This is a genomic window from Mesohalobacter halotolerans, from assembly GCF_006120725.1.
GTDB lineage: Bacteria > Bacteroidota > Bacteroidia > Flavobacteriales > Flavobacteriaceae > Psychroflexus > Psychroflexus halotolerans.
In genome coordinates this window covers 403,700-461,370 of sequence record NZ_SWMU01000003.1, presented here as the reverse complement: position 1 = coordinate 461,370, position 57,671 = coordinate 403,700, and the positions used below count along the sequence as shown (strand labels likewise).

Here is a 57,671-nt window from a genome sequence, read left to right as displayed (position 1 = left end):
AATATAAATCGAATCAAGTATTTTAATGGGTTTTCTAGTGGTTTCAGGTCGATTTTGAAGTTTAGCTAGTTGTTTTAATTCTGAGTATTTTTCCAAGCTTGCAATTAATCCATTATTAATGATGGTCTCTCCTTCATCAAAGGACAATACAGAAAAGTTTTTGATATTGGGTCTAATATAAACATCGGTTTGCTGCCGTTTGGTTTTCATGGCTTTGATAGTTCTGAAATTATTGACTTGAGTCATGATATCTAATCCACTTTTTAGTTTTTGACGAGGGAATAAACTATCCTGCACATCAACACCTATAATGTAGTCCATCTCTTTAAGCCTCAGCTGTTCTATCGGGTAGTTATTAACTACGCCACCATCAGTTAGCAATTGGTCGTTTATTTCTACTGGCCTAAACAAGGTTGGAATAGCACCACTGGCAGATATTGCTTGTGCTAGATTGCCTTGATCTAAAATTACCTCTTGACCTGTCTCGATATTTGTAGCTATGCAAAAAAATGGAATGTCAAGTTGGCTAAAGTCTTCTTTTTTTACATGTTGGGTAAGTTGGGCTAGAAGATTATAAATGTTCTGGCCTTTTGATATGCCTGTGGGTAAGGTTAAGTTGAAATTATCAAAAGGAAAAGTAAAGGCATATTTATCTGATTCTTCACGTTCGTAAAAAGTTTTGGCTTCCCTAGGTAATTCGTCTCTGATGAGTTTAGTGAAATTTGTTTTATTAAAAATCGAGTCTAATTGTTCAGCGGTATATCCTGAAGCATAAAGACCACCTATGATGGCACCCATACTTGTACCAGAAATGTAGTCTATTTTGACGCCACTTTCTTCAATCATTTTTAACGCCCCAATATGAGCTAAACCTTTAGCGCCGCCTCCACTCAATACCAAACCGACTTTAGGACGAATGGTATCGGATTGATTTTGAGAACAAAGACTCAAACTGAGAAAAAATAATGCTATGTATAGTTTAAATTTCACTTAATTCTTTGAAAAATAATCTTTTATAATTTTGGCCTTAGCTTGTCCAACAATTTTAGATAATTGAGACCTCTCAGCATTTTTTATGCGTTTGACAGATCTAAATTCTTTCAACAAATTTAGAGCAGTTTTTTGACCTATACCTTTTATTCGTTCTAATTCGGTTTCAATGGCTTGCTTGCTTCGCTTTTGTCGGTGAAAGGTAATACCAAACCGATGCGCTTCATTTCTAAGCTGCTGAATTATTTTTAAACTTTCAGATTTTTTGTCTAAATATAGAGGAATGCTATCACCTGGAAAATAAATCTCCTCTAATCGTTTAGCAATACCAATGATAGAAATTTTCCCTCTCAAATCTAATTTTTCAAGTGCTTTAACAGCAGAAGAGAGTTGCCCTTTACCACCATCTATGACGATAAGTTGTGGTAAAGTTTCGTCTTCTTCTAATAACCTTCTATAACGTCTATATACCACTTCTTCCATAGAGGCAAAGTCATCTGGACCATCGACAGTTTTGATATTAAATTTTCGATAGTCTTTTTTTGAAGGCTTTCCATTTTTAAAAACCACACAAGCCGCAACAGGATTACTGCCCTGAATATTGGAGTTGTCAAAACACTCGATATGTCTAGGTTCATTTGGCAGCCTTAAATCTTCTTTCATTTGTGCCATTAAACGTTTGGTGTGGCGTTCCGGATCGACAATTTTCATGGTTTTAAAACGCTCCATTCTAAAGTATTTGGCATTGCGTTGAGACAAGTCAACCAGTGCTTTTTTATCACCTAATTTAGGCACAACGACTTGGACATCTTCACCCAGATCAACTTCAAAAGGCACATAGATTTCTTTGGACTGAGATTCAAAGCGCTGGCGGATTTCTATGATACCAAGTTCCAATAAAGTTTTGTCATCTTCTTCGAGTTTCTTTTTAATTTCAATGGTATGAGAACGAATGATAGCGCCGTGTACAATTTGTAAAAAATTGACATAGCCAAAACTTTCGTCTGAGACAATCGAAAACACATCAACATCGCTTATTTTAGGATTAACAACGGTCGATTTAGACTGGTATCGTTCTAAGCTTTCAATTTTTTGTTTAATTTTTTCGGCTTCTTCAAATTGAAGGTTTTCGGCTTTGTCTTTCATTTGTTGTTTAAAAGTTTTCAAAGAATTTTTAAAGTTCCCTTTAACAATTTGACGAACAGATTCAATTTGTTTATTGTAATTTTCTTCAGTTTGATAAGCTTCACAAGGTCCAAGACAATTGCCTAAATGGTATTCTAAACAGACTTTATATTTACCCGCTTTGATTTTATCTTCAGCTAAATCGTATTTACAAGTCCTGATTTGGTAAAGTCCTTTGATGAGTCCGAGTAGTGTTTTTACGGTTTTTAAACTGGGAAAAGGACCATAATATTCACTACCATCTTTAATAACACGACGAGTTAAAAAGACTCTTGGAAATCTTTCATTTTTAATGCATAACCATGGATAGGTTTTGTCATCTCTTAGCATCACATTAAAACGTGGGTGTCTAGTTTTAATGAGGTTGTTTTCTAAAAGTAAAGCGTCAGCTTCTGAATTGACAACGATATGCTTGATATCAGTTATTTTTTTTACCATGACTTCTATGCGGCGAGAGTCATGTGATTTTGTAAAATAAGAATTGACCCTTTTTTTTAGATTTTTGGCTTTACCCACGTATAAAAGTTTAACGTTTTTATCATAAAATTGATAAACGCCAGGATTTTCCGGGAGTGTTTTTAGAATCAATTCAATGTTTTTTGTAGCCATATTTAAAATCTATGACTAAAATAATTAATATAGTTTCATTAAGATGTTAAAATCTAAAATAGCTTAAAATAAAAAAGCCTACTTATTGAAAGTAGGCTTCGCTATTTTTGTTTGGTAAGCGTTTACTCTTCGTCATCATATTCTTTTGACATGACAAAATCTTCCATAAACTTCGTGGTGTATTTTCCAGCGAGATATTCCGGATGATCCATAAGTTGTCTGTGGAACGGAATAGTGGTTTTAACGCCTTCTACAATAAATTCATCTAGAGCTCTTTTCATCTTGTTAATGGCTTCTTCACGGGTTTGTGCAGTAGTGATTAACTTGGCCACCATCGAGTCGTAGTTTGGTGGAATAATATAACCACTGTAGACATGAGTGTCAAGTCTAACACCATGTCCGCCTGGAGCGTGCAGGTTTGTTATTTTTCCCGGTGAAGGTCTAAAGTTATTGTAAGGATCTTCTGCGTTAATCCGGCATTCAATAGAATGTAATCTAGGGAAATAGTTTTTTCCTGAGATAGGGATTCCAGCGGCAACCTTTATTTGTTCTTTGATTAAGTCGTGTTCAACAACCTCATCGGTAATAGGATGCTCTACTTGAATTCTTGTATTCATTTCCATAAAATAGAAATTCTTGTGTTTATCCACCAGAAATTCTATTGTACCTGCGCCCTCATATTTAATGTATTCAGCAGCTTTTATGGCCGCATTACCCATTTTTTCTCTCAGGGCTTTGGTCATAAAAGGTGAGGGTGTTTCTTCAGTGAGTTTTTGGTGTCGGCGTTGTACAGAGCAATCTCTTTCAGACAGATGGCAAGCTTTACCAGTTTGGTCACCAACAATTTGTATTTCGATATGTCTTGGCTCTTCAATAAGTTTTTCCATATACATATCATCATTGCCAAAGGCTGCTTTTGATTCTTGACGAGCAGATTCCCAGGCTTTTTCTAAATCTTCTTCTGTCCACACCGCTCGCATCCCTTTACCGCCACCACCAGCTGTAGCTTTTAACATTACGGGATAGCCTGTTTTTTTTGCTACTTTTTGGCAGTCTTTAAAATCTTTGATGATACCATCAGAACCAGGTATACAGGGCACTCCAGCAGCTTTCATTGTTGCCTTCGCAGTCGCTTTATCTCCCATTTTAGAAATCATTTCTGGAGAGGCTCCAATAAATTTGATGTCGTGTTCTGCACATATTTTTGAGAAATTGGCATTTTCTGATAAAAAGCCATATCCTGGATGAATAGCATCAGCATTTGTAATTTCGGCTGCAGAAATAATATTTGGAATTTTTAAATAAGACTCGCTACTCGCAGCTGGGCCAATACATACAGCTTCATCAGCAAATCTAACGTGTAAACTTTCTTTATCTGCTGTGGAATATACAGCAACAGTATTGATGCCCATTTCCTTACAAGTCCTGATAATACGTAAGGCAATTTCACCTCTATTGGCAATAAGTATTTTATTGAACATACCTTTTATAGATTTTAAAATTAATCAGAGTCGTTTTGCCTTTTTATGAAGGCTCAACGAGAAATAAAGGTTGATCAAACTCTACTGGAGTAGCATCGTCAACCAATACTTTTACAATCTTACCTGAAACTTCACTTTCTATTTCGTTAAAAAGTTTCATAGCTTCGATTGTACACAACACATCGCCTTCTTTGATAGAATCACCAACCTCAACAAAAACGGGTTTGTCAGGAGAAGGTTTTCTGTAAAAAGTACCAATAATTGGAGATTTTACAGTGACCAAATTTTCTTCATCTTTTTGGTCATGAGACGCTTTTTTTTCTTGTTGTGGTGTTTGCTCTTGAGCAGGTTGAGGTGCTGGTGCTTGTTGTTGAACGGCACTAACAGGGATCTGTTGAACAATTGTCTCTTTGTTGTCGTCGTTGCTTCCAGTTCTAATGGTGACTTTAACATCATCCATTTCCAGTTTTACTTCACTGGCTCCAGATTTGGCAACAAATTTAATAAGATTTTGAATTTGCTTTAAATTCATAGTGTTTAGATTTAGGTTTAGGAATTATAGGCCCATTTTAAATAGATGGAACCCCATGAAAATCCACCGCCAAAAGCGGCAAATATGATATTATCTCCTTTTTTGAGTTGATGTTCGTAATCTGTTATTAATAAAGGCAATGTTGCTGAAGTTGTATTGCCGTAACGTTGAATATTCATCAAAACTTTATCGTCATCTAAATTCATACGTTTTGATGTGGCATCAATAATTCTCTTATTGGCCTGGTGAGCCATCAACCAATCAACATCTTCAGCAGATAACTTATTGCGTGCCATAATTTTTGCGCTGACATCAGACATATTAGATACTGCAAATTTAAAAACTGTCCGTCCATCTTGAAAAACATAATGTTGTCTGTTTGCAACTGTATTTTCACTTGTAGGAAGGATAGAACCACCAGCATCTATTTTAAGAAAGTTACGTCCAACCCCATCTGTTCTTAAGTATTCATCTTGAAGGCCTAAGCCTTCCTCGTTGGGTTCAAAAAGTACACAACCTGCACCATCTCCAAAGATAATACAGGTTGCTCTGTCTTTATAATCTATAATTGACGACATTTTATCTGCGCCTACTAATAAAATTTTCTTGTACCGACCTGATTCAATATAACTCGCTGCGGTTGACATGCCAAACAAAAAACTTGAACAAGCTGCTTGCAGGTCGTAAGAAAATGCATTGGTTGCTCCAATTTCACTAGCAATATAAGCTGCTGTAGAGGCTACGGGCATGTCTGGAGTTGCTGTTGCTACAATTAATAGATCGATATCTTTAGGATCTAAATCACTTTTTTCAATAAGATTTTTACAGGCTTTTATCCCTAGATAGGAAGAACCTTTTCCTTCTTTTTTTAAAATTCGCCTTTCTTTGATCCCAGTTCTTGTTGTAATCCATTCATCATTTGTATCAACCATTTGTTCGAGATCCTTATTGCTAAGAACATCTTCAGGAACATAATAACCCGTAGCTGTTATGGCAGCGGTAACTTTTTGCATAAGTTATATTTATGTCATTTGATAACAGCTAAGCTGAAATGAAATGAAGCTAAAACTATATTAATTAACATGCAAAGTAAAATTATTTTTGGGGTATATCAAAAAACTTACACAACATTTATTTAACATCTATTTATATTTAACAATACAACAATAGTAATTAATTATGCTAAAATATTAGAATACAGTATGTTAAAGGTCAAATTTAATACCTTGAGCTAGTGGTAATTCAGAGGTGTAGTTTATCGTATTCGTTTGTCTCCTCATGTATATTTTCCATGCATCAGAGCCAGACTCTCTTCCGCCACCAGTTTCCTTTTCTCCTCCAAATGCACCGCCAATTTCAGCTCCTGAAGTTCCAATATTAACGTTGGCAATACCACAGTCTGAACCTTCAGCAGATAAAAATTGCTCGGCCTCTCTCAAGTTATTGGTCATGATAGCTGAGGATAACCCTTGAACAACGTCGTTGTGAACATTAATTGCTTCACTTAAATCTCCTTTATATTTTATCAAATAAAGTATGGGCGCAAAAGTTTCTTCTTGCACAATTTTGAAATGATTTTCAGCTTCAGCAATGGCTGGTTTAACATAGCAACCACTTTCATAACCCTTACCTTCTAAAACACCACCTTCAACTAAAATATTTCCGCCTTCTTCTTTTACAGATTTGAGTGCATTGAGATAATTGGCAACAGAATCTTTATCGATTAATGGGCCCATGTGATTGTTTTCATCAAGAGGATTTCCAATTTTGATTTGTTTGTAAGCATCGGTGATAGCATGCTTTACTTCGTCGTACACTGATTCGTGGATAATAAGTCTGCGTGTCGAGGTACAGCGTTGACCGCAAGTACCTACTGCACCAAATACAGCACCTATTACAGTATTTTTGATATCGGCATCCGGCGTAATGATAATGGCATTGTTACCTCCTAACTCTAAAAGTGATTTGCCTAAACGCTTGGCAACTGCTTGGGCTACAACTTTCCCCATTCTTATAGAACCAGTTGCGGATATAAGCGGAATACGCTCGTCGCTAGTCATCATTTCACCCACTGTATAATCCCCGGTGATGAGAGAAGAAATACCATGAGGAACATTGTTTTGTTCAAAAATACGAGCAGCTATTTTTTGACATGCCACAGAAGTTAAAGGGGTTTTCTCTGAGCCTTTCCAAATGCAGGCATCACCGCACACCCAAGCCAAAGCCGTGTTCCAAGACCAAACAGCAACAGGGAAATTAAATGCTGAAATGATACCTACAACACCAAGCGGATGCCATTGCTCATACATACGGTGACCAGGTCTTTCACTATGCATTGTAAGTCCGTAAAGCTGTCTTGAAAGACCAACTGCAAAATCGCATATGTCAATCATTTCTTGTACTTCACCTAGTCCTTCCTGATAAGATTTACCCATTTCATAAGAAACGAGTTTACCTAATGGGGCTTTTAATCGTCTTAACTCGTCATTAAACTGTCTTACTACTTCGCCTCGTTGAGGCGCGGTCCATTTGCGCCATTCTTTAAAACCTTTTTCAGCTTCTTGAATGACTTTTTCATAATCTTCAGCTGTGGTTTGACTTACTTTACCGATAAGTTGACCATCTACAGGTGAATACGATGAAATCATTTTTCCTTGTCCATAAAAGTTTTGGCTAAACGATGTCCCATGGTTTTCGGCATGAATATCTAATTCTTTTAAGGCTTTATCAATTCCGTATTGAGTAGCAGTATTGCTTGTCATTTTTCTAATTTTTTAGATTAAATATAATATTGATTGCGAATTTAATAATTTAATATGGTCTGAAGACTGCAAAATTTATTTTTTAAAATATGAATTGTACAAGTTTCTTTATTAATTTTGACCACAATGATAAATTTAGTAAAATCCTTTTACATTCGTCGCAATACGTCTGTTAACCAAAAGGCGACTGGTCTTAAATATTACCCACAATCATTTTCTAAAGTTGGCATATTTTGTCTAGCCTCAAATATTCCTGATGATAATCTTATCACAAAAATTAAATATACTTTGGGTGATCAGGTTCAACTTATCATCTTTGTTTTAGAAAAAAATCATAAACTAGATAAGGCTTATAGTCTCAGCAAAAGTACATTTGATGTTTTTGGTAAAATTAAAAACCCCTCATTACATAAAGATTTAAGTGGTTTAGATATGTTGATAGATTTAAGTCAAAAAGTCTCATTTATTAAAGATTATGCTATAAGTATAGCTAATCAGGCTTATAAGATCTCTTTGGGACAGTATGAAAATAACATTTACCATTTATCAATTAAATTAGATAGATACGAATCTTCTTTGTTTGGAGACGAAATTTTAAAATACCATAAAATCCTAGGAAATGGCAGATCGTAAATTTACAGGAACTGGCGTTGCATTAATTACACCTTTTGACAAAAATGGCAATATTGATGTGATGTCTCTTAAAAAAATTGTTCAATTTCAAATCAAAAACGGCATAGATTATTTGGTCGTTTTGGGTACAACAGCAGAAAGTGTCACTTTAAATAAAAATGAAAAAGAGCTTGTCAAAACAACTGTAATCGAGGCAAATCAAGGAAAATTACCCTTAGTTTTAGGAATGGGTTCCAATAATACTCAAGCGCTTATTGAAGAAATTGAAAGCACAGATTTGACAGATTTTGACGCTTTATTGTCTGTTTCACCTTATTATAACAAACCTACTCAAAGAGGAATTTATACTCATTTTGAAGCCATATCAAAGGCTAGTCCCAAACCTCTTATATTGTATAATGTACCAGGCAGAACAGGCTCAAATATTTTACCTGAAACGGTTGTAAAGTTGGCAAATAATTTTGACAACATCATAGGAATTAAAGAGGCCGCAGGAGATATTTTACAAGCATATCAACTTATACATGACTCGCCAGATGATTTTCTGGTTATTTCTGGGGATGACATGCTTACATTACCTATGGTTTTAGGTGGTGGTGCCGGTGTAATTTCTGTTATAGCTCAGGGATTTCCTAAGTTGTTTTCAGATATGGTAAATTTAGGTTTGCAAAGCAAAAGTAAAGAAGCCTTTGAGTTACACTATAAAATTGCACCTGCCATCGATATGATTTTTGAACAAGGAAACCCAGCTGGTATTAAGTGTGTATTTAAACAACTTGGACTTAGTCACGATTATTTAAGACTACCTTTGGTCAATGTAGATAATGATTTAGATTTACGTCTTAAACACTTTATTAAAAAACTAGATTATTAAACTCCAGCATCATTGTAGGTAATAAATTAATTATTTTTTAGTTAAAGCTTTAATTCTTAGCTTTGCAAAATTATTTATGAGACAACTTATATACATATTATTTGCTTTTGTTTTACTTACCTCTTGTAGTGAATACCAAAAGGTATTGAAGCAAAAAGATATTAAGCCCAAATTTGATTTAGCAAATCGTTTTTACGAAGAAGGTTTAAAAGAAAATAAAAACAGAAAGTTAACTAGAGCGATTAAGCTATATGAACAAATTTTGCCTACACTACAAGGTAAACCTCAGGCTGAAATCATTCAGTTTAATACAGCTAATGCTTATTATACCGTTGGAGATTATTTACTATCTGGCTATAAGTTTGAACGTTTTACCAAAGCCTATCCCACGAGTCAAAAAGCAGAAGAAGCTGTATTTAAGAGTGCGGAGAGTTACTATCACGAATCACCAAGATATAGCTTAGATCAAATAGATACCAAAAAAGCCATTAACAAATTACAACTATACATTAATGAGTATCCGGATGGTCAATATTTTGATGAAGCTAATGAAAAGCTACAGGAGCTTCGATTTAAGCTAGAGAAAAAATATTATGAAATAGCAAAACAATATCATCATACCTACCGATATAAAGCAGCTATAAGTGATTTTAATAATTATCTGGTCAAATACCCAGGTTCTGCTTTTAAAGAGCAGACTTATTTTTATAGATTCGAATCGGCTTACTTATTGGCTATCAATAGTTTTATAAACTTAATGAAAGATCGTTTAGAAACTGCCTTAAGTTATTTTGAAGATTATAAAGAACGTTATCCAGAAGGAGAATTTTTAGATCAAGCTCAAGATTATGCCAATGACATTAACTTAAGGATAAAAAAAATGGAAACTAATAATACAGAACAACAATAAACATTGTTATGAATACAAAACTCAATTACCAAGATGCTGAAATCAGCACAAAAACGACCGACAAAAATAAAGTCGACGAAAAAACAAACAATATTTATGAAGCTATTTCAATAATTGCTAAACGCTCTAATCAAATCAACACAGACTTAAAAAAAGAATTGGTTGAAAAATTAGAAGAATTTGCCACGCATAACGAAAGTTTGGAAGAGGTTTTTGAAAACAAAGAACAAATTGAAGTCTCAAAATTCTATGAAAGATTACCTAAACCTCATGCTATCGCAATGGATGAATGGTTGAAAGACAAGATTTATTTCAGACACACTCAACAAGACGATACAGAACTATAGATGTCTGCATTAAGTGGCAAACACATATTATTAGGTGTCACAGGCGGAATAGCAGCATATAAAACAGCATTCCTTGTCAGGTTGTTTATAAAATCGGGCGCCAAAGTCAGATGTGTTATGACACCAGACGCTGAAGAGTTTGTTACGCCTTTAACCTTATCGACACTTTCAAAAAATCCAGTTGTTTCAAGTTTTACAGACCGAGAAAAAAATTGGAACAATCATGTTGAGTTAGCAGAATGGGCAGATTTGATGCTCATAGCACCAGCAACAGCCAACACATTATCAAAAATGGTTTCAGGAAAGTCTGATAACCTATTGATTACTACCTATTTGTCGACAACCTGTCCTGTTTATATTGCTCCGGCAATGGATTTGGAAATGTATCAACATCACACTACCAAAGCAAATCTCAATCAACTTTCAAAATCAGGACATACTATTATTAAACCCGAATCTGGTGAGTTGGCCAGCGGACTAGAAGGTCAGGGCAGAATGGCTGAACCTGAAAACATTGTTAATTTTATTTCTCGGCATCTTTTCAAAAAAATGCCCCTTTACGGTAAAAAAGTATTGATTACGGCAGGGCCAACTTATGAAGCGATAGATCCTGTAAGATACATCGGAAATCATTCTAGTGGTAAAATGGGGTATGAAATGACAAAAACCGCATTAAACCTCGGTGCAAAAGTTATTTTAATCTCGGGACCCACACATTTAAAATTGTCTCATCCAAATTTAGAGTTGGTGAAGGTCAATACCGCTCAAGAAATGTTTGACCATGCTATGCAACAGTTTGAAAGTGTCAATATTGCGATTGCCTCTGCTGCTGTTTCAGATTACAGGCCCAAAACATATCAGAATCAAAAGGTTAAAAAAACTGAAGATACGTTTAGAATAGACTTAGTAAAAAACCCTGATATTTTAAAAACATTTGGTCAGAACAAAACACATCAATTTTTAGTTGGATTTGCTTTAGAAACCAACAACGAAGTTGAAAATGCCAAACAAAAGTTGGCAAAGAAAAATTTAGATTTTATTGTGCTAAATTCTCTACAAGATAAAGGTGCAGGGTTTAAAAATGACACGAATAAAATCAGTATTATAACAAAAGATAATATCAAGCGTTTTGATATTAAGCCAAAACCTGAAGTGGCGCAAGATATATTTAATGAAATCTTAAGTTTTATATCTGATGGTAAAGACAATGCGTAAAATACTTTTTTCAATACTCACGCTTTTGATTTTTGGCTCGACTTATTCCCAAGAATTTAATTCTACAGTTACTATTGATGCTAGACAAACTGGTCAAACCAGGCTAAGGATTTTTGATATTTTAGAAAAATCCTTACAGGAATTTATTAACCAAACTGCATTTACAAACAAAGACTATTCAGAGTTGCAAAAAATAGATTGTAGTTTTTTTATTACGATAAACAGCTACGACTCAGATCGTTTTCAGGCGAACATACAAGTTCAAGCTTCAAGACCAATATTTGGGTCTACTATTAAAACACCAATCATTAATGTTAAAGACCAAGATTTTAATTTTTCTTATACCGAAAGTCAACCCTTAATTTACGATGTCAATAATTATCAGTCTAATTTGGTTTCTGTAGTGAGTTTTTACCTGTACACGATATTAGGTTTAGAAGCAGATTCGTTTTCGCTGAATGGAGGAGATTCGTATCACGAAACAGCTCGGCAAATTGTAAATGCTGCTCAACCCAATGCAGGAGCCGGATGGCAAGCTGCTGGTGTAGGATTTTCAAGGTTTAATCTCAACAATGATATTTTATCTCAAAATTTTGCTCAATTTAGACAAGCCTTTTACGACTACCATATTAAAGGTCTAGATGTGATGCACAACGATACTCGGAAGGCCAAAGAGAATATTCTAGAGAGTATAGCACTACTTAAAGCGGTTAATGATGCGAGGCCAAATTCCGTTTTATTGAGACTTTTCTTCGATACAAAAGCTGGAGAAATTCAGCAAATACTCAATGGTGGTCCAAAAATGAACATAGCTCAAACCAAAGAATACTTATACCGTATAGCTCCAGTGCATAATAATAAATGGAGAAGAATCAAATATTAGATTTATAAGTTGATTAAGTTCAACTTATTTCGCTTAAATAATTCTGAATATTTATATTTACCTCTCATTATATACGATTTAAAAAAGTGCTCAAATCCCTTTACATCAAAAATTACGCGCTTATTAAAGATATTCAGCTCAACTTTGAAGAATCTTTTACCACTATCACCGGTGAAACAGGAGCCGGGAAATCAATATTACTAGGCGCGTTATCATTATTGTTAGGTAATCGTGCTGATAAAGAGAGTTTGAGAGAGCCCAATGAAAAATGCATAATTGAAGCCGAATTTGATCTGTCAAATTTTAACCTTAAGTCCGTGTTTAAAGAATTTGACCTTGATTATGATAAATTGAGCATTATTAGAAGAGAAATAACCAAGCAAAAAACCAGAGCTTTTATCAATGATACACCAGTCAAGTTAAAGGTTCTTCAGGATTTAAAACCCTTTTTGGTCGATATACACAGTCAAAATGAATCAAAATCAATATCAGAAACTTCATACCAATATCATGTATTAGATAAAATAGGAAATAATGTAAAGGTTTTTGAACAATATCAAAATACGTTCATTTCCTTCAATTCCTTGAAGTCCCAATTAAAACAATTAAAACTTGAAAAACAAGAAGCAACCCAACGCCAGGATTACAATCAATTTTTATTTGACGAATTAGAATCTGCAAATCTTCGACAAGGTCTTTTGGCAGAACTGGAAGACCAATACAATAACTTGCAAAATGCTGAAGATATCCAAAACGATCTATCAGAATCTATAAATATTATACAGCAAGAAGAATACGGGGTTTTTGACCAGCTTACCAAGATAAACCAGCGCTTGCAAAGCTTATCACAATCTGTATCAAGCTATAATGATTTAAAAGAAAGACTCCAATCTGTATTAATAGAAACCCAAGATATAGCTTCTGAACTTGAAGGGCGATTAGCTGATGTTGAGGTTAATCCTGATAAATTAGAAAAGATTGATGAACAATTACAAGGTATAAATCATCTTTTAAAAAAACATCAAGTAAAAACCGATTATGAATTGATAGAAATTAAAAATCAAATTGAATTAAAACTTCAAGAATATTCAAATATTGATGAAGAAATCATTTCTATAGAAACCAAATTAAAAGCTTTTGATGAAAACTTAATAAGCTTATCAGACAAATTGTTTAAAAGTCGAAAAAAATCAATTCAAACTTTAGAAAAACAATTACTCATATTATTCGGGCAATTGGGAATGAAAAATGCGTCGATTGAGATCAGGCTGACTAAAACTGAAAAATGCCATAAATACGGTAAAGATCACATTGAGTGGCTATTTTCTGCAAATAAAGGTATGCCACTTAGACCATTGCACAAAGTAGCTTCTGGCGGGGAAATGTCCCGAATGATGCTCGCTGTAAAAAGCACACTGGCGTCTTATGAAAATTTACCCAGTATCATTTTTGATGAAATTGATACGGGTGTATCTGGTGAAATAGCCCTTAAAATGGGAGAAATTATGCATAAAATGAGTCGTCGGATGCAAGTGATATCTATTACTCATCTGCCTCAGATTGCTGCTAAAGGGCAACAACACCTTAAAGTCCTGAAAACAATAGAAAAATCTGAAACACAAACCCACATAAAAAACTTAAGGAGAAACGAAAGAATAAAAGAATTATCTCAAATGTTAGGAGGAGATGAAAACTCAACTTCAGCAATAGCTCATGCCAAAAGCTTGCTCAATTGATAAAATGGTTATATTTGATTCTTTAATTGAATAAGCATTTTTAAAAATCACAAATCACAAATCACAAATCTAAAATCAAATTCATGTCATATAATTTGTTAAAAGGAAAAAAAGGAATCATTTTTGGAGCTCTAGATCAAAACTCTATCGCCTGGAAAACAGCAGAACGTGTTCACGAAGAAGGTGGGCAATTCGTTTTAACCAATGCACCTATAGCAATGCGAATGGGAAATATTAAAACACTTGCAGAACAAACAGGTTCTGAGATTATACCAGCTGATGCTACAAAAACTGAAGATCTTGAAAATTTGATAGAGAAAGCTCAGGAAATTTTAGGAGGACAATTAGACTTTGTTTTACACTCTATAGGAATGTCTATAAACGTCAGAAAAGGTAAACATTACACAGAACAAAATCATGAATGGACGCACAAAGGACTTGATGTATCAGCCATGTCTTTTCATAGAGTTATGCAAGTTTTGTATCAAAAAGACGCGATGAATGAATGGGGTAGTATCGTAGCATTGACTTATATGGCAGCACAACGCGTTTTCCCGGATTACAATGATATGGCAGACAATAAAGCATTTTTAGAATCTATTGCCAGAAGTTTTGGCTATCATTTTGGGAAAAAGAAGAACGTAAGAGTCAATACCATTTCTCAATCGCCTACGCCAACTACTGCGGGTAAAGGTGTAAAAGGCTTTGATGGTTTTATCGCTTATGCTGATAAAATGTCTCCTTTAGGCAATGCCACGGCTCAAGATTGTGCAGACTATACGATTACTTTATTTTCTGACTTGACAAAACGCGTTACTCTTCAAAACTTATACAACGACGGCGGATTTTCAAATATGGGAGTCAGTGAAGAAATCATCAATAAATTTACAGAAGAATAAAAAATAAAATTTTTTTATAGTTTGGAAAACCTGATGTTGAAAGGCTTCGGGTTTTTTTGTAAAGTTAAAACTTAAAATGAAGTTTGGTACTTCATAACATTTGTATAAATTTAACGTCCATTTAAAATACATTTAACTTATGAAAAAAATTATACTCATCTTTGGTTTGTTAATCACTTGTTGGCAAATCAATGCACAAGATTATTGTACAGATGGCGGACCATCCATTACCTCTGACTCTAATGTTGAATCTGTCGACCTAGTCGGAGAAACCACAACAATTGCTTACCTAGGTTGTCAAAATGCTGGTAACGGTGTAGCTGGAGTAGATGATCAAACGGGTTCCCAAACAGCTGACATTGTGGCTGGAAATACTTACACAGTAGATGTTCAATATGGGACCTGTGGAGGTAATTTCGCTGGTGCTGGTGAAGCCTGGATAGATTATGACAGTGATGGCACATTTGAAGCGAGTGAATCAATAGGAACAGTAAATGGAACACCTCCATTTGCACTTCAATCCTTTTCAATTACAGTTCCTAATGACGCACTTAATGGTAATTCAAGAATGCGTGTAATGCAATGGGAAGGTGGAACTTTACCTTTAGACCCATGTGGTTCATTCTCCTGGGGATCTGTTACCGATTTTGAAATCGTTATTTCAGGTGGTATAGATATCACCTGCGAACAACCTTTTAATGTTCAGTTAGATATAGCCTTTGGCTCATCGGCTGATTTTTCATGGGACTTAGCACCAAATGATCAGAATGGCTACATTTGGGAAGTCTTTGCAGCTGGCGCAGACCCAGATGTTGATACACCAGTTTCAACCGGAACAGTAGGTTCAGGCGTTAACACAGTTAATGCTGATGGACTTTCAGAGCTAACTGATTACGATTTTTATGTGATCACAGATTGCGGTTCTACAGATGGATTAAGTCAAAGAAGTAATGTAGTTTCATTTACCACAGATTTTTTATGTCCAGCGCCAACCAACGTCACTATAGATGGCTTACTAGCAGATTCTTTTAATATCAATTGGACTGAAATTCCTAATGCATTAAGTGGTTACTCATGGTCTGTGTTTAACTCAGGTGATGATCCAGCAGTTGATACGCCAGTATCAACAGGGTCTGTACCTTTTGGAACAACTACAGCCAATGTTACTGCACTTTCTGATAACACAACTTATGATGTTTATGTATCAGCAGATTGTGATACCGATGGCACGAGTGAACTGTCTAATGTGGTGACTGTAACAACGCCATGTTTAGCCATTTTAGCCCCTGTTACAGAAAATTTTGAATCTGCATCTTGGGTACCTGGAACTGGATTTAGTAATGCTGGTGATGCTATTGATGATTGTTGGCAGAGAACACCTGATGGATCAGGATTCTTTTGGGGTACCGGATCAGGTACAACAGGCTCAACTGGGACCGGACCTGATTCTGCAAATAGTGGTTCAAATTATATTTATACCGAAGGTTCAAATGGTATAGACGGAGACGAAGCGTTTTTGGTTTCTCCTTTGATAGATTTATCAAACCTTAATGCACCGGCGCTAACCTTTTGGTATCATATGTTTGGTGCAGGAATGGGAACTTTAAGCGTAGATGTAGATCCCGGTACAGGTTTCGATTTAGATGTGTTTACCATTTCCGGTGAACAACAAACTGCTTTATCAGATCCTTTTGTGGAGCAAATTGTTGATTTAGCACCCTATGCCGGTCAAACAGTAAGAATAAGATTTAGAGGAATTAAAGGCGATACATTTGCCAGCGATATGGCCATAGATGATTTTTCCGTAGATGAAGCACCAACTTGTATTAAACCGGCAAATCTTGCTGTTGTTGAAGTGTTTTCAAATTCTGTTGAAGTGTCATGGGGTGCAATTGCTAATGCTACAAACGGATACATATGGGAAGCCTATGAAACAGGAGATGATCCCGCTGTGGATACTCCTGCTGCAACAGGAACTTTCCCGGCTGGAACGACTACCGGTACAGCAACAGGTTTAAGCGAATTGACAGATTATGATTTTTACCTGATTTCCGATTGTGATGCCGATGGCTTATCAGATTTAGCCGGTCCGATTACATTTTCTACTTTGGCCATTTGCCCAAGCCCTACAAATGTTGCATTTACAAACATTGCCGTTGATGCAGTTGATGTGTCATGGGATGAATCTTTTAATGCCAGTAACGGTTATATTTGGGAATTGTTTCTGAGCGGTGATGATCCGGCAACAGATACGCCGTTTCAAAACGGAAACGAAGCTTTTGGTACAAACACCTTAAGTTTAACAGGTTTAACGGATAATACAGATTATGATTTCTACATTACGTCAGATTGTGATGCAGATGGTTTATCATTAACCGAGGGACCTTCAACTTTTACAACTTTGGCTTTACCTCCTGCTAATGATGATATTTGTGATGCCATACCTTTAACCGTTGGTGTCATTCCACCGGGTGATGCTTACAACAATTTAGCAGCAACCGGACAAACTGATGAACCTGTGCCCGATTGTTTTAATGGTGGTATCAATGGTTCAGTATGGTTTACATTTGTGGCACCAGCCTCCGGAGAAGTTGAGGTTTCTACCGATATCGCAGGAGCAAGCCTTACAGATACAGAAATTGCGGTCTATGCAGCGCCAACAGACTGTACAGATCCATTAACATTGGGTACAGATATTGGCTGTAATCAAGATGGCGGTATTGTTGTAGGATTTAATTCTATTATAAATCTCACCGGACTCACCGCAGGAGATACATATTATATTCAAGTTGATCAATGGGGTACTACTGCCCCCGGTGAATTTGGTATAAGTGTTATAGATACCAATCCCCCATGTTCGGCACCTGAAAATATTGTATTGAATAATGTCACAACAACTACTGCCAGCTTATCCTGGGATGATGTCACAGAGGCTACAGATGGTTACAATTGGTTTGTTTTTGACCAGGGTGCAGATGTAACTTCAGATACACCAGTAGCTACAGGTTCTGTGGCGACCGGTGTTTTGACAGCTGATATATCCGGTCTAATGGCAAGTTCAACTTATGATTTTTATGTAGAATCTGATTGTGGTTCAACAGTTGGTGTTAGTGCATTGAGTTCGCCATTTACGTTCGATACGGCTTGCGATGCATTCCTGGCACCATTTTTAGAAGATTTTGAGTCTAACGGTGATGATATCCCGACTTGTTGGACTCAAGCCGGTAATACTGATAAAGATTGGTTATTCACTGTGCCACCGGGCTTTAGTCATGTTGGAGATAACGGTACTTTAGGCGGATCTACACAAAGTAATGGAGGTCTTGCTTGGGTAGATGACTCTGCTCCACATGTCACCGATACGAGATTGCATTCACCACTCATAGATGTTTCTCCTTTAAGTGTGCCATTTTTGAGTTTTTATCTCATCAGCAACAATGAAGGGAATACCAATGTTGACTTCAGTGTAGAAATTTGGGATGGTGCGGCTTGGAATGAAGTCTATACCAGCAATTCAAACACCCTTAATGGTGAATGGGAAGAGATTCAAGTAGAACTTTCCTCTATAACTTTTACCGGTGATGCGCAAATTGCCTTTATCGTAGATGAAAACAATGGCACAGACTTTTATGACGATGTGGCTATAGACGACGTGAGGTTAGAAGAAGCACCCACATGTCCTAAACCCAGTAATGTAAGTGTTGTAGATGTTTTTGCGGATTCATTAGAAGTGTCTTGGAACGCTGTAAGCAATGCGACAAATGGTTACATTTGGGAGATATATGAAGCCGGAGATGACCCAGCTGTGGATACACCGGTTTCGACCGGGATATTTGCTGCAGGTACTTCACAGGGAATAGCCGATGGCCTTTCGCCAGAAACAGATTATGACTTTTATTTGGCATCAGATTGTGGAGCGACTGATGGGCAAAGTGATTTGACTAATCCTATTAGTTTTACAACGACAGAACTATGTAGCTTACCATCAACTTTTGAAGTTGTCAATTTGCAACCCGACTCAGCAGAGTTAAATTGGTCAAGTATACCAAATGCCACAAATGGTTATTCATGGGCTGTATTTAATGCAGGCGATGATCCTGCAACTGCTACGCCTGTAGATTCAGGTGTAGCGGGCAGTGGAGATACATCTGCAATTGCTACAGGCCTCACAGATAATACACCATACGATGCCTACATTACTACAGATTGTGGTGCAGATGGGCAGAGTGATCAATCTTTACCTGTTTCATTTACAACACCTTGTAATGTGTTTTCTGCTCCGATTACAGAAGACTTTGAATCTGCATCATGGGTTCCTGGAACAGGGTTTGGGAACACCGGAGATGCTATTGATGATTGTTGGAGTAGAGATCCTGAAAGCCCGGATTATTTCTGGGGTACAGGAACAGGAACTACTGGTTCAACCGGAACTGGTCCAGATTCAGCTAACAGTGGAGCAAATTACGTATTTACTGAAAGCTCAAATGGAAGTCTTGGTGATGAAGCTTTCTTGGTATCACCTCTTATAGATCTATCTCCTTTATCTGATCCAGCGTTATCTTTTTGGTATCATATGTTTGGTGGAGATATAGGAACAATTAATGTAGATGTTAATGCCGGTAGTGGATATGATTTAGCTGTCTTCACACTTTCTGGACAACAACAAACAGCCGGAAATGAACCATGGATTGAACAGTTTGTAGACTTATCAGCTTATGCTGGTCAAACCGTTCAGATTAGATTTAGAGCTGTTCGTGGAGATGGGTTTGGTAGTGATATTGCCATAGATGATTTTCAAGTCGATGAAGCCCCTTCATGCTTAACACCAACGGGTTTAACTGTTACAAATATTACTGAAAATACAGCTGACTTAAGCTGGAATGCTATTGGAAATGCCTCAGCAGGTTACAATTGGTTTATCTTTAATGCAGGCGATGATCCTGCTGTAGATCCACCTGTTGCTTCAGGTTCAACAGCAGCTGGTGTGACTTCAGATAATGTGACAGGCTTACCGAGTTCATCATTTTTAGAAGCCTATATTCAAGCCAATTGTGGTACGGCTGATGGACTAAGTGAATTATCTCCTGCAGTGAGTTTTGAAACCTTATGTGATGTTTTCCCAACGCCTTATTTTGAGGACTTTGAAAACTTTACAATTTCTACTACTTTTAATGTTGACTTTGTTGAAGACGGTTGTTGGGAAGATGTTTCTTCAGGTGCTTTTACTTGGGACGTAGGTACAGGGGATACAGTTTCAGCAAATACTGGACCAGACGCTGCTTTTTCAGGAGCAAACTACCTTTTTACAGAAGCGTCTTCAGGATTGCTAGGAGATGAAGCCATAGTTTTATCACCAGAAGTCGATTTATCAAGTTTGTCAACACCAGCATTATCATTTAGATATCATATGTATGGTGCAGAAATAGACCAACTCAGTATAGATATTGATGATGGATCAACTTTAGATTTAGACGTCTTAACCATAGTTGGAGAACAACAATCTTCTGAAACAGATGATTGGATACAAACTTTTGTTGACTTGTCACCCTATGTTGGACAAACTATTCAAGTCAGATTTAGGGTCACAAGAGGAGATGGTTTTGCCGGAGATGTTGCTATAGATGATGTCAATTTTGACGAGGCTCCAACTTGTTTCGACCCTTTAAATCTAGAAGTCTTATCAGTAAGTGATACGACTGCCGATCTCAATTGGCAGCCGGGCTCAAGTGAAACCAACTTTGATGTAGAAGTTGTTTTGGCGGGTACTACACCTACAGGAGTACCAACTTTTGAAGACGTGAGTGTACCATTTACGGCAACGGGTTTAAACTCTGAAACCGATTATGACTTCTATGTCAGAGCAGATTGTGGTCCAGGAGATGTTAGTAACTGGGTAGGGCCAGAGAGTTTTACCACTGCCATAACACCTGTGAGTGTAATTGTTAATGATCCTGCCATCAATAACACATATTGTTATGACAACAATGAGTTCAAAGAATGGTTGTTTGTATCTTCAGATGGAACTACAGCTGTTGAAGTTGTATTTAACGGTGGTACTATAGAAGATGGATTTGGGTCAACAGACCGTTTCAGAGTCTTTGACGGTTTCGATGTATCATCGCCTGTACTTTATGATTCTGATGTCGATGGCACTGATTTATCTGGGGTTTCTCTAACAGCCAATTCCGGAGCTGCTTACATTTTACTGGAGTCTGATATTTATGGCTCTTGTCAAAACGGTCTTGATGTAGAAGTACCGTTTGATTTTGATGTATTTGCCGGTACTATATCTACTGTGGCATTCTCTGAAGATAATTTTAAATATTATCCTAACCCTGTAGAGTCTATATTAAATATTGATTCCGCAAACCCAATTGAATCTGTTCAAGTATTTGATATACTAGGTAAAGAGGTTTTCAGTCAAGATTATGAAAACTTATCTGTTAATATTAATATGAACGCTTTAAGCAGTGGAACTTATTTGATGAAAGTTTCTATTAGTGGTAATTCACAAACCTTTAGAGTGATAAAGGAATAAGAACAACCTCATTAAATAATTTAATAAGCCTGAAGATTTGTTCTTCAGGCTTTTTTATTTAAACCATAAAAAACCTAATATAAATTTAAAGACTTTAAATTTTCAAGTTTAAAAGATTCTATATTTGAATTATTATTGAAAATTAACAGATGAGATTGATTTGAAATTTTTATTTTCTCAATTCCTCTTACATTTTTGTCTGCTATAAAACCAGTTTTACTGTATGGTATAATTTCAAATATTTCTTGTTCTGTGTTCCATTTTAAAACATGACCGTTAGATCCATCATATAAAGTAAATTCAGCATCTGTAACGAAATCGTTTCCAGCTAAGATAACTATTTTATCATCTTTGTTAATTTTTAATATAGCTATATCTTTTACATAAGTGTTTTGTGTTAACTTTGGTAAAGGTTTGATTTCAAAGTTTTGATTCCCTTGATTCATCAAAACCATATGCTTAAGATATTTTGCTTGATTAATTTTTTGAAGATCTTTTTTATTTAAAATATACGACCAATCAGCATTTGCAAAAGACTCATATGAGTTAAACCTTCTTTTAAACGAGGGTAGCTCTTTAGAGATTCTATCATACCAAGAATTAGACATTTGAACAATATCATATTATCATTTAATCCTAATTAGTTTAATAAAATAATAGTAAAAAAACATTGTTGTCCGATTTAAAATTCATAAAACCCATGCTTTGTACTTATAATGAACGATTTGAGAACTTAATTTTATAATACCTTGCTATAGTACAAGATCGATAGAACGCTAATAAATTACTTTTTTGATATCTATATAATTGATAATGAGATGTTTAAAATTTATCTAAAATCTTATATCTAAAATCTCATATCTTAGTCGGACACGACTAGTAAAAAAAGTAAAAATATTTTTATTTTAAATGCTTCTATAAAGGTAGATATATTTAATCTTAATGTATAATTAAATCAAGGTGAGTATACTTGATATTTAAATAGTTAGAGTCAGTACTATTGATTATGATACAATATCTTAAATATATGTATGACGGGCCTGATTTAGTAATAGCAACAAAACGAATATCACTAAAAATCTTTTAGCATTATAATTTTTGATTAATTATTTATATATTTGATGGATTAACAAAATATTAAATTATGAAGAAACATTATTATTTATTAATGCTTTCATTAATGTTAGCATTATCTTCTTACGCTCAAACGCCAGTGATAACATCCGTTGTGGATGCATGTGGTAGTGATGGTAAGTTTGTAGAACTTTACGTGTCAGGCACGGTAGATATGGCTGATTACAAGTTAGTCAGAAGATCAAATGCCAATCCCTGGTCAAACGGAGTTGACATTGACCTGTCTGCTTTAGGAAGTAGAACAGATGAATTTGTTTACGTGGGTAGAGATATTCCCACTTTAGAAACAGAATTCCCTAGCGCAGGCATTTCAACATCTAATGCAATTGAAGATGGCAGTATATCTCACAATGGAGACGATTCTTATCGCCTTGTCGAGGTAGCAGGTGATGTTGTTATTGACCAATTTGGAGGAGACATAGATGGTTCCGGTGAGCCATGGGAATATGGTGACAGCTGGGTTGCAAGGAATGATGGTGAAGGTCCTAATACTACGTTTACTTTAAGTGAGTGGTCATTTGGTACTATTGATGATCTAAATGCCGTGGGATTGTGTAATGATCCCGGTAATCCTACCTTAGAAACAGTTGCTACCTCTGTAGGTACATATGTGCCTCCGGCATCAAGTAATGCTGGTGTAGACTGTTCAGATCCTATTGTCATAAATGCATTACCATTTAGTACATCAGACAATACTGCCAACTATGGTGATGAGTATGATAATGGTTCAAGTGATTGTTCAGGATTCTATATGAGTGGTGATGATGTCGTTTATTCGTTTACACCATCCTCAGATGGTAATTACAATTTTCTTCTATCTAACTTAAGTGATACCTGGTCCGGACTCCATGTTATGGAAGGCTGTATAGATGACACGCCGGTATGTGTTGGTTTTGAAGGAAATTCTAATTCTAACGATAGAGAGCTTGATATAGATTTAACAGGTGGCGTTACTTATTACGTGGTTGTAGCTACATGGGCAGCTCCACAATCAACATCTTATGATTTAGACATTTCTGAAAATTCCTGTACTGATGCTACTGTAAATTATACTGTGGTTAATGACTGTGATAATAGTGGCGGCTTTTTAATTGATGTGGAAGTTACCGATATGGGAAGTGCTAATTCGTTAACAGTATCTAATGACCAAAATGCAAACACTATTCCGGTTACAAACCCATCAACTGTTCAGGTTGGTCCTTTTACTAATGGTACTGATGTTGTCGTAACAGTTGTAGATGATGATGATGCAAATTGCACGCTTACAAGTAGCGCATTGACTCAAGAGGCTTGTCCTCCGGAAAATGATAATTGTCCTGAAGCCTTACCGCTTTCCATAACTTCAAGTAACACTAATGTTACGAGTCTATCAACAGTTGCTGCTACAGAAACACCCTTAGAAATTGTAGATTGCGATGCTTTTGGCAATTCTGGAGTGTGGTATACATTTACAGCACCGGCTTCAAATTTAGAATTTGAATCTATTACCGGTTCGCCTGGAATAACAATTTTTGAAGGGCCGGATTGTGATAACTTAACCGAGTTAACGGGAAATTGTATAAATAATGATTCTGGATCAATATCGGGGCTAACTCAAGGAAATGACTACTACGCCATGGTGTGGACTGATAGTGGAGAAGCATCAGTTGAATTTTCATTGTACTTTATAGATTGTCAGGAGCCTACAAACCTGGATGCTCAAAATATAACGACGTCTTCAGCTGACCTTACATGGACAGCAGGTGATGCTGAAACCGAATGGGAAGTAGTTTGGGGTGATGTCAATTTTGACCCGCTTACTGAAGGGACAACGGTAGCTGATGATGATGGAACACTTGGTGTTTCTTTGTCCGGTCTAAATAGTGGAACACCCTATGAATACTATGTTAAAGCTATATGTAGTGGTTCATCAGAATCAAACTTAGCCGGTCCATTTGCATTTTCAACTTTATGCGATGTAGTAAGTGCTCCTTTAAGTGAAAATTTTGATGGTAGTAATTTTACACCTAACCCAAGCGGTACGTTTACCTACGATCAGGATGCCTTAGATCCTTGTTTTTCAAGATCTCCAGCTAATGATGGTGACACCTTTACCTGGATGGCTATAACTGGCGAAACTGGTTCTGCTTCAACAGGACCTAGTGATGATGTTTCTGTGGGTGGAAATTATATGTATACAGAAGCTTCTGAAGGAGATGCCGGCGATGAAGCATTTTTAAACCTTCCACAATTAGACCTTAGTTCATTAACTAATCCGTTCTTAACTTTTTTCTACCATATGTTTGGAGACGATATGGGAACATTAAGTGTTGAAGTAAAAGATGTTTCTGACACCTCTTATAATGAAGTATTTAGTATTTCAGGTGAACAGCAGTCCGGCAACGCCGATGCTTTTATCGAGCAATTTGTTGACTTAAGTGCTTTCTCAGGTCAGACAGTCGACATTAGATTTAAAGCTGTTAGAGGTCCAAACTTTAATTCTGATATTGCTATTGATGAAATCTCAGTAGATGAAGCACCTAGTTGTATTAAACCTCAAAATTTAACCACATCTAATATCACGCCAGACTCAGCTGATCTGACTTGGGACGAAGAGCCCCTAAGCACAGCTACTGACGGTTACCAATGGTTAATTATGGCAGAAGGTGATGCACCAGATCCTTTTAACGCAATTGATTCCGGGTCTGTTAATAATGGGGTATTTACTGTTTCAGTAAATGGGCTTTCACCAGACACAAATTACGATGCCTACGTCAGGAGTAATTGTGGTGGTGGTGATATTAGTTCATGGACCTCCGCTACTAGTTTTACAACATCAATAGCTGCAGTTGTATTATCGCCAGGCAATATAGAGAGTGAAGCATATTGTTATGATAGTAATGAATTCAAAGAATGGTTATTTGAATCTTCAGATGGTTCGCCTTTACAGATAGAGTTTTTACAAGGGTCTGTTGAAGTTAATACTTTCTCAGGAGGAACTTATGATGACTTGATCATCTATGATGGTCAAGACGATACAGGAACCGTATTATTTAATTCTGATGTAGACAATGTAACTGCTGCTGACCTTACCGGTCTTACCTTAACAGCAAATTCAGGGTTTATGTATATTACGCTTGATTCTGATATTTCAAATTCTTGTGCCAGTGGAGCTCAAACAGAAATCCAATTTGAGGTGAGCATACCACAGTTTGCATCAGTACAGGTAATTCATAACTCAGCTGATCCAGCTGCAAATCTGGTAGATGTTTATTTAAATGGCACACTGCTGTTAGACGATTTTGAATTCAGAACAGCAACGCCTTTTGTTGATGTTCCTGCAGGATCTCCTATAGATATAGATATTGCACCAGGAACGAGTACAGACGTTTCTGATAGTATTTTTAATCTAAATACCACACTAACAGCAGATGAAACTTATGTAGTTGTTGCTAATGGTGTATTGGACCCTGCTCAATTTGATGATTCGGTGAATACTATTGATTTTGATCTTGATGTATTTGCAGGAGCTCAACAAGCTTCGACTAATGCAGGTGAAACAAGTTTATTGATAAACCACGGATCACCTGACGCACCAATGGTTGATGTTGTTGAAACAACGCTTCCACCATCTACTTTAGCAGATAACATGTCTTATCCTGAATTTCAGGGTTATGTAGATGTTCCAACTGCAGACTATGTCCTCAATGTTGAAACGGCTGATAACGCTACTGTAGTAGCCACTTATGAAGCCCCTTTACAAACGCTTGGCTTAGGAGATCAAGCTATAAGCGTACTAGCAAGCGGTTTCTTGGATCCTTCACTTAATCAGAATGGTGCAGCCTTTGGATTATGGGTAGCCCTTCCGGCAGGTGGCGATCTAGTAGAGTTGCCATTTGTTGAGCCTGAACCGGCAGCACCTGCACCAGATCCAACAGAAGATTCAGCAAATGTAATTAGTATGTTTAGCGGTGTCTATACTGATGTTCCGGTTGATACATGGTTAACGTCATGGTCTTCTGCGCAATTAGCAGATATCCAAATTCAGGGTAATGACACTAAACTTTATACTGATTTAGACTTTGCCGGTGCTGAAACTGTGACAAACCCTATTGATGCCTCAGGTATGGACTTTTTCCACATTGATGTTTGGTCGCCTGATGCAACTACCTTTAGAGTGAAGTTAGTAGATTTAGGATCAAATGTTGAAGGTGAAATTGCTTTCTCTATCGCTCAAGAAGAATGGGTAAGTTTACAGATACCATTAACAGATTTTGCTGACCCTGCAGTTGTTACAGATTCTAATAACTTGTTAACGGCAACTAATTCTATACAGCAAGTCATTATATCTGGTTTACCTGTTGGAGCAGTTACAGCTTATGTTGATAATGTTTACTTTAGTAGTACAACTGTTGGAACAACTGAGTTTGATAGTAATAATTTCTCTTTCTATCCAAATCCTACTGCAAGCGAACTAAACTTTCACACTACAAGTCAAGTAGAAAGTGTCAAAGTGTATAATATGCTTGGACAACAAGTAATGGCTGAAACACCTAATACGGTTTCACCTTCGCTTAAAGTTGAGGCTTTACAAGCTGGAACTTATATTATGAATGTAACTATAAATGGTTTATCTGAAAACTTCAGGTTTATCAAAGAATAGTCCTTTTTATAAGTTTTAATTAAATAAAATCCCGAAGCAATTTTGCTTTGGGATTTTTTTATTAAATCTATCTTTACCCTATGAATTTTGATTTTTCATTTATAATACCTGTTTATAATCGTCCAGAAGAAATAAAAGAATTACTCGATTCTTTTTTAAAGGTAAAACATATAAATAGATGTGAAATTCTTATTGTTGAAGATGGCTCTGAACACACTTGTGAACATATAATTAATGATTTTAAAAACAAATTATCTATATCGTATTTTTACAAAGAAAATTCCGGACCTGGAAATTCCAGAAATTACGGGATGCAAAAAGCAAACTCTGATTACTTTATTATTTTGGACAGTGATGTACTTTTGCCCGCAAATTACATCATAAATTTAGAATATCATTTAAGCCATAAATTTGTGCATTGTTTTGGCGGTTCAGATCGCGCTCATGAGAGTTTTACTAATACTCAAAAAGCTATAAATTACGCCATGACCTCAGTTTGGACAACTGGAGGTATAAGAGGTAAAGGCTCACACCACAAAAACTTTCAGCCCAGAAGTTTTAATATGGGATTATCTCAAAAAGCTTTTCAGCTATCCGGTGGATTTTCATCTATCCATCCTGGTGAAGATCCGGATTTGTCTTTACGACTCAAGAAAATGGGCTTTGAGACTGCATTTTTCTCTGAATGCTATGTCTATCATAAAAGAAGGATAGATTGGTTGGGCTTTTATAAACAAGTTTATAAATTTGGCCTTGTAAGACCGATTCTCAACTTATGGCATCCACAATCGCATAAACTGATTTACTATTTACCAAGCTTATTCAGCTTAGGTATGATAATAGCTATAGCTTTGTTGGGTTTTAACATATTCTCATTTTTGATGCTTTATGCTGTGTATTTTATATTTGTATTTGTTGATGCGTTAATGCGAAGTAAAAGTGTGACAATCGCCATGTATGGACTAGTGGCAATTTGCATTCAATTCTTTGGATATGGTTTTGCTTTTTTAAAAAGTACTTTGGTTATTTTTATTTTTAAAAGAAACCCACAAAAACGATATCCTTTTTTATTCTTTAAATTTGATTAATGAAAATACTTAACCTCATCCAATCTTTGTTTTCCAAAAACTACAACGCCTATTTGACCTTTTTGGTATTGACCTTTGTGTTGTGGTTTTCAATACAATTGGTAAAGTCTTATACCTTCAGCACTGATATAAAAATCCAGTTGGTGAATATTCCAAATCATGTGGTTGTCGATACAACGGTCAAATCTATCGGGATTACTTTAAAGACAAACGGTTTTAAACTATGGACTTACAATCTTTCTGATAAAAAAATCACTTTAAGTTTTAAAGACTTAAAAAAAGATACACTCCATTCAAAAGTAAATTCAACCGAACTAAAAAAGAAAATTAGAAATAGATATGGGTTTAAAAATGATAATATAGAAATTCAAGAGCTATTTATCAGTTTTGGTTATCGAAAAAAAACAACAAAAAAAATACCCGTAAAAGTTGATGCTGACTTGAGCTTTAAGTCAGGTTACAATACTTTAGATAACATTAAAATTAAACCAGATTCTGTTGTTATTTCTGGTCCTAATAATGAACTTAAAAATATAGATTATATAAGAAGTGAAAAATTAATTCTAAAAAATATTAAAGATACATTATCTGGTAAAATTGACTTAAAAATGCCTTCCGACAAAATCAAAGCCTCAGTACCTGATGTAAATTATTTTTTGCCAGTAGAAAAGTTTTCAGAAAAGACTTTAATGGTTGATATTGAAACCGTAAATGTTCCTGATAGTCTACAATTGAGTACATACCCAAATAAAGCTAAGGTGTCATTTTTAGTGAGTTTAAAATCTTACGATAAAATATCTGATTTAGATTTTCAGGTTGTTTGTGATTATAAAAAGCGTTATGAAGAGGATGCAATAATGATTCCTCAACTTGTAAAATCTTCTGAAATCGTACTCAATCCAAAACTTCAAATTAATAAAGTAGACTACCTCGTTAAACAAAAGCCATGAAAAAGCCTTTAGTCGTTGGTATAACTGGTGGAATAGGTAGCGGAAAAACCACAGTTGTAGAGATCTTTAAAAAGCTCAATGTGCCAGTTTATATCGCAGATAAGAAAGCAAAAAGCCTAATGCAAAACGACTCAAATTTAATCAAACGCATTAAAAAAAGTTTTGGAGATCAATCTTACGATATTAATGGAAACCTTAATAGTACTTATTTGTCAAATATTGTATTTAATGACTCAAAAAAGTTAGCTAGCTTAAACAGTATCGTTCATCCGGCAGTCAGAAAAGACTTTCAAAGCTGGTTAAGTCAGCAGAGAGCAAAATACATACTCTACGAATCTGCTCTCATCTTTGAGCATGAACAACAAGATAAATTTGATTGTATAATATTAGTAACAGCTCCTCGAGAAGTGCGTATCAAGCGCGTCCAAAAAAGAGATAACTGTTCTGCAAACGATGTTATAAAACGCATAGACAATCAAATGGATGAAAAGATTAAAATAAAAAAAGCAGACATTATTATAGAAAATATAAAATATAAAGAATTAAGTCAAAAGATAAGCAGTATAAATTATAAAATACTAACTAAACTATATTAAATATATTAATAAAATAACTATATGATTACATGTTAACATTAGGTTAAACGCCTTAACAACTCATCATTAAAACGATAATTTTGAAGAACTAATGTGCTACTTATACAGTAAAAGCATTTAAGGATTCATTAATGAAATATTCCTATTTCAAATTTATCGTAATTTTGATGAGCATCTCGCTTGTAGGGATAATTATGGTTCAAGCTTACTGGATCAAAAATTCTGTTGTTAACAGTTCAAATCAATTTTCAATCAGTGCCAAAGAAGTCTTAATTAATGTTGCAGACAAAATTGAAAAAAATGAGTTAGATAGCTATTATTATAAGTTTCTAAGCATGTCTGATACGCTGAGACCTTTAAATCGTCAGGTCAGTGAGATATTTAAAATTGAAGAGGAAAATTATTCTACAGACTATTTCATTTATACCAATAGTATTTTAAGAGAAGATTACAAAATGGCTTCTCCATTTTTGGTTGGCAATAAAGACAGTATAGAATTTAGAAAATACATCAACAAAAAAATTACTAAAGTTGTAAGAAATAAACATGTTGATGGACAGCAACATAATTTAGAACAGGGTTATGAAAAGATAGAAAACTTAAATGATCTTCAAAGACTTCAAATCACAGACGGAGTACAAAATGAAGCTAATAATATCCCAATACATAGTCGTGTAAATAATGATGAGATACAATCATTGATTGAATCTGAAATCAATAAACGCAATATAGAATCTGACTTTGAATTTGGTATATATCATGATAATTTACCAACAAAAGTAAAATCTGAAGACTTTAGCTTAAAACATGACGCTATATATGGCATTCCTATTTTTGACTACAATAACCAAAGTTTAGACTACAAGCTTTATGTGAGTTTTACAGACAAGAAGACCCAAATTCTTTCCTCTATTGCATTTATGGGTGGTGTATCAATAATTTTTACCTTAATTATTGTATTAGCCTTTGCGGCAGCGATTTCACAATTAATTAAGCAACGGCAGATCTCTCAAATTAAAACCGACTTTATCAATAATATGACTCATGAATTTAAAACCCCAATTGCGACAATCAATCTGGCTTTAGATTCTATTAGAAATCCCAAAATTGCAGAGCATCCGGAAATGCTGAAACGCTACCATAAAATGATCAGAGACGAAAACAAGCGTATGCACGCACAAGTTGAAAATGTATTGCGTATATCAAAACTTGAAAAAAATGAGCTTGACATTTCGAAAGAAAGATTGAAACTTCACGACTTAATTGAACAAGCTATAACACATGTTGAATTAATCGTGAAAAACAGAGAAGGTTACATAAAAACACATTTGCAAGCTAATAAATCTTCAATTTTAGCCAATGAATCGCATTTTACGAATGTGATAGTCAATATGCTAGATAATGCAATAAAATATTCTTCTAACGCACCTAAAATTGATATTTATACAGAAAATGTAAAAAATTATATCATTGTTAAAATAGCAGATCAAGGCAATGGGATGTCTAGTGCTGTACAAAAACGCATATTTGAAAAATTTTATAGAGAACATACCGGAGATGTGCATAACGTAAAAGGTCATGGGCTAGGATTAGCTTATGTTAAACAAATCGTTGATGACCATCACGGTGAAATCACTGTAGAAAGTGAAAAAGGAAAAGGAAGTACTTTTATAATTAAATTACCACTAATATCATAAACATATGGAAACTGAAAACAAAAAAATTCTTTTAGTAGAAGACGATCCAAACTTTGGAATTGTCCTTAAAGATTATTTAAGCATGAATGAATATAATGTCACTCATGCAAAAAACGGTATGGAAGGTTTTGAAAAGTTTAAAAAAGATAATTTTGACCTTTGTATTCTCGACGTCATGATGCCTTATAAAGATGGCTTTACCTTGGCTAAAGAAATCAGAGAGAAAAATGAAAATATCCCTATCATTTTCTTAACCGCCAAATCTATGAAAGAAGATGTCTTAAAAGGTTATAAAGTTGGGGCCGACGATTATCTTAATAAGCCTTTTGACAGCGAAGTCTTATTGATGAAAATTAAAGCTATCATGCAACGCAAGACCGTTGATAGTTTAGCCGACTCTAAGCAATTTGAGTTTGAGATTGGCAACTTTCACCTCAATTCTAAACTTCGTTTTTTAACCTATCAAGATGATGAGCCCATTAAACTTTCACCTAAAGAGAACGAATTGTTAAGACTTTTGGCATTGCATGAAAATGATTTAATGCCTCGAGAATTAGCATTAACTAAAATCTGGCGTGATGACAACTACTTTACCTCAAGAAGTATGGATGTCTATATTGCCAAATTGAGAAAATATCTGAAAAAAGATGAAACTGTGGAAATATTAAATATTCACGGTGAAGGTTTTAGGCTTGTCGTTCACGGTAAGGATAACGAGAAAGCTTAATTTATACAGCCATTGCGAAGATTTTATTTCTGCCTGTTTGCAGAAATAAAATCTGTGGCAATCTTATAATGCTTTAAAAGTGCCGAAATTTTGTCTATCCCTTACATTAGATTTGTTATGAGCTCAGCCTAAATCAAAGTTATGGCTTTATAATCGATAGTGATTTTATGTATTCTAAAATTTCATCGATTTCAGCGTCATAACCAAACCATTTGATGTCATCTTGTTTTCTATACCAGGTTAATTGGCGTTTGGCGTAGCGTCGCGTATTTTTTTTGATTTCTGCTTTGGCCTCATCTAAGGTTAAATTGCCATCAAAATGCTCAAATAACTCCTTATAGCCCACAGTTTGCAAGGCGTTTAGATTTTTGTATTGATAAAGTGATTGTGCTTCTTTGAGCAAACCATTATCAAACATTTTATCCACACGTTGTTCAATTCTCTTGTAAATAATTTTCCTATCTGCTGTTAAGCCTATTTTTAAAACTTTAAAATCCCGATTTGCAGTTTTGTTGGTATTGATGAATGAAGAATAAGGCTTTGATGTGCCGATACAAATCTCTAAAGCGCGTATCAATCGATGTGGGTTTTGTGTATCTACGGTCGCATAATATTCAGGATCTAGTCGCTTTAACTGTTCTTGAAGGGATTTGATGCCTTCATTTTCAAAAGTGGCGTTGAGTTTTTTTCTGATGGTTTTATCCACATTAGGAAAATAATCTAAACCTTTTAATACCGCTTTTTGATATAGACCACTTCCACCTGTAAGACAAAGTATATTTTTATTTTGGAATAACTCATCAATTTTTTTTAAAGCCTCTTTTTCGTAATCGCCTACACTGTAATCTTCAAAAATAGAAAGGTGTTGGATAAAGTGGTGCTGAACTTGGGCAAGTTCTTCTTCAGATGGCACAGCGGTCCCAATCTGCATTTCTTTATAAAATTGTCTTGAATCGCAGGATATAATTTCGGTATCAAATGCTTTAGCTATATCAATACTAACTTTAGTTTTTCCAATGGCAGTAGGGCCTAAAATGCAAATCAAGTAATTACCCATCATTCTTTATTTAAAGAATAACCACATTGATGGCAAACTTTTGCTTTATCAGGATGGTTATCTTCACCACAATTAAAACATGATTGTGTGTTGTCTTTTACTGGTTTAGAAGTTGCATATTCTGCACCTACAATACCTGTCGGCACTGCAATAATACCATAGCCCAAAATCATAACAAATGTCGCTATAAGCTGTCCTAGTGGCGTAACTGGGTGAATATCTCCAAATCCAACTGTGGTTAAAGTAACAATAGTCCAATAAATACTACGAGGAATAGACGTGAAACCGTGTTCTGGACCTTCGACTAAGTACATAATGGTTCCTACAATAAATGAAATGATAATAACACTGTAAAGAAAGACAAAGATTTTAGGTAAACTAGACCTTATTGCCACAGCGAGTCGATTGCCTGCACCAATATATTTTGTAATTTTTAAAATTCTAAAGACACGAAGCAACCTTAAAGCTCTCAAGGTCATTAAAGGAGAGTTGCCTACAATCAGTAAGCTTAAATACAAAGGCAAAGTTGATAATAAATCGACTATACCATAAAAGCTAAAAATATACTTAAAAGGTTTTTTTGTGCAAATTATCCTTAAAATATATTCAATTGTAAATAAGATAGTTACGATCCATTCTGAAATGTAAAAAAAATCAATATAGCTATCGTGAATTGAAGAAACGCTATCTAGTGAAACTAAAATTAAACTAAATATAATGACTATAATTAGAATAATATCAAACCGCTTACCAGCTGGTGTATCCGCCTCATAAATAACTTCATGCAATTTTTCTCGCCAAGTCATAAATTAATGATTTTAATGTGGTTTGAGTGCTTTCTCATATAGCTCTGAACAATATGTTTAGCATCGCGTTGGTGCTCTATTGGTGTGATGATGCGTTCTAGAATTTCTCGATTTTTGATTTGTAAATTTAAATCAAAATACGCAAATCCGGCAATATCACCTTTTTTGATATAAACCAAAGATTTTTCACCGGGTTCTCGGCCTTTGGTGATGATTAGAAAGCTCTTACCTTCAAAACTGTATCGATTGATGCACTCTTTTGCTCGAAGATTATAATTTTCTGCTTTTTCTTTTGCTAAACATGCACCGCGACAAGCTTTGATACCATAATTAAAACAACTTTTTTGATGATTGCCTAAACTTGTTTTGTTTAGACAAAGTTCATAGGTGTTGACGATTTGTTCTAAAAAACTTTTCGCAGATTTTAAATTTGAAAATGTCGTTAAAGCTTTTAATTTGTCGTTGACAGGCTTAACTTTAAAATTTAAATAATCATCATTGTCTTTATTTACATAAACGCCGTGTGTAAATTCTGTTTTGGTTAAAGCATTATTAAACTCGGGTTGGAGCGTTTTGATAAATTCGTTTTCTTTTAGCAATGCTACGAGTTCGTTTCCTGTAATTTCAAATTGCACATCCTCGGTTAGACGTTGAATAGATTTTGATTTGGGATTGTCTTTAGTAAAATGTTGATTGATGCGTTTTCTAATGTTTTTACTTTTACCAACATAAAGTGGATTTTTGTTGTTATCATAAAAAAAGTAAACCCCGGTTTCCTGTGGTAATGTGTCTAAAAAGTTAAGCAGTTTGCTATCGACCTGTTTTTTAGGTTTTAAGCGAACATATCTATTTAAAACGCTTTTGTCTTTGTCTTTGCTTAATAATAATTTGAGTAATTTTACTGTGGCTTGTGCATCGCCTTCTGCACGATGTCTTTTGGCTAAAGGAATACCTAGAGATTTTGTAAGTTTTCCTAAACTGTAGGATGGCATATCAGGAATGAGTTTTTTTGAAAGTTCTACAGTGCAAAGCGATTGCCTTTGGTAATCAAAGCCTAAACGCGAAAACTCCGTGCGTAAAATGCGATAGTCAAACTTGGCATTGTGAGCCACGATAATACAATCTTCAGTAATTTCTACAATGCGTTTGGCAACCTCGTGAAATTTTGGTGCAAAGCGCAGCATTTCTTGATTAATCCCTGTGAGTTTAACCACGAAAGCTTGTATTTTTCGCTCGGGATTGATGAGGCTACAAAATTTATCTACGACGTCGTGACCGTCAAATTTGTAGATGGCAATTTCAGTAATACCTTCTTCATTGTATTTTCCTCCAGTGGATTCTATGTCTATTATGGCGTAAATCTAGTGTATTTTTTGAATTATAAAATCTACCAATTATCATAATCTCTTTTCCCAAAAATCTTACTACCTATTCTTACCATAGTATTCTGGTGCTCGAGTGCCAATTCATAATCGCCACTCATACCCATCGATAGGGTAGTAAAATTGTGCTTGTCTTTCAAATCAAAATACAAATTCTCAAGCTGGGTAAATTCACGATGAATTTGCGTTTCATCATCCGTAAAGGTTGCCATACCCATCAGACCCACAATTTTGACATGTTCATAGGTTTTTAAGGCATCACTTTCCAAAATATCGAGTAGATCATTTTTTTCCAAACCAAATTTAGAATCTTCTTCAGCGATTTTTAACTGCAGTAAACATTGGATTACGCGTTCTTCATTTTTTGCACGTTTGTTGATTTCTTTAAGCAACTTTAATCTATCCACAGCATGTATTAAATGCACGTATTTAGCCATATACTTTACCTTGTTCCGCTGAACGTGACCAATCATGTGCCAGCGAATATCTTTTGGTAAAGCTTCATATTTATCGGTCATTTCCTGGATTTTATTTTCACCAAAATCTCTATGACCAGTTTCATAGGCTTCGAGAATATCTTCATTCGGTTTTGTTTTAGATACCGCTACCAAAGTAATCTCATCACCTAACTTGTCTTTTATAGTCTTTAAATTTTTTTTAATGTCTGTCATCTTCAATCGTTTTTAAAATTCATAAATCGTCACACCGCTTCTTAATTTCGGGTCAATATAAGTGGTTTTTGGTGGCATCACTAAGCCTTCATCTGCAATGCTTTTAATCTCTTCAATTGTAGGTGGCAACATGCCAAAACCAACAGCAAATTGTTTTTGGTCAATTGCACTTTTGACATAGGCCATGTCTTTTTGTCCTTTAATATAATCAATGCGGCTGTCGTTTTTTAAATCTGTGATGTTCAAAATGGGTTTTAAAACCGTTTTATAAAGGATTTGAGCATCCAATTGCTCTAAAGCATTTTCAAAATGATATTGAGATTTTCTCAAATAAAGCGAGTAAAACTCACCATCTAAATACATGCTAAAATGATGCTTGTTGTGAGGTTTGTAATAAGTCTCACCGCGATTCTCAATTTTAAAATTTTCGTCCAGTTTGATTAAAAATTCATCTTTATCTAAACCGTTCAAATCAGTAATCAGCCTGTTAAATTCGTGAATGGCCAACTGGTCTTCAGAAATCAGATAACTCATAAAATAGTTATAGTCTTCATCACCATTGTTCTTTCCATTTTCTTGAGCTAATTTTTGAGCTAAAAGCGCTGATGAAGCACAGCGGTGATGACCGTCAGCGATGTAAATATTATGCATTTCAGCAAACTCGTGTTCTATATTCTTTATGTCATTTTCGTCTTTGATAAGCCATAAATAATGGGTTTCCCTTGAAGTCGTTGTAAACTCATATTCTGAGCGATCCGAACAATAACGCTCTATAATTTGATTAATTGAATCACGTTTTGGATACGTCAATAAAACTGGATCAGCATTAAACCTGACCGTTTTTAAATATTCTGAAAATGTTTTTTCTCGCTCTAAAATTGTGTCTTCGTGTTTTTTAATTTTACCATCAATATAATCTTGACAACTTGATTTGGCGACAAGTCCAGTAAAAACCTCTTCATTACGATAGACGATACGATGAATGTAAATTGATGGGGTATCATCTTTATTAAAAATACCGTCTTCTTTAAATTCTTGAAATCGATTTTTTACCAGACCAAAGCGTTTTCGTCCAGAGACTTCTTTTTGATATTTGTAGCCCGGATTCACAATGTGTAAAAAGGAAAACGGATTATGGTCTAATCGCGCTTCACGTTCCTTTTTTGAATAAGTTTCGTAGGCTCTTGATGCAATCAGACTTACCTTATCTCGGGTAGGTCGAGTGGCTTTAAAAGCTTTAACTAAAGGCATATTTTGATATTAGATTTGAGACCAAAGCGCTGTTGGATATTAGAGATAAGATAAGATGACTCATCATTTTTATTATTTTATTCTAAATCCAACTAGAAACTTTTCTAACTTACTTCTAGGAAAACTGCGCAGAAACTTTTTCTGCTTTTCTGCTTTCGCTGTAATCGTAGAAACCTTCACCAGATTTTACACCGAGTTTACCAGCTCTAACCATATTGACCAATAACGGACAAGGCGCATATTTTGGGTTTTTAAAGCCTTCATACATCACTTCTAAAATAGAGAGACAAACATCAAGACCTATAAAATCTGCTAGCTGTAGTGGGCCCATGGGATGTGCCATACCGAGTTTCATTACAGTGTCAATTTCTTCTACGCCAGCCACATTGTTATATAAAGCTTCAACAGCTTCATTGATCATCGGCATCAATATACGATTGGCAACAAAACCCGGATAATCGTTGACTTCGGTCGGGACTTTTTTTAGTTGTTTTGCTAACTCTAAAACGATATTAGTTGTCTCGTCTGAAGTATTGTAACCTCTAATGACTTCAACCAACTTCATGATCGGCACCGGGTTCATAAAGTGCATTCCTATCACTTGGTCAGGACGTTGGGTTACCGCAGCAATTTTTGTAATAGGGATAGAACTTGTATTGGTTGCCAAAATAGTATCGTCTGGGCATAGGTTGTCTAAATTTCTGAATAGTTCTAATTTTATGTCTTCGTTTTCAGTTGCTGCTTCAACTACCAAACCTGCGTATTCAGCACCTTTTTCTAAATCGGTAAAGGTTGTAATATTGTTTAAAGTATTATTTTTATCACTTTCAGCTATTTTGTCTTTAGCGACCATTCTATCTAAATTTTTAGTAATGGTGGCAAGACCTTTGTCAAGACTGTCTTGTGATATATCTATTAAACTCACTTTATATCCAAATTGTGCAAAAGTATGAGCAATACCATTGCCCATAGTTCCAGCACCGATAACGGCTATATTTTTCATATTTTTTTGTTTAAAAATTATTAATTATAGATTTAGCAACTCTTAGTGCATCTGCTGCTTGTCTAAAAGTTACTCGTGTTTGTTCATTTTTATTTATAGACTTAGCAAAACTTTCTAACTCTTCTAGGATGGCGTTGTTTTCTTCTACCTTAGGATTGTCAAAGTATATTTGTTTTTTCACCCCTTCGGCATTTTGTAAAATCATATCAAAATCTCCGGGAGTTTTAGGGGCGTCTTTCATTTTAACCACTTCAGATTTTTTTTCTAAAAAGTCTACTGAAATGTAAGCGTCTCTTTGAAAAAACCTGGCTTTACGCATTTTTTTTAAAGAAATTCGACTGGCTGTGAGATTGGCCACACAACCGTTTTCAAACTGAATGCGTGCATTGCCAATATCTGGGGTTTCGCTGATTACTGAAACACCACTAGCGTTAATCGATTTAACTTCTGAATTGACCACGCTTAAAATGGCGTCAATGTCGTGTATCATTAAATCTAAAACCACGGGAACATCCGTGCCGCGAGGATTAAATTCTGCCAAACGATGCGCTTCGATAAACATTGGGTTTTTAATTTTTGGTGCACTGGCCAAAAATGCAGGATTGAAACGTTCGACATGACCTACTTGACCTTTGACTTGGTGCTTTTCAAGTAGTTTTATCAATGTTTCAGCTTCTTCAACTGTATTGGTAATGGGTTTTTCAATAAACGTATGCTTACCGGCTTCAATGGCTTGTTTGGCCATTTCAAAATGTGATAAGGTCGGTGTAACAATATCAATGACATCGACATCATCAATCAGTTTTTGGTAATCGTCGTAGAATTTATAGCCATTTTGACGACTTATAGTCTTGGCATCAAATTCATTGGTGTCATAAAATCCAACAAGTTTATAAGCTTCTGAAGCTTCTGCTAATCTGAGATGAATTCTTCCCAAATGACCAGCGCCTACTATACCAATTTTAAGCATATATACATTTTTTTCAAAAATAACATTTCTTTTTTGAATAGGCTTTAATGCTGAATACCCTTTAACCTAAATTATTGATTCTTTAATAGGATTTGATATTTTTACTTTTGATTGTAATGTGCAAATAAAATTCTAATAAACCCTGAGTCACAATTTTACCGAGATTTTAAGTTGAATTCAGTCATATTCAGATAGTTTGTTTTAGAATCAAATAATCATGACGCTTCCAAAAGCAAATTGAGTTGTTTTGGACTCAGGTAAGTATGTAATCGTCTGGTGGCATTGTAATTTTTATCTAATATGACAATGGTTGGTAAACTGATTTGGTTTTGCTTTCCGGATAAAAATTTAGCCAAATTATGTTTGGGTTGTCTGTGTTTTGTGAATTCCTGATTTTTGTAGGTTATACCATTAAATATAATAGTATCTTCAGTTTCTAAATTAAATTTTAGGCTGTAATATTTGTTATTTAGTAAATCAATGTTGACTTTATTTTTAAAACTAACCCGTTCCATCTTTTTGCAATACACACACCAATCGGCATAAATATATATGAAAATTGGTCTGGGATTATGTTTTTGAATTGATGCCAGTTTATTGAAAGATTGCCAGTGTATACTTTTATCACTTTGCGCTTTAAAACTAAAAACACAAAATAAAATAAAGCAATATGTAATTATTTTTTTCATCCTTAAAATTGACCAAATTTGACTCCTAAAAACAGACGCCTAGGCATGGCGGGACCGTAAATATAATCAGAATCTCGAGTAGGTCCTACATCAAAATCGTCTTGGTAACTGTTAAACAGATTTTTTACACCGCCAAAAAGATTTATTTTAAAACTTTCATTGACTTCAAAATCTACACTAGCTCTAAGGTTTAAATCTACAAAATCTTGAGATTGGTTGAGTTCTATAAAACCGTCTTCATTGATGACACGAGGGACAATCATAGATCCGGTATAGGTTGTTGAGGCATCAATTTGCCAATGCTTATTAGGCATAAAACTGAAGTTAAAAAATCCATATACATCAGGATTTCTTACAAAACTATTGACAACCACCTTATCTAAATCTGAATTATCTGGCTCAAATAACACTTGAGGTTCATTATAAGCCGTTTGCTGAAAAGTTAGTCCGCTTTGAAATAAAAATTTTGGATCGGGTGAATAATTGAACTCTAAGTTTACACCAAACACCTCAGCTCCAGACCCATTTCTGACTTCTTCTAAAATCGAACAATTTGGTAATACAGCTCCTGTTGAAACTTGGATAAAAGGATCCTGTAATGAGGTATAAAAACCTTCAACTAAAACATCGTATTGTGCTAAATTTTTATTGAGATTTAAATTATAAGATAGTGTCAAAGCATCCGAATATTCTGTCTCTAAATCTTCAGAAAGTATTACAAACAATTGCTCACCACCCACACTCGAAATGTGTAGATCTTCATTGAACGCCTGCGGAGCCCTAAACCCTCTGGCATAACCTGCTCTTATTTTTTGATTATCATTTAGATCATAGGCCAGACTTAAACGAGGTGAAATAGCCGTCTGATCGAGATCTGCAGTTCTTGAAACTTCTTCAACCTGATATAATCCATTGACATCGATATAATCAAAACGCGCACCAATGAGTGAAGTAAATTTTTCTGCAAACCTCAATTTATATTGTGTGTAAATGGCAATATTACTTACTTGTTGATCTATGATTCGATTATAACCTTCAATATCGTCTCGTGTATCGTTGAGATTGTATTCAGCGCCAAGGGTTAAGTCAGCGTCCTGAGAAAAGCTCTTGGTCAACTTTAAGCCGATGTTCAAGGCCAGATCTTTAGTATTGCCAAAAGCGTTATTGGCTGAAATGCTATCCTGTGGTGTTCTTTTCCCACCTAAACCACCGTAATAACTATCGCGATTTGTCCTAGAGACGGAAGCGTAAGCATCTAAAGTCTTGGTTTGGTCTATACTGTTCAAGTCATAATTAATACCGCCAATAAATGTACTGTGATCCAATTCTTCTGTGATATCGGTAAATTGTGGAGCAAGTTCAAGTCGGTCACCACCTCGTCGATATTCATGAATTGAGTTTAAATTTACGGACAACCTACTCAGATCATTAGGTTTCAAATAAGCATTGGCTCCGATGCTGTTACTTTCTAATTCCACAAGCTCTGTAAAACCATCATTATTGGCATCGTAAGATTCGCGTTTTCTGTAATTGCCGTAAAACCGAACACCACTCTTCAAATCATCACTCACTACAGAACTATTGAAATCTAATCGGGTATTTAAAGCCTCACTATCTATGATACCTACAGTGCTGCTGATGTCCCAGGTATTTAATACAGGATCCTTAGTAATGACATTAACCGTGCCGGCAATCGCATTAGACCCATACAAAGCCGAACCACCACCTCTTACAATTTCGATGTTTTGAATACTGTTAACCGGGATCTGCTCCAAACCGTAAACTCCAAGTAAAGAGGTGAAAATAGGTCGACTGTTTACTAAAATTTGCGTGTAACTTCCCTGAAGTCCGTTGAGCCTGACCTGAGTAAATCCACAATTTTGGCAATTGGTTTCGACACGAACACCTGGTGAAAAGTTTAGACCTTCTGCTAAAGTGTTGGATTGTGTGCTTTCGAGCGCCCTAGAATTTATAGTATTGACCAAGACCGGTGAACTGCGTTTGCTGAGTTCATTGCGTGTTCCTGTAATAACAACCTCCTCAAGTCCAAGTATATCCTTATCAAGCTTTACTTCAATAATATCGTCAGTAAAATTGTTTTGGTCTAATTTTAATATTTTAGTTTGATATCCGTAAACAGATATTTTGATGTCTTGAGGTAAAGTTTCTATTTCAAATTCTAAGAAACCTTCTGCATTGCTCACAAAGCTTTTTTGATTTTCTAATAATGTAGCATTTACAAAAGGGATTACTATATTATCAGTGCTTTCTTTAAACTGCAATTTTACTGTTAATTCTTCATACTTATCATCATTCTGTGAAAATATAATCCCACACCAAAAAGTTAAGACTACAATAAAACTATGTTTCATAATATCACAAATATAATTTAGGCAAATCTAAAAAATATCTTATCCAAGCAAAAGTATTATAGGGAGATATTAAAACTTTTGAAATTAAAGTTCAACTAATCTAAAACTTGACGTCTTGATACTGATCAAGTCAATCTTGATTACAATTATTTTATTCTGAATTTTGAGAAGTTTTATGATACACTTTTTTTAATAATATTTACTTTTACAATATTACTCTAATACTATAACTTGAAAGATACTTTTAAACAACAAGGCAAGCGAAGACAATTGGTAGATAGCCTCAAACAAAAGGGAATTAAGGATAATTCTTTACTAGAAGCTATAAATCGAGTGCCAAGACATTTATTTATGGAGAGCAGTTTTGAAGATTTTGCTTATCAAGATAAGGCATTTCCCATTGCTGAAGGTCAGACGATTTCGCAACCTTTTACAGTGGCGTTTCAAACTGAATTGATGCAAGTTAAAAAAGGAGATAAAATACTAGAAATAGGCACCGGTAGCGGTTACCAAACTGCAGTCCTTTGTGAATTGGGAGCAATTGTTTACAGTATAGAGCGACAACAAAAATTGTTTAAATCAACAAAGCGCTTTTTAGAAAAATTAGGGTATCGCCCAAAACATCTGAGTTTTGGTGATGGCTATAAAGGTCTTCCTGATTATGCGCCTTTTGATAAAATTATCGTCACTGCTGGGGCACCATTTGTGCCTAAACCCTTGATGGCTCAACTTAAGATTGGCGGACGAATGGTGATTCCTGTTGGCGAGGATCCTCAGATTATGACCTTATTTGTGCGAACGGCCAAAGATAAATTTGATAAACATACCTTTGGAGAATTTAGGTTTGTTCCATTGTTGGAAGATAAAAATTGAGGTTATGAAAAATCAATTGATTAAAATTATCACTGTGTTTTGCGTTGCGATTTTGATGTCTTGTCAAAATCAACCAGAACTGGTTAAAATAAAAGGAAATCAAATAGCTATTGATTCTAATTTAACGAAAGAAACGTCTCTTGAAGAATACATCAAGCCCTACAGAAATGCTATTCAAAAAGAGATGAACCGACCTTTGAGTTATACAAAAAAAGCAATGTTTAAAACAGACCATCCTTTAAATACCGCCATTGGCAATATGATGGCTGATGCGGTTTTTGAAATGGCAAATCCTATTTTAAAAACACGTTATAAAAATTCAATAGATGCTGTTTTATTAAATTATGGTGGCATTCGCTCTGGAATCAATAAAGGCGTTATTACAACAAAAACAGCTTACAATATTATGCCGTTTGAAAATATGGTCGTGGTTGCAGAATTAGACACTGAGGCTGTCAAAGATTTGGTCAATTATTTAGTCGATAATCAGATTGCTCACCCGATTTCTAATATGCAACTGCAATTAAAATCAAATGGGGAATTAGGAGATTTTAAAGTTAATGACAAACCATTAAATAAAAATAAGACTTATTTTATAGCAACTTCAGATTATCTATTGCAAGGTGGAGACAATATGGACTTTTTTAAAGAAGCTAAAAGCGTTTATGAAATAGACTCCAAATTGAGAAATCTATTTATCGATTATTTTAAAAAACACGATACGATTACTGCAACATCTGATCAACGTTTTGTAAAAATCCAATAGTATGAACCGAAGAACATTTATCAACCAAACTATAAAGGTTAGTAGTCTTGTTGGATTAAGCAGTGTGGTCCATCCTATGATTTGGGAGAAATCTTACGATAAACACATCACCATTTTACATACCAATGACGTGCATAGCCATATTGATCCATTTCCACAAAATCATCGTAAATTTCCTAACCGTGGTGGTGTAAGTCGGCGATACAGTCTTATTCAGCAGATAAAAGCTAAAAACCCCAACACGTTGTTACTTGACGCTGGTGATGCTTTTCAAGGCACACCGTATTTTAATTTTTACGGCGGCGAATTAGAATATAAATTGATGTCTAAAATGGGTTATCAGGCTTCTACTATTGGTAATCACGAGTTTGATAATGGTATTGACAATATTGCGGCACAATTACAACATGCCAAATTTGATTTGCTCAATGCCAATTATGATTTGTCAAACACATCGTTGGATGGCTTGGTAAGACCTTATCAAATTTATGAAGTGGAAGGCATTTCAATCGGTGTTTTTGGACTTGGTATTGAATTGGATGGCTTAGTATCAAAAAAATTATATAAAGAAACACAATATCTTAACCCCGTTGAAGTCGCTCAAGACCAAGTCAAAATTTTAAAACAAGACCACCAATGCGATTTAGTCATCTGTTTATCTCATCTTGGGTATGATTACCAATCTGATAAAATCAGCGACATCAAACTGGCTGAACAAACCCAAGATATCGATTTAATTATTGGCGGACATACGCATACATTTTTAGATAAACCTTCAAAAGTTCTCAACCAAGCAGGAAAAATCACTTTGATCAATCAAGTCGGTTGGGCTGGTTTAAATTTGGGTAGAATTGATTTTTATTTTAGCCACAATCAAGAACAAGGTGTGAAAGATGTGGTAATCGAAGTCTAACACTCAAAAATAAAACCCTATTTTTGTAGCATGCAAAATGAAAATATTCAAAAGCTTCACAACTTAATTCAATCATCAAAGAACATAGTTGTCATTGGTCACAAAAATCCCGATGGTGATGCCGTAGGAAGTTGTATGGCTTGGGGTTTGTTTTTAAAACATCTCAAGCATAATGTGAGTGTAATCATGCCAAATCCCTATCCTGAGTTTTTAAACTGGGTGCCCAATCAAGATCAAATATTGATTTATTCTGATGACAAGGAAAATGCTCAAAAAGCAATTAAAAAGGCAGATTTGATTTTTACCTTAGATTTTAATCACCTGTCTCGAGTAGGCGAGGAGTTGCAAAAAGCACTAGATGAGGTAGAAAAACCTTTTGTAATGATTGATCACCATGAACAACCCGATGATTATGCTGAAGTTTGTATTTCTCATCCCGAATATGGTTCAACTGCAGAGTTGGTTTTTGAATGTATAGATCTTTTAAATTTTACCGAAAAAATCGATAAAGATATAGCCAGCTGCTTATATCTTGGTATCATGACCGATACGGGCTCATTTAAATTTTCATCGACAACAGCTAGAACGCATCAAATTGCCGCTAAACTTATTGACAAAGGCGCTGTAGCTCACCAAATTCAACAACAAACCTTTGATGCCAATTCTTACAGTAGATTAAAACTTTTAGGCCAGGCGATGCAAAATTTAGAATATCTCGAAGATTTAGGTGTCGCATACATCCATCTGAGTCAAAAAGAATTAGATAAGTATAATTTCAAAAAAGGCGATACCGAAGGTTTTGTGAATTATGGTTTGTCGATTAAAAATGTGGCCTTGGCCGCTATTTTTAAAGAAGATGTTCAACAAAATATCGTCAAAATCTCATTTCGGTCTAAAGGCAATTTTGACGTCAATCAATTGGCACGTCATCATTTTGAGGGAGGTGGCCATAAAAATGCAGCCGGCGGTAAAAGTGAATTGAGCCTTGATGCAACCATCAAAAAATTTGTAAGTTTATTGCCCGATTATAAAACCCAATTGCATGCAGCATTTTAGGATTGTTTTTAGCTTGTTTTTACTGGTCTTTTTGATGTCTTGTCATCAGCCTAAGCCTAGAAAACCAGTAAGTTATAAAAGCGGTTCTTTTTTGGATGAATCCCTAAAACGCAACCAAGCTTTGCTTAAAGCTGAAGAAGAAGCCATATTTAAAATCATTGAAAACGATAGTGCTAATACCTACTTCAATTCCTCTGATGGGTTTTGGTATCATTATGTTCAGAAAAATAACAGCGATTCCATAACACCACAATTTGGAGATCAAGTGACCTTTACCTATAACTTGAGAACATTTGCTGAAGATACCATTTATACAATGGCTGAGGTTGGCCAACGACAATATTTAATGGATCAACAACGTTTAATGACGGGACTACGAGAAGGACTAAAAATCATGAAAGCTGGAGAACAAGTCACTTTCCTGTTTCCGTCATCTCGTGCCTATGGGTTTTATGGTGATAAAAAAAGAATAGGCTCTGATGTGCCTTTAAAAGCAACTGTAAAATTAAAATCGATAAAACAAACAGAACAATGAAAACACTTTCTAAATTATTTTTACTAACTCTAATCATTACAAGTATGGCTTGCCAAGATGAATACCCCAATCTCAAAGATGGTATTTATGCTAAATTTGATACGAATTACGGTGAATTTATCGCCCAACTTTATCACGATAAAGCGCCAATGACTGTTGGAAATTTTGTGTCGCTTGCAGAAGGCAATAATCCTAAAGCCAAAGAAAAATATCAAGGGGTTAACTTTTATGATTCTCTAACCTTCCATAGGGTTATGAAAGATAATATCATTCAAGGTGGCGATCCGCTTGGGACTGGTCAAGGTGACCCAGGTTATAAATTTCCAAACGAAACTAAGCCAGAATTATCTCATGATACCATTGGTGTTTTGTCTATGGCTAACAGTGGCCCAAATACTAACGGGAGTCAATTTTTTATTACTTTGAGACCAAGACCAAGATTAGATGGAGGTTATTCTGTTTTTGGACAAATTGTAGAAGGCCAAGCTGTTGCAGATTCTATTGGGAATGCAAAAGCTGATGCGAGAAACAAACCCGAAGAAGAGATCAGAATCAATACGGTTGAAATCATCAGAAAAGGGAAAGAGGCTGAGGCATTTGATGCCGTAAAAGCTTTCGAAGATGGTATTCAAGCTTTTGAAGAAGCAGAAGCTAAAAAGCAAGAAGAAATCAACAACAAAATCAATAGTATGTATGACAATTTAACCGAAACTGAATCTGGTTTAAAATATGTCATTACTAAAGAAAATCCTGATGGCCAACAACCGCAAGCTGGTGATAACGTCAGCGTGCATTACGAAGGCCGGTTGATTGACGGCACGGTTTTCGACTCGTCTTATAAAAGAGATAAACCCATCACATTCCCACTAGGTCAACGCCGCGTTATTGCAGGATGGGACGAAGGCGTAGCCTTATTGAAAAAAGGCGAAAAAGCCACTTTCGTGATTCCACCGGATTTAGGTTACGGACCACGTGGTGCCGGCGGTGTTATTCCACCAAATGCCTACTTGATATTTGATGTCGAGCTAGTCGATATCAAATAAAATGAGATCAAAACAATACACTAAAAGCTACAATATCATAATTTTAAATATTGTAGCTTTTTTTGTTGGGTTATTGTTGATGGGTTGCAAAACGACCAAATTAGATGTATCTGCACCATATCAAGTTAAATTTTTAGATGAATTTATTTTAACGCAAAAATCTTTCAAAAAAATTGAAGTTGGCGGATTGTCAGGCATAGATTATAATGGCGAATATTTTGTTTTAATTTCCGATAAATCTAAAAATCCCGATATTTTCAAAGCGGATATCAAAATCGACAAACAGAAATTTCAATACGTCAAATTTATTGATGCTAAAGTTTTAAAATGTGAAGGGCTCAACCGGTTTGACCCGGAAAGTATTCGGTTTTTGCCTGATCATTCCGGTTATCTCATTTCAACAGAAGGCTACATCAATTCAAATGAAAATGCACAAATCTTAAAAGTTGACGAGCAAGGTCAATGTCATAAAAATTATGAATTGCCTCAATATTTTGACGTTAATTATCCCAACAGACCCCGACACAATGCTGTTTTTGAAGGCTTGACTATTGATAGCGAAAAGACCGGCTTTTGGGTCATTAATGAAATTCCTTTAGAAGAAGACGGCAAAAAACCCAAACTCTACAATACACAATCACTTTTAAGATTGACACATTTTAATTTTGAAGACCACACTGCTGACCGCCAATTTGCTTACGATTTAGAGCGATTGGTTAGAATACCATTGTTGCCATTTGGACTCAACGGTGCTACCGAATTATTACAACTTGATAAAAATCATATTATCATTATTGAACGCTCGTATTCTGCTGGTCACGGCTCAAAAGGCAATCGTATAAAAATGTTTTTGGTAGAAATTTCTTCAGCTGAAAATATTTTAGAAAAGCAAATTTTGAAAAAATATAAAGGTAAAACCCTTCCTAAAACCTTGATTTTTGATTCCAAAACCATCAAAAATGACTTACAATACAAATTTATTGATAATATTGAAGGTATAAGTTTTGGGCCAAATTTACCCAATGGAAATAAAAGTTTAATTTTGGTCAGTGATAATAATTTTAATGCCATTGGGAAGCAACTCAATCAGTTTATTTTACTAGAACTTATAAAATCATATAGATGAAATATTTTAATACCTTAATAGCACTTTCTCTCGTGTTATGTTTTGCCTGCCAAAGCGATAAAAAAACAGTAAGACAACTCGATATTCCTTCTGGAAAAACCCCAAAGGAAACTAAATACTACCTCATTCGTCACGCAGAAAAATTAAGAGATAATCCTTCTGAAAAAAACCCCGAACTAAGTGATCAGGGTTTTGAACGCAGTAAATATTGGGGCGAATACTTTGAGGACAAAAAATTAGAAATGTTCTACACTACCGATTATATGAGAACGTTTCAAACCATGATTCCGATTGTTTATCCCTACAAAGACCAAGTCCAGTTTTATGAAGCGAAAGACACATTGTTTACTGAAGAATTTTGGACCAAAACTTATGGTAAAAAAACCATCATTGTCGGGCATAGCAAAACGACGCCAAAATTTGTAAACCAAATCATTGGTCAAGACAAATACAAACCCATACCAGACAGCATTAATCACAGACTTTATAAAGTTAAAATTGATAAAGATGGTTTTGTGGCTCAAGATACATTTGTCAATATTTTACTCCAATAATGATTGTTGAGGTTTTACTTTTTTGTGTTGTTATACTGTCAACATTGCATTATTGGCCGTTTCAGCATTGGGTGTTCCGTAATGTCGCTTTTGCAAAAATACAGCTGAGTGTTCTACAAACTATTCTCCTCATTATACTGCTTATTCAATTTTCATATTTAAGTGATATTAGTAAAATGCTCAGTGTTTTGATAGTCATGACTTGGCTTCATAATTTGATTATTTTATTTCCATATACTCCTATTTATCCCAAAGAAAGCAAAAGAATTGAGACAACTCAAGAAACCCTGAGCTTTTTGTCAGTAAATGTTTATCAATATAATCAGCAGTACCATTTGCTTATCGATTTAATTAAACGGCTTAAGCCAGATATATTGCTAACTGTAGAAAGCGATAAACATTGGGAAAAGGCCTTAGAAGACGTTGAAGACTTATTTCGATATGCAAAAAAAGTCCCACAAGACAATACTTATGGTATTCATTTTTACACTAAGCTTAAAGCAAAATCTATACAGGTCAATTATTTTGTTGCCAAAGACTTACCGAGTATTGAAGCAGATCTAATATCAAAAAATGGAGATGAATTCACATTTTTTGGGGTGCATCCGCCACCGCCAAGCCCAACAGAAGAAACAACTTCCAAAGAAAGAGATGCGGATATTTTAGCCTTGGGGAAAAGAATACAAAAACTCAATCAACCCTGTTTAGTCGTAGGTGACTTTAATAATGTCGCCTGGTCAAAGTCTTCAAAATTATTTAAAAAATCAGCTCAACTCCTCGACCCGAGAATTGGACGTGGATTTATTTCTACATTTCACGCTAAATATTTATTTTTTAGGTTTCCTATAGATTTAATCTTTCATTCCAAATCTATTTATGTCCAAAAGCTCAAAACCGAAAAACCCATCAATTCCGATCATTTTCCGTTGTATGGTGAATTTGTAGTCAAACCTGATGTTTATAAACAGCATTGTGATACTGCTAAGCCAACTGAAGGTGAAAAAGAGACCATTGAAGAAATGATTGAAGATGGAAAAGAAACGAAATCAGATAACAGGTAATTATTATATTTCAGTTTTGCGAATTACCAGCATGAAAATGTTAAAATTCAATTAATTTGATACCATAAAATTATTTTATTATAAATTTGATATAAATAACCCTAAATATGACACTCGACACTCGACACTCGACACTCGACACTCGACACTCGACACTCGACACTCGACACTCGACACTCGACGCACGTCGGCTAGAATAAAATTTTACTTTTCTAAACCCTTTGAATTTACATAGTTAAGCTTCTAAGATTTCTGATGATTTTTAAAAATTAAGTTTAACTCAAATATTTTAACTATGTATAATTTAAAACAAAACCCATTTATAATATTGATATTAAGCCTTTTCTTATTTGTAGGTTGTACTTCTGAGGAAGTTAGTGAGGATTTGAATGAAATCTCAAATGAAGAATTCACTTTTGCAAAAAGAGATGGTTTACCTGATTTAAATTCTTATTTAGAACAAAAATATCCAGACGGCTACACTTTTGGTTATGAACGAACATTTACAGAAGATGAAGATACTTTTGTCGTGAAAGAAGTATTTGCAGACGGCTCAACAGAAGTTACCGGATTTGTAAATCTTACCAACGGTGATTTTACGCAGTATCTAGAACTCAACAGAACCCGAGATCTATTGGTAATAGACGATTTTGTAGATGATGAACTATATGAATTTGATGCCAGTGATGAAGATAGTGAAGAGATATTTGTTGAGGGGTTTTTGGAGGATTTTGAAGTACCACCAATCAATTTAAGTATAGGTCGTTTTTGGGGTTGGTCGTGTTCTGTAGAAAGACGACCCTCTTTAGACCCAGCCGATTGTTATAGAACCTGTTGCTATAAGGTGTTTTGGGGAAGTGTTACTTGTAGTGATTATACCTGTGGAGAAGAGCCTGGGTCAGATCCTGTTTTACCTTAATAATAATCTATTTTAAAACTGTATCAATAGGTTATGCCTAGTGGTACTTAATTTATTGATTATGAAACTTGAAATTTTATCAATAATATTTTTATTTAATCTTATAAATATAAGTGGTCAGAATATCACTTACATTTATGATAAAGAAACTAATTTACCAATTTCTTATGCAAGTATATCATACAATGATGGTGGTTTTTATACTAATTCAAATGGTAGTTTTAATACAAATTTGATTCCTGATAAAACTGATACCATCAAAATTTCAATTCTTGGTTATAAAAATTTATCAATCCATAGATATGAAATTCCCGATACAATTTTTTTACAACCAAAAGTTAATAAACTAAATGAAGTCACAATAATTGATTACAAAAAAGAAATCAGTATAAAGCCTCAAAAAAATATTTTGATTGATCATCAGAGCTGGCCTTTAAAAAATTATAACGAATTGTGCACTTGTCTTTATCCCAAAAAATATGCAGACGCAAGAATTGATAAAATTATCTTTAGATTTAAACATCATAAATGGAGCAAAAATTTTACCGACAATGTGAGAGCAATTCTAAAATTTAATGTTTATGAAGGTAGTGATACGCTTTTTAAAAATAAAATCTATCAAACTAAAGAATTTAAGATTGAAAATAAAAATGTTGATTTAGATGTAAATTTTGGAAAGTCAGATACCTATTTTTCTAAAGAAGGTGTTTGTATTGGTATTGAAATGATAGGTTTATCTAAAGATGGATTTTTGTTAGATAAAAGTTCGTCAGTGCGACCTAAATTACATAAAGAAGAATCAAAATATTACGACCAAAAAACATACATAAAATTTGTGTTTAATGATACAATTTCAGCTATTCCAATCATAGATTTCATCAATAAGGGGAGAATGAGAAATAAGCCTTACAAAAGACGTAATTTGTCGTTAGGCTTAAAACTAAAATATTGATAAAATTATAATTAAACCATTGCCTAAATTATAGTTTTAAATTAACTGCTATATTATTTTTAATAAGTTAAGTCTCACACTTTACTACAAAGATTTCAACCGCTGATCAAAAGGAAAATCAGCAACATACTGAATTTTAATTCGATTAAGATCTTTATGATGTGGATTGATCAAATAATTAAAATCACCAAAAACCACCGCACTTGGCACCTTTAAAGCGATAAATTGGTTTTGCATTATAAAGTTATCACCAATTTTTTGACTATTCATATGGTGTGGTAAGGCATTCCATAACTTGGGCAAGTCTTTGTTTTTAAGTGTTTTTATATCTAAGCTATCTGGAATTTCAATACACATCATTTTGTAATCACTTGGCAGTTGATGTAAAGGTAAATGCACCAAAACTTCAGCCATAGCCAAGGCTCTGCTTTGTGCAGTGTAAATCATCTCAACACCTTTACTGTTCCAACGATTGCCTGATAAAGCTGAACCTTTACCACTCAGAGATTTAGAATATTTTTGCCTTACTAACCTGAAAACCTCCACTATGCAAAAATACCTTGATCTATTCTGTTGAGCTCATCCATAACAAGCGCTTTGCCGTAGGAATCTTTAAGCAACTCAGCAGGTGTAAGATTGTTGAAAGCTAAAGAAGGCGTATTGAGCCAATCGTGAAATTGTGAATTATTGTCAAAAACCTCTTTGCCAAAAGCGGTAACCTCGGCGATTTCAAGAATTTTCTCAGAATGTATAGGCTTGAAATGAAAGTCTTTAGCCTTTTTGTAACGCTGTAAACTTTTTTGAGAAATGTTAAGATATTCTGCCCATTCTTCTTCAGAAAAAGGGGAAAACAGCATTATAGTTTTAAACAATTGATAGGATAAGCCCTTTCTGATTGACTTAATCACTAAAATTTTATCGTTGATGAAATCTGAAAATGAAAAATTATTGATATCAAACATTGGCTTGATATCTTTGGTAACGTAAGTTGATACTGCTTCATTGACAACTTTTAGCTCGGTATGGGTACTATATTTTTTCATACTTCAATGCAAATATATACAAATGTCTAAAATATAAAGACAATAGTCTTAACTTTAACACTTTTCTTTAGACTTCTCGACTTGTATGTTTTCATTTTCAATTTTTGAGAGTAATTCAAGTTGTCCGTTATTAAATGCTTTTGAAATTTTTTCAAGTTTGATATCGTCTGATTTTGGCTTATAATTTCTATAATCTACAAATCTAATACTATCGATATATCGTTCATTATAGGCTTCTCTAAATCTTATACCGCCACCATTGACGACAAAACTATAGGCTAAGTAATCGAGTTTATAATCCTCTTTGCCAAACCAATACATATACACATCCTGAAAATCTGCCCCGCCACCTTCTTGGTCAAATGTGACTTCAAGCTGATGGTACACTTTGTTATTGATGGTATCTAAACCTTTATAGGTTTTGTTGACGGCCTTATCATTGAGTCGATACGGTAATTGAACAAAATAATGCACAGAGTTGATAGATTCAGAAAACTTTTGTGCTGTAGTGTCTGCAACTTGAATTAATGAATCATTTACGTAGCGCTTAAAGCCTTTACCAGGTTCTAAAATATCTAATAAAGTGCTATCTGTCTTTGTTGAAATTCTTTTAAGGATATAATGATTGCAGTGACCTTGGCTAATATAGATTTTGTCTCTAAATTCAAAACTGACTTCTGAAGTTTTAAATGCAGTTTTGCCAGAAACTTCTATAGCTTTATTGACAATGCTTTCAGCAGTAAGTTTTGAGTTTTTTGACGTATTGCAACTCATTATTACAATGACTGAAAAGAAAAAATAAAATTTGAATTTCATATTACTGAGTTTATATGTACAATATTACACATTATAATTTATCAGCACACTCACGTTTTATTATCTTTGCACCTTCAATTTAATGAAAGTCTTAAAATTAGAATTCTTTTTGCATGAAGATATCTTACAATTGGTTAAAAGATTTTGTCGATATAAGCTGGCCTGCAGAAAAGGTCGAAACAATCCTTACGGATTTAGGCCTAGAAGTAGAAGGTATAGACAATTTTGAATCTATTCAAGGACAATTAGAGGGAATTGTAATAGGTAAAGTTTTGGAATGTACAAGCCATCCTAATGCAGATCGACTAAAACTGACTCAAGTCGATATTGGCAAAACAGAGCCTGTTCAAATTGTTTGTGGTGCGCCGAATGTGGATAAAGGTCAATGGGTGCCGGTTGCAAAAGTGGGAACAACAATTTACAATCAAAAAGGCGAGTCGCTTAAAATCAAAAAAGGCAAGATTAGAGGTGAAATGAGTTTGGGTATGATTTGTGCTGAAGATGAGATTGGTTTAGGCGAATCACACGAAGGAATTATGGTTTTAGAAGGCGACTTTAAATCTGGTCAAGCTTTAAATACAATTTTCCCCGTTGAAACCGATCAAGTCTTTGAAATAGGGCTGACACCAAACCGTGCTGATGCCATGAGCCATTGGGGTGTAGCACGAGATTTGAGAGCTGGTATTATTCAACAAGGCAAAAGTTTGCCAATCAATACACCATCAATTAGTAGTTTTCACGTTGAAGATCGATCTAGGCGAACAAAAATTGAAGTAAAAAATTCTGATTTGGCACCAAGATATTGCGGTGTCACTATAACAGATATCAACATTGATGCTTCACCAATTTGGCTACAAAATCGACTAAAAGCCATTGGGATAAATCCTAAAAATAATATTGTTGATATCACCAACTATGTTATGCATGAACTTGGTCAACCTTTACATGCATTTGACGCTGATAAGATTAAAAATTCAAAAATTATAGTCAAAACCTTAGAAGAAGGCACAATTTTTACAACTTTAGACGGCGTTGAGCGTAAATTATCTTCTGAGGACTTAATGATTTGTGATAGCCAAAAACCACTTTGTATTGCCGGTGTTTTAGGAGGTGAAAACTCAGGAGTTACGGAAACTACAAAAAGCATCTTCTTAGAAAGTGCTTATTTTAATCCTATAAGTGTGCGTAAAACGGCCAAAAGACACGGCATTAATACCGATGCTTCATTTAGATTTGAACGTGGTATTGACCCAAATATCACTGAAGATGCACTCAAAAGGGCTTCGGTTTTAATCAGCGAAATAGCTGGTGGTAAAGTGAGCAGCGATATCGATGATTTTTATCCTAAAAAGATAGAAGATCATCAGGTGTTTCTCACCTTTGATAAAATCAACTCGCTTGTTGGCGAAGAGCTTGATTCTGGCGTGATCAAATCTATTTTAACATCATTAGATATAAAAGTCAATAATGTTTCAGAAAGTGGAATGGGTTTAACTATCCCAGCATATCGCGTTGATGTGACGCGAGAAGTAGATGTGATTGAAGAAATTCTGAGAGTTTACGGTTATAACAATATACAATTAGATAACAAATTTAATGTTTCGGTAGCCAATTCTTCAAAATTTGAAGATTACAAAGTCCAAAATATTATAGGTAATATGCTAGTGTCTAAAGGATTTTATGAAACGATGGCTAACTCCTTGACAACAGCTGATTATGTTGAATATAGTAATAGATTGTCAAAGGAAAATAATGTTGAAATTATCAATCCCTTGAGCCAAGATCTGGCAGTAATGCGCCAGAGCTTATTGTTTTCTGGCCTAGAAAACATCGGTTTCAACCTTAATCGTAAAAATGAAAATCTCAAGTTTTTTGAATTTGGGAATAGCTATCACAAATATGAAAAGGAAATCATAGAACAAAAACACCTTGCTCTATTTGTTGTTGGTAATAAAACAGAAGAAAATTGGCTTAACCCATCTAAACAGGTTGGGTTCTTTTATTTAAAAGGGATTATTGAAAGTGTTTTAACAAAGTTAGGTTTAACGTTTTCAACAGATATAAACAACGATGACACAATTGCTGAAGGTTTAGCCTTTAAAGTCAAAAAGAAAACAGTTGTAAAATTTGGTCGACTAAAGAAAGAGATCACCGAGGCTTTTGATATCTCATCTGAAGTTTTATATGCTAATTTTGATTGGAATAGCCTGCTAACACTGACCACAAAAATCAAATTTAAAACTCAGGATATTCCCAAATATCCCGAAGTGAGACGAGATTTTGCTTTACTTTTAGATGAAAATATTTCATTTGAACAAGTCGAATCCATTGCGCGTCAAACAGATAAAAAACTCTTGCAACAAGTCAATTTGTTTGATGTTTATCAAGGTAAAAATTTACCTGATGGTAAAAAAAGTTATGCGGTGAGTTTTACCTTTAGAGATCCACACAAAACGCTTACAGATAAGAAGGTTGACAAAATTATGAGCAAGCTACAAAAGCAGTTTGAATCGCAATTACAGGCAGAGTTACGGTAGTTTCATTAAATATTCTTAGGGCCTTTGCGTCCCTGTCTGCCGTCAGGCAGGTTTGCGTTAAAACTATCAAGTCTTGCCTTATCTTTTTTAGGAAGTTTACTCACCACAAGTTCGTAGCTGTGATTGATTAAATACTTAATATATTTTTCAGTCAAATCTGAATTTTCAATAACCACAGTATTCCAATGTTTTTTATGCATATGATAGCCAGGAAAAACCGAGTCAGGATATTTTTCTCGTAATTCAACGGCCTTGTCAGTATCGCACTTTAAATTGATGCTATGATCACCTTCTTCCCACTTTTTGAGCGAAGTTAAAGCAAACATCTTATTCAACACCTTAAATACTAAAACATCTTCATCAAATGGAAACGATTCAGTACTTCCTGGTTTTGATAAACAATAATTTCTAAATTCTTCAATAGTCATGACTAAAAATAATGTATAGTGCTATACATGCAAAAACAACAATTTGTAAATATTTAAATATTAAAGCTGATTTTGAATAGTTCTGAATTATAGCATAAAACTTGTTTGCAAAGACAGCAATAAGTCCAAATATAATAAAAGCTTGTAACATAAATATAAGACCTAAAATATAAAACTGAATCACAGTATTGCCGTTATTATCCCATAAAAACTGTGGGAAAAACGCCATAAAAAATAAGGTCACTTTAGGGTTTAGCACATTCATCAAAAAACCTTGCTTAATATAATTTTTATTGGTTTTATTAGGTTGTTTTGATGTTAAGTCAATATGAGCGGGTTCGCGATAAATTTTAAATGCAAGGTAGAGTAGATAAAACGCTCCGCTTAATTTAATAAGCAGAAATAATGTTTCTGAGGTTG

Annotated in this window: 48 protein-coding genes (2 of these 48 running past the window's edge); 27 read left to right on the top strand and 21 right to left on the bottom strand. The window is 34.7% G+C overall.

All coding sequences use genetic code 11. The features are described from left to right. From FCN74_RS09175 to amaB, 6 genes are all read right to left on the bottom strand, one after another. Positions 1-990 carry the beginning of a patatin-like phospholipase family protein gene (locus FCN74_RS09175; protein WP_246062600.1) on the bottom strand. Its footprint begins 1,239 nt before the window's first position, so 990 of the gene's 2,229 nt are visible here — the first part of the coding sequence; its start codon is at positions 988-990; its stop codon lies beyond the left edge, outside the window. After that, positions 991-2,784 carry an excinuclease ABC subunit UvrC gene (uvrC, locus tag FCN74_RS09170; RefSeq protein ID WP_138932291.1) on the bottom strand — a complete coding sequence of 598 codons (1,794 nt, stop codon included), beginning with the start codon at positions 2,782-2,784 and terminating at the stop codon, positions 991-993. Between the two features lie 122 nt (positions 2,785-2,906). Continuing rightward, positions 2,907-4,265 (bottom strand): acetyl-CoA carboxylase biotin carboxylase subunit, encoded by a 1,359-nt coding sequence (gene accC / locus FCN74_RS09165; protein WP_138932290.1) that lies wholly within the window; start codon positions 4,263-4,265, stop codon positions 2,907-2,909. 43 nt (positions 4,266-4,308) lie between these two features. Then, the gene (gene accB, locus FCN74_RS09160; protein ID WP_138932289.1) at positions 4,309-4,797 is read right to left on the bottom strand and encodes an acetyl-CoA carboxylase biotin carboxyl carrier protein; all 489 of its coding nucleotides are present in this window, start codon (positions 4,795-4,797) and stop codon (positions 4,309-4,311) included. A 17-nt stretch (positions 4,798-4,814) separates the two neighbouring features. Then, positions 4,815-5,810: a beta-ketoacyl-ACP synthase III gene (locus FCN74_RS09155; RefSeq protein WP_138932288.1), complete on the bottom strand. Its 996-nt coding sequence runs from the start codon at positions 5,808-5,810 to the stop codon at positions 4,815-4,817. Positions 5,811-6,002: 192 nt separating this feature from the next. Continuing rightward, positions 6,003-7,559: an L-piperidine-6-carboxylate dehydrogenase gene (gene amaB, locus FCN74_RS09150; protein ID WP_138932287.1), complete on the bottom strand. Its 1,557-nt coding sequence runs from the start codon at positions 7,557-7,559 to the stop codon at positions 6,003-6,005. Between the two features lie 126 nt (positions 7,560-7,685). On the opposite strand from amaB, the gene FCN74_RS09145 reads away from it, so the two are divergent. The 9 genes from FCN74_RS09145 to FCN74_RS09105 all read left to right on the top strand — a co-directional run bounded on the left by FCN74_RS09145 (position 7,686) and on the right by FCN74_RS09105 (position 21,594). Beyond that, on the top strand, positions 7,686-8,192 hold the full coding sequence (locus FCN74_RS09145; RefSeq protein WP_138932286.1) for a DUF6913 domain-containing protein: 507 nt from the start codon (positions 7,686-7,688) through the stop codon (positions 8,190-8,192). Further along, positions 8,179-9,066, top strand: a complete 888-nt coding sequence (dapA, locus tag FCN74_RS09140) for a 4-hydroxy-tetrahydrodipicolinate synthase (RefSeq protein ID WP_138932285.1) — start codon at positions 8,179-8,181, stop codon at positions 9,064-9,066. Before FCN74_RS09145 ends, dapA begins: the two co-directional genes overlap by 14 nt. A 76-nt stretch (positions 9,067-9,142) precedes the next feature. After that, positions 9,143-9,976, top strand: coding sequence for an outer membrane protein assembly factor BamD (locus FCN74_RS09135; RefSeq protein ID WP_138932284.1), 834 nt, complete (start codon positions 9,143-9,145; stop codon positions 9,974-9,976). An 8-nt stretch (positions 9,977-9,984) separates the two neighbouring features. Next, positions 9,985-10,323: a DNA-directed RNA polymerase subunit omega gene (locus FCN74_RS09130; protein ID WP_138932283.1), complete on the top strand. Its 339-nt coding sequence runs from the start codon at positions 9,985-9,987 to the stop codon at positions 10,321-10,323. After that, positions 10,324-11,538, top strand: coding sequence for a bifunctional phosphopantothenoylcysteine decarboxylase/phosphopantothenate--cysteine ligase CoaBC (gene coaBC, locus FCN74_RS09125; RefSeq protein WP_138932282.1), 1,215 nt, complete (start codon positions 10,324-10,326; stop codon positions 11,536-11,538). Next, complete coding sequence (gene porD / locus FCN74_RS09120) at positions 11,531-12,421, top strand: type IX secretion system protein PorD (protein WP_138932281.1); 891 nt, start codon at positions 11,531-11,533, stop codon at positions 12,419-12,421. Before coaBC ends, porD begins: the two co-directional genes overlap by 8 nt. Before the next feature lie 86 nt (positions 12,422-12,507). After that, on the top strand, positions 12,508-14,157 hold the full coding sequence (gene recN / locus FCN74_RS09115) for a DNA repair protein RecN (RefSeq protein ID WP_171047152.1): 1,650 nt from the start codon (positions 12,508-12,510) through the stop codon (positions 14,155-14,157). 83 nt (positions 14,158-14,240) lie between these two features. Continuing rightward, entirely contained in the window at positions 14,241-15,056 is an 816-nt protein-coding gene (locus tag FCN74_RS09110; protein WP_138932279.1) for an enoyl-ACP reductase FabI, read from the top strand. A gap of 139 nt (positions 15,057-15,195) precedes the next feature. Continuing rightward, positions 15,196-21,594: a T9SS-dependent choice-of-anchor J family protein gene (locus FCN74_RS09105; RefSeq protein WP_138932278.1), complete on the top strand. Its 6,399-nt coding sequence runs from the start codon at positions 15,196-15,198 to the stop codon at positions 21,592-21,594. A gap of 74 nt (positions 21,595-21,668) precedes the next feature. On the opposite strand, the gene FCN74_RS09100 is transcribed toward FCN74_RS09105, so the two are convergent. Next, entirely contained in the window at positions 21,669-22,202 is a 534-nt protein-coding gene (locus FCN74_RS09100; protein ID WP_138932277.1) for a hypothetical protein, read from the bottom strand. 536 nt (positions 22,203-22,738) lie between these two features. On the opposite strand from FCN74_RS09100, the gene FCN74_RS09095 reads away from it, so the two are divergent. From FCN74_RS09095 to FCN74_RS09070, 6 genes are all read left to right on the top strand, one after another. Further along, positions 22,739-27,370 (top strand): fibronectin type III domain-containing protein, encoded by a 4,632-nt coding sequence (locus FCN74_RS09095; protein ID WP_138932276.1) that lies wholly within the window; start codon positions 22,739-22,741, stop codon positions 27,368-27,370. Between the two features lie 80 nt (positions 27,371-27,450). Then, positions 27,451-28,458 carry a glycosyltransferase gene (locus tag FCN74_RS09090; RefSeq protein WP_138932275.1) on the top strand — a complete coding sequence of 336 codons (1,008 nt, stop codon included), beginning with the start codon at positions 27,451-27,453 and terminating at the stop codon, positions 28,456-28,458. After that, positions 28,458-29,408: a CdaR family protein gene (locus FCN74_RS09085; protein WP_138932274.1), complete on the top strand. Its 951-nt coding sequence runs from the start codon at positions 28,458-28,460 to the stop codon at positions 29,406-29,408. The genes FCN74_RS09090 and FCN74_RS09085 overlap by 1 nt, the downstream gene beginning before the upstream one ends. Next, positions 29,405-30,004: a dephospho-CoA kinase gene (gene coaE, locus FCN74_RS09080; protein ID WP_138932273.1), complete on the top strand. Its 600-nt coding sequence runs from the start codon at positions 29,405-29,407 to the stop codon at positions 30,002-30,004. Before FCN74_RS09085 ends, coaE begins: the two co-directional genes overlap by 4 nt. A gap of 131 nt (positions 30,005-30,135) precedes the next feature. Continuing rightward, positions 30,136-31,701: a sensor histidine kinase gene (locus FCN74_RS09075; protein WP_246062599.1), complete on the top strand. Its 1,566-nt coding sequence runs from the start codon at positions 30,136-30,138 to the stop codon at positions 31,699-31,701. A 4-nt stretch (positions 31,702-31,705) separates the two neighbouring features. After that, positions 31,706-32,428 carry a response regulator transcription factor gene (locus FCN74_RS09070; RefSeq protein ID WP_138932271.1) on the top strand — a complete coding sequence of 241 codons (723 nt, stop codon included), beginning with the start codon at positions 31,706-31,708 and terminating at the stop codon, positions 32,426-32,428. A 139-nt stretch (positions 32,429-32,567) separates the two neighbouring features. Here FCN74_RS09070 and miaA read toward each other — a convergent pair whose 3' ends face one another. The 9 genes from miaA to FCN74_RS09025 all read right to left on the bottom strand — a co-directional run bounded on the left by miaA (position 32,568) and on the right by FCN74_RS09025 (position 42,629). Continuing rightward, the gene (gene miaA / locus FCN74_RS09065) at positions 32,568-33,485 is read right to left on the bottom strand and encodes a tRNA (adenosine(37)-N6)-dimethylallyltransferase MiaA (protein WP_138932416.1); all 918 of its coding nucleotides are present in this window, start codon (positions 33,483-33,485) and stop codon (positions 32,568-32,570) included. Continuing rightward, on the bottom strand, positions 33,485-34,291 hold the full coding sequence (locus tag FCN74_RS09060) for an ion transporter (protein ID WP_138932270.1): 807 nt from the start codon (positions 34,289-34,291) through the stop codon (positions 33,485-33,487). Before FCN74_RS09060 ends, miaA begins: the two co-directional genes overlap by 1 nt. Continuing rightward, positions 34,288-35,634, bottom strand: coding sequence for an exonuclease domain-containing protein (locus FCN74_RS09055; protein WP_317128792.1), 1,347 nt, complete (start codon positions 35,632-35,634; stop codon positions 34,288-34,290). The genes FCN74_RS09060 and FCN74_RS09055 overlap by 4 nt, the downstream gene beginning before the upstream one ends. A 44-nt stretch (positions 35,635-35,678) precedes the next feature. Next, positions 35,679-36,344, bottom strand: coding sequence for a YggS family pyridoxal phosphate-dependent enzyme (locus FCN74_RS09050; protein WP_138932268.1), 666 nt, complete (start codon positions 36,342-36,344; stop codon positions 35,679-35,681). 12 nt (positions 36,345-36,356) lie between these two features. Then, entirely contained in the window at positions 36,357-37,595 is a 1,239-nt protein-coding gene (locus FCN74_RS09045) for a DUF1015 domain-containing protein (RefSeq protein ID WP_138932267.1), read from the bottom strand. 115 nt (positions 37,596-37,710) lie between these two features. Next, complete coding sequence (locus tag FCN74_RS09040) at positions 37,711-38,598, bottom strand: 3-hydroxybutyryl-CoA dehydrogenase (RefSeq protein WP_138932266.1); 888 nt, start codon at positions 38,596-38,598, stop codon at positions 37,711-37,713. 10 nt (positions 38,599-38,608) lie between these two features. Then, on the bottom strand, positions 38,609-39,568 hold the full coding sequence (locus tag FCN74_RS09035; protein WP_138932265.1) for a Gfo/Idh/MocA family oxidoreductase: 960 nt from the start codon (positions 39,566-39,568) through the stop codon (positions 38,609-38,611). A 215-nt stretch (positions 39,569-39,783) separates the two neighbouring features. Beyond that, positions 39,784-40,257, bottom strand: coding sequence for a thioredoxin family protein (locus FCN74_RS09030; RefSeq protein ID WP_138932264.1), 474 nt, complete (start codon positions 40,255-40,257; stop codon positions 39,784-39,786). A gap of 2 nt (positions 40,258-40,259) precedes the next feature. Continuing rightward, positions 40,260-42,629 (bottom strand): TonB-dependent receptor, encoded by a 2,370-nt coding sequence (locus tag FCN74_RS09025; protein ID WP_138932263.1) that lies wholly within the window; start codon positions 42,627-42,629, stop codon positions 40,260-40,262. Between the two features lie 231 nt (positions 42,630-42,860). Between FCN74_RS09025 and FCN74_RS09020 the strand changes: the two genes are divergently transcribed. The 11 genes from FCN74_RS09020 to FCN74_RS08970 all read left to right on the top strand — a co-directional run bounded on the left by FCN74_RS09020 (position 42,861) and on the right by FCN74_RS08970 (position 52,427). After that, positions 42,861-43,502 carry a protein-L-isoaspartate(D-aspartate) O-methyltransferase gene (locus tag FCN74_RS09020; RefSeq protein ID WP_138932262.1) on the top strand — a complete coding sequence of 214 codons (642 nt, stop codon included), beginning with the start codon at positions 42,861-42,863 and terminating at the stop codon, positions 43,500-43,502. A gap of 4 nt (positions 43,503-43,506) precedes the next feature. Then, on the top strand, positions 43,507-44,268 hold the full coding sequence (locus FCN74_RS09015; RefSeq protein WP_246062598.1) for a 5'-nucleotidase C-terminal domain-containing protein: 762 nt from the start codon (positions 43,507-43,509) through the stop codon (positions 44,266-44,268). A 1-nt stretch (position 44,269) separates the two neighbouring features. Further along, positions 44,270-45,181: a bifunctional metallophosphatase/5'-nucleotidase gene (locus tag FCN74_RS09010; protein ID WP_138932261.1), complete on the top strand. Its 912-nt coding sequence runs from the start codon at positions 44,270-44,272 to the stop codon at positions 45,179-45,181. A gap of 30 nt (positions 45,182-45,211) precedes the next feature. Continuing rightward, positions 45,212-46,237: a DHH family phosphoesterase gene (locus tag FCN74_RS09005; protein WP_138932260.1), complete on the top strand. Its 1,026-nt coding sequence runs from the start codon at positions 45,212-45,214 to the stop codon at positions 46,235-46,237. Beyond that, on the top strand, positions 46,224-46,772 hold the full coding sequence (gene gldI / locus FCN74_RS09000; protein WP_138932259.1) for a gliding motility-associated peptidyl-prolyl isomerase GldI: 549 nt from the start codon (positions 46,224-46,226) through the stop codon (positions 46,770-46,772). Before FCN74_RS09005 ends, gldI begins: the two co-directional genes overlap by 14 nt. Then, positions 46,769-47,815 carry a peptidylprolyl isomerase gene (locus FCN74_RS08995; protein WP_138932258.1) on the top strand — a complete coding sequence of 349 codons (1,047 nt, stop codon included), beginning with the start codon at positions 46,769-46,771 and terminating at the stop codon, positions 47,813-47,815. The genes gldI and FCN74_RS08995 overlap by 4 nt, the downstream gene beginning before the upstream one ends. A 1-nt stretch (position 47,816) precedes the next feature. Next, the gene (locus tag FCN74_RS08990) at positions 47,817-48,941 is read left to right on the top strand and encodes an esterase-like activity of phytase family protein (RefSeq protein WP_138932257.1); all 1,125 of its coding nucleotides are present in this window, start codon (positions 47,817-47,819) and stop codon (positions 48,939-48,941) included. Further along, entirely contained in the window at positions 48,938-49,495 is a 558-nt protein-coding gene (locus FCN74_RS08985) for a histidine phosphatase family protein (RefSeq protein WP_138932256.1), read from the top strand. The genes FCN74_RS08990 and FCN74_RS08985 overlap by 4 nt, the downstream gene beginning before the upstream one ends. A 197-nt stretch (positions 49,496-49,692) precedes the next feature. After that, entirely contained in the window at positions 49,693-50,556 is an 864-nt protein-coding gene (locus tag FCN74_RS08980; protein WP_171047151.1) for an endonuclease/exonuclease/phosphatase family protein, read from the top strand. 295 nt (positions 50,557-50,851) lie between these two features. After that, complete coding sequence (locus FCN74_RS08975) at positions 50,852-51,475, top strand: hypothetical protein (RefSeq protein ID WP_138932254.1); 624 nt, start codon at positions 50,852-50,854, stop codon at positions 51,473-51,475. Between the two features lie 61 nt (positions 51,476-51,536). Then, positions 51,537-52,427, top strand: a complete 891-nt coding sequence (locus tag FCN74_RS08970) for a carboxypeptidase-like regulatory domain-containing protein (protein WP_138932253.1) — start codon at positions 51,537-51,539, stop codon at positions 52,425-52,427. An 84-nt stretch (positions 52,428-52,511) separates the two neighbouring features. On the opposite strand, the gene FCN74_RS08965 is transcribed toward FCN74_RS08970, so the two are convergent. Genes FCN74_RS08965 through FCN74_RS08955 form a run of 3 tightly spaced genes read right to left on the bottom strand, consistent with a single transcriptional unit; the run spans position 52,512 to position 54,286 of the window. Continuing rightward, on the bottom strand, positions 52,512-52,973 hold the full coding sequence (locus tag FCN74_RS08965; protein ID WP_138932252.1) for an RES family NAD+ phosphorylase: 462 nt from the start codon (positions 52,971-52,973) through the stop codon (positions 52,512-52,514). Further along, a complete protein-coding gene (parS, locus tag FCN74_RS08960; RefSeq protein ID WP_138932251.1) occupies positions 52,973-53,470 on the bottom strand; it encodes a type II RES/Xre toxin-antitoxin system antitoxin in 498 nt (165 codons plus the stop codon). The genes FCN74_RS08965 and parS overlap by 1 nt, the downstream gene beginning before the upstream one ends. 54 nt (positions 53,471-53,524) lie before the next feature. Further along, positions 53,525-54,286, bottom strand: coding sequence for a DUF6503 family protein (locus FCN74_RS08955; protein WP_246062597.1), 762 nt, complete (start codon positions 54,284-54,286; stop codon positions 53,525-53,527). Positions 54,287-54,399: 113 nt separating this feature from the next. Here FCN74_RS08955 and pheT point away from each other — a divergent pair, with 113 nt between their 5' ends. Then, entirely contained in the window at positions 54,400-56,823 is a 2,424-nt protein-coding gene (gene pheT / locus FCN74_RS08950) for a phenylalanine--tRNA ligase subunit beta (protein ID WP_138932250.1), read from the top strand. Between the two features lie 5 nt (positions 56,824-56,828). On the opposite strand, the gene FCN74_RS08945 is transcribed toward pheT, so the two are convergent. After that, positions 56,829-57,251, bottom strand: a complete 423-nt coding sequence (locus tag FCN74_RS08945) for an MmcQ/YjbR family DNA-binding protein (RefSeq protein ID WP_138932249.1) — start codon at positions 57,249-57,251, stop codon at positions 56,829-56,831. Further along, positions 57,241-57,671: the 3' portion of a LysE family translocator gene (locus FCN74_RS08940; RefSeq protein WP_138932248.1), read on the bottom strand. The gene runs 193 nt beyond the window's last position; the window shows 431 of its 624 coding nt (coding positions 194-624); the start codon falls outside the window, past its right edge; the stop codon is at positions 57,241-57,243. Before FCN74_RS08940 ends, FCN74_RS08945 begins: the two co-directional genes overlap by 11 nt.

Bases quoted from the DNA above. Each gene is read 5' to 3' on its own strand.
- uvrC (WP_138932291.1), bottom strand. From the start codon at position 2,784: ATGGCTACAAAAAACATTGAATTGATTCTAAAAACACTCCCGGAAAAT.
- accC (WP_138932290.1), bottom strand. From the start codon at position 4,265: ATGTTCAATAAAATACTTATTGCCAATAGAGGTGAAATTGCCTTACGT.
- accB (WP_138932289.1), bottom strand. From the start codon at position 4,797: ATGAATTTAAAGCAAATTCAAAATCTTATTAAATTTGTTGCCAAATCT.
- FCN74_RS09155 (WP_138932288.1), bottom strand. From the start codon at position 5,810: ATGCAAAAAGTTACCGCTGCCATAACAGCTACGGGTTATTATGTTCCT.
- amaB (WP_138932287.1), bottom strand. From the start codon at position 7,559: ATGACAAGCAATACTGCTACTCAATACGGAATTGATAAAGCCTTAAAA.
- FCN74_RS09145 (WP_138932286.1), top strand. From the start codon at position 7,686: ATGATAAATTTAGTAAAATCCTTTTACATTCGTCGCAATACGTCTGTT.
- dapA (WP_138932285.1), top strand. From the start codon at position 8,179: ATGGCAGATCGTAAATTTACAGGAACTGGCGTTGCATTAATTACACCT.
- FCN74_RS09135 (WP_138932284.1), top strand. From the start codon at position 9,143: ATGAGACAACTTATATACATATTATTTGCTTTTGTTTTACTTACCTCT.
- FCN74_RS09130 (WP_138932283.1), top strand. From the start codon at position 9,985: ATGAATACAAAACTCAATTACCAAGATGCTGAAATCAGCACAAAAACG.
- coaBC (WP_138932282.1), top strand. From the start codon at position 10,324: ATGTCTGCATTAAGTGGCAAACACATATTATTAGGTGTCACAGGCGGA.
- porD (WP_138932281.1), top strand. From the start codon at position 11,531: ATGCGTAAAATACTTTTTTCAATACTCACGCTTTTGATTTTTGGCTCG.
- FCN74_RS09110 (WP_138932279.1), top strand. From the start codon at position 14,241: ATGTCATATAATTTGTTAAAAGGAAAAAAAGGAATCATTTTTGGAGCT.
- FCN74_RS09105 (WP_138932278.1), top strand. From the start codon at position 15,196: ATGAAAAAAATTATACTCATCTTTGGTTTGTTAATCACTTGTTGGCAA.
- FCN74_RS09100 (WP_138932277.1), bottom strand. From the start codon at position 22,202: ATGTCTAATTCTTGGTATGATAGAATCTCTAAAGAGCTACCCTCGTTT.
- FCN74_RS09095 (WP_138932276.1), top strand. From the start codon at position 22,739: ATGAAGAAACATTATTATTTATTAATGCTTTCATTAATGTTAGCATTA.
- FCN74_RS09090 (WP_138932275.1), top strand. From the start codon at position 27,451: ATGAATTTTGATTTTTCATTTATAATACCTGTTTATAATCGTCCAGAA.
- FCN74_RS09085 (WP_138932274.1), top strand. From the start codon at position 28,458: ATGAAAATACTTAACCTCATCCAATCTTTGTTTTCCAAAAACTACAAC.
- coaE (WP_138932273.1), top strand. From the start codon at position 29,405: ATGAAAAAGCCTTTAGTCGTTGGTATAACTGGTGGAATAGGTAGCGGA.
- FCN74_RS09075 (WP_246062599.1), top strand. From the start codon at position 30,136: ATGAAATATTCCTATTTCAAATTTATCGTAATTTTGATGAGCATCTCG.
- FCN74_RS09070 (WP_138932271.1), top strand. From the start codon at position 31,706: ATGGAAACTGAAAACAAAAAAATTCTTTTAGTAGAAGACGATCCAAAC.
- miaA (WP_138932416.1), bottom strand. From the start codon at position 33,485: ATGGGTAATTACTTGATTTGCATTTTAGGCCCTACTGCCATTGGAAAA.
- FCN74_RS09060 (WP_138932270.1), bottom strand. From the start codon at position 34,291: ATGACTTGGCGAGAAAAATTGCATGAAGTTATTTATGAGGCGGATACA.
- FCN74_RS09050 (WP_138932268.1), bottom strand. From the start codon at position 36,344: ATGACAGACATTAAAAAAAATTTAAAGACTATAAAAGACAAGTTAGGT.
- FCN74_RS09045 (WP_138932267.1), bottom strand. From the start codon at position 37,595: ATGCCTTTAGTTAAAGCTTTTAAAGCCACTCGACCTACCCGAGATAAG.
- FCN74_RS09040 (WP_138932266.1), bottom strand. From the start codon at position 38,598: ATGAAAAATATAGCCGTTATCGGTGCTGGAACTATGGGCAATGGTATT.
- FCN74_RS09035 (WP_138932265.1), bottom strand. From the start codon at position 39,568: ATGCTTAAAATTGGTATAGTAGGCGCTGGTCATTTGGGAAGAATTCAT.
- FCN74_RS09030 (WP_138932264.1), bottom strand. From the start codon at position 40,257: ATGAAAAAAATAATTACATATTGCTTTATTTTATTTTGTGTTTTTAGT.
- FCN74_RS09025 (WP_138932263.1), bottom strand. From the start codon at position 42,629: ATGAAACATAGTTTTATTGTAGTCTTAACTTTTTGGTGTGGGATTATA.
- FCN74_RS09015 (WP_246062598.1), top strand. From the start codon at position 43,507: ATGAAAAATCAATTGATTAAAATTATCACTGTGTTTTGCGTTGCGATT.
- FCN74_RS09010 (WP_138932261.1), top strand. From the start codon at position 44,270: ATGAACCGAAGAACATTTATCAACCAAACTATAAAGGTTAGTAGTCTT.
- FCN74_RS09005 (WP_138932260.1), top strand. From the start codon at position 45,212: ATGCAAAATGAAAATATTCAAAAGCTTCACAACTTAATTCAATCATCA.
- gldI (WP_138932259.1), top strand. From the start codon at position 46,224: ATGCAGCATTTTAGGATTGTTTTTAGCTTGTTTTTACTGGTCTTTTTG.
- FCN74_RS08995 (WP_138932258.1), top strand. From the start codon at position 46,769: ATGAAAACACTTTCTAAATTATTTTTACTAACTCTAATCATTACAAGT.
- FCN74_RS08990 (WP_138932257.1), top strand. From the start codon at position 47,817: ATGAGATCAAAACAATACACTAAAAGCTACAATATCATAATTTTAAAT.
- FCN74_RS08985 (WP_138932256.1), top strand. From the start codon at position 48,938: ATGAAATATTTTAATACCTTAATAGCACTTTCTCTCGTGTTATGTTTT.
- FCN74_RS08980 (WP_171047151.1), top strand. From the start codon at position 49,693: ATGACTTGGCTTCATAATTTGATTATTTTATTTCCATATACTCCTATT.
- FCN74_RS08975 (WP_138932254.1), top strand. From the start codon at position 50,852: ATGTATAATTTAAAACAAAACCCATTTATAATATTGATATTAAGCCTT.
- FCN74_RS08970 (WP_138932253.1), top strand. From the start codon at position 51,537: ATGAAACTTGAAATTTTATCAATAATATTTTTATTTAATCTTATAAAT.
- parS (WP_138932251.1), bottom strand. From the start codon at position 53,470: ATGAAAAAATATAGTACCCATACCGAGCTAAAAGTTGTCAATGAAGCA.
- FCN74_RS08955 (WP_246062597.1), bottom strand. From the start codon at position 54,286: ATGAAATTCAAATTTTATTTTTTCTTTTCAGTCATTGTAATAATGAGT.
- pheT (WP_138932250.1), top strand. From the start codon at position 54,400: ATGAAGATATCTTACAATTGGTTAAAAGATTTTGTCGATATAAGCTGG.
- FCN74_RS08945 (WP_138932249.1), bottom strand. From the start codon at position 57,251: ATGACTATTGAAGAATTTAGAAATTATTGTTTATCAAAACCAGGAAGT.